Consider the following 57,412-nt stretch of genomic DNA (forward strand, 5'->3'; position numbering starts at 1 on the left):
CCGGAAGGAACCCGCGTCGAGGAGCAGCTCGATCCGCTCCCGGGCCGTCAGCCTGCCCTTCGCGTGCTGGGCCGCCGTGGCCTTCTCGCTCGGGCCGGCCACCGCCCGCGCACGAGTCTCGTACAGCTCGGCGACCCGCCCTCGCGCGTCGTGTACCGCCGACTGGGAAGTCATGTCGACCGGTCTCAACCTTCCAGGCGGAGCACGGCCGTGTCGAACCTGGTCATGGTGCCGCTGTAGCCGCCGGTGAGCGCGGAGAACCAGACGGCGTCGCGGGCGCCGATCCGGTCGCGCTCCAGGACGAGCGGTCCCTCGGCGGTGGTGACGCGAACGTAGTCGCCGACGGTGTCCGCCGTCGCGGAATCGCTCGCCACCGCGTCCAGCAGGGTGCGGAACTCCGGGACGTCGAGGACGTACAGGGTGGCCATCAGATGGTGTCCCTCTCGTATCGTGCGGCGATCAGTTCGGCCTTGCGCTGCCAGGTGGCCTTGAGCGACGGATCGCCCTTGCGGACCACGTCGGTCAGCGCGGCCACGGTCAGCTCGGCGTCGCGGGCGTCGATGTCCCCGAACTCCCGCAGTGGGCGGGTGATTTCGAGTTGGATGCCGTTCGGGTCGTCGAAGTAGATGGATTCGATCATTTCGTGGGCCAGCGGAGGGGTGACCCGGATTCCGGCGGCCTTCAGCTTGGCGCGCCAGGCCAGGAGTTCTTCCTCGGTGTCGACGTGCAGGGCTATGTGCCGCGACACGTGCATGAGATCGTCGGGGGCCTGGTCCTGGGGGAGGTCGAAGTAGTAGAAGAAGGCCAGGTGGTTTCCCTTGCCCAGGGCGAAGAAGAAGTGGACGAAGTCCGGGAAGTTCTCCGACAGCCAGCCGGTTCCCGTGACGGCGTGGACGAGGGGCAGGCCGAGGGCGTCGCGGTAGAAGCTCACGGTGGCCTCGGGATCCCAGGTGACGTGGGCCAGGTGGTCGACTCCCTGGAGCGAGAGCCGGTCGGGCGGAGTGGAGTTGCCGGTGGATTCCATGCTCGTTTTCCTTTCCTGGCGTACGGGTGGGCTGCCGTCACCGGCTTTGAAGAGCGGTCAGCCGGGTAGGCGCGGCCGGTTCGCGGTCAGCTTCCGCAGGGCCTTCTTGTCGATCTTTCCGACCGGCGTCTGGGGCAGTGCGGGGAGGAACATGAGCAGTTCCGGGGTCTTGAAGGCGGCCACGCCGCGCTCGTGGAACAGGCGCTGGATGTCCGCCAGATCGAGCGTCTGCCCGCTCTTGAGGACGACACAGGCGCACACCGACTCGCCCAGCTCCCGGTGTGGCGAGGGCACCACGGCGACGTCGGCGACCTGCGGCAGGCTGCGCACCAGGTCCTCGACCTCGTCGGCGGAGATCTTCTCGCCGCCGCGGTTGATGAGGTCCTTGGTGCGGCCCTCCACGGTGAGATTGCCCGCCGCGTCCTGGCGGACGACGTCTCCCGTGCGGTACCAGCCGTCCGCGGTGAAGGCACGCGCGTTGTGCTCGGGGGCGGCGAAGTAGCCCCTGGGCGTGTAGGGGCCGCGGGTGAGGAGTCGGCCCGGCTGCCCCGGGGGGACGGGAACGTCGTCGTCGTCGTCGACGAGCAGGATCTCGTCGTCCGGGCAGATGGGCCGCCCCTGGGTGGTGAGGACCAGGTGGTCGGGGTCGTCGAGGCGCGTGTAGTTGAGCAGGCCCTCGGCCATGCCGAAGACCTGCTGGAGCCGGCCGCCGAGACCGCCCAGGAGGCTCCGCGCCTCGGCCGGGGACAGCACGGACCCGCCGACCTGGACGACCCGCAGGCTGGACAGGTCGTGGTGGTCCGTCGCCGCTGCGGCCAGCCACCGTCGGGCCACGGCGGGGACGAGCGAGGTGACCGTCGCCCGTTCCCTTTCCACGGCGGTGAAGGCGGCCTCGGGGTTCGGCGACGGCATCAGCACGGCCCGGCCGCCGTTCATCAGCGCCGCGAGCACGCCGGGGCTGGCCAGGGCGAAGTTGTGCGCGACGGGCAGGACGGCGAGATAGACGGTGTCCCGGCCGTAGCCGCAGACCTCGCCGCTGCGGCGGGCGTTGTACTCGTAGTCGTTGTGCGTCCTGGCGATGATCTTCGGCAGGCCCGTGGTTCCGCCGGACAGCAGGAACAGCAGCACCTCGCTCGCGTCGGGGGCCAGGGCGTCGAGCCGGTGCCGCCGGGCGGCCGGGTCACCGGTGGCGGTCATGAGCGCGCGCAGGTCGACGTTGCCGGGGCGCACCGTGTCCCCGACGACCAGGACCCGGCATCCGTGACCGCGTACCCGTGCGACGTGTTCGGCGAGCGACTGGTGGTCGAAGTCGCGCCAGCTGCTGGGCGCCACCACGGCCGAGACCTCGGCGAGCTCGGCCATGTACGTCAGCTCGTGCTCGCGGTGCGGGGGCAGGGCGAGGACCGGGGCCACGCCGAGCCGGGCGCAGGCGAGGACGAGGGCGATGAACTCCCAGCAGTTGGGCAGCTGGACGAGGATGCTGTCGCCGCGCTTCAGGCCGGTGCCGGCCAGGCCCTCAGCCAGGTTGTCGGCGGTCTCGGCGAGTTCCCGGTAGGTGACGCGCCGGGCGCCGTCGACCAGGGCCACGCGCGGCCCGTAGGCGTCCGCCCACTCCCACATCAGCGCGCCCAGCGGTCGCTGCCGCCAGTAGCCCTTCGCGACGTACCGCCGGACGAACTCGTCCGGCCAGGGGACGACACCCGCTCGTGTCATGGGTTTCTCCTGCTTCTGCGGTCCTGTACGCACGGATCGAGGGGCCGGCGCCGAGGTGGCGCCGGCCGGTTGCCTGATCAGCCGACGAGGATTTCGGCGGCGGTCCGATCGGCGGCGGGCGCGTTGTCGGAGGGCAGGTCCAAGTCCGCCTCACCCGGCGTGAGCGCGCCGCGCAGGAAACCGGCCACGGCCTCCACCGAGGGCCGCTCCCACAGCAGCGTGGCCGGCAGGGCGAGCCGGAACCGCTTCTCCAGACGACGGCGCACGACCACGGTCATCACCGAGTCGAGGCCCAGCTCCGTCAGTGGGGCCCGCACGTTGAGGTCCGCGGGGCTGGTCTTCATGACGTCGGCGACGCTCTGGCGGACGGCGTCGACCAGGTAGCCGTGCAGCTCGTCGGGGGGCAGCGACTGCCACTCGGCGTCCTGGGTGTCCGCGGAGGCGGTGCCCCCGCCGTCGTCGACGGTCAACTCGGAGAGCAGCCGCGGCCGTACGGCGCCCGGCGCCGGCGGCAGTGTGCGCAGGACGGCGTAGTAGCCGCGGTCGTGCCGGTCGGCCAGTTCCCAGCAGCGGAACGCCTCCGCCACGGTGATGTCGGCGGTGCCGCGTGCCTCCAGTTCGGCGTCGATCACCTCGGAGGAGGTCGACATGCCGAGCCCTCGCCACGACGTCCAGCCGAAGCTGACCGTGGCGTGGTCACCGGCGGCCCGCCGGTGACCGGCCAGGGCGTCGAGGAAGGCGTTGGCGGAGGCGTAACTGGCCTGTCCGGGCAGTCCCAGGAGCAGACCGCAGGACGAGAACAGGGTGAAGAAGTCGACGCTGCCGGGCGGGAAGATCTCGTGCAGGACCAGGGCGCCGTCCACCTTGGGCCGCAGCACCGTGCGCAGCGATTCCTCGGTCAGGTCCGCGAGCATGCGGTTGTCGAGGACACCCGCGGCGTGCACCACGCCCTTGACCGGCGGGAGTTGCAGTTCGGACGGGGACAGCAGCTTGGCCGCCTGGTCGCGGTCGGCGATGTCCAGGGCGAGGGCCCGTACGGTCACGCCGAGCGCTTCGAGCGACCGCACGGCCTCGATCTGCCGCTGGACGCGCGGGTCCTCGACCGTGTCCCAGGTCTCGCGGGGCGGCAGCCCGGAGCGTCCGGCGAGCACCAGGCGCCGGGCGCCCCGGCCGGCCATCCAGTGGGCGATCTCCAGGCCGAGTGCGCCCAGACCGCCGGTGATCAGATAGGTGCCGTCGGCCCGGAACTCCGTCGCGGCCCGGGTCGCGTCCCTCTCGATCCGGGCGAGCCGGCTGACGGTCCACCGCCCGTCGCGTACGACGACGACGTCCTCGCCCCTGACCGAGCCGAGCACGGACAGCAGTGCGTCGGGGTGCGGCGGCGCGCCGTCCGCCGCGAGGTCGACGAGTCCGCCCCACAGGTCGGGATGCTCACCGCCGATGACCCGGCCGAGCCCCCAGAGGCCGCCGTGACCGAGTCCGGTGGTGTCGGCGCTCTCGTACACCCCCTGAGTGAGGCACCACAGCTTCGGCCGGTCCGCGAGCCGCGCGGCGGCGAGCCACTGCGCGGTGCCGGCCAGCAGCCAGGTGGTGCGGAAGGCGGCGTCGTTCACGGTCTCCGTCGCGGCGGTGACCGCGGGCACCACCAGCACTGCCGTGAACGCCCCGAGCCGCTCCCGCACGGTGTCCAGTTCCCGGGGCGTCGTCAGGCTCACGCAGGGGGTGCCCGCGGTGGTCAGCCGGCCGGCGAGGGCGGTCTTCAGCGCGCTGTCGTCGCCGACCAGCACGACGAGGCCGGGGCGTTCGGCCGGGGAGGCGTCGAGTTCGAGGGGCCGCCACACCATCTCGTGGATGAGGCGCCGGGGGCTGGCCGCCGCGCCGGGGTCGCCGTCCAGCACGCCGTAGCGCAGTCCGCGCAGGGTGGCGACGACGCGGCCCGTCTCGTCCGCGATCTCGACGTGCACGGTGTCCGTGGCCGCCGTTCCCTCGGCCACCCGCACGCTGATCAGCACGCGGGCGGGCGAGTCGCCGCGCAGGGCGATCTCCCGGATGTGCGCGGGCATGCGCAGGGTGGGCGGGCCGTCGAAGGCGACGGAGGCGATGGAGAGGGCGGCGTCGAGGACGGAGGCCCAGGAGGTGGGCCGCTCCTCGCGTTCGCCGTCGGCACGGACGCGGGCCAGCAGCTCGCCCGGGCCGTGCAGCAGTTCCTCGACGGCCCACGGGAAGCCCATCGCGGCGACGCCGACCGAGGCGAGCCGGTCGATGGGGAAGTCCGCAGAGAGGGACTCCGTGCAGCGGCTCAGGACGTCCGCGAGCGGGAGCATGCGGTCGTCCGCGACGGTCACGCCGTGCGACACCGAGGCCGTGGTGTGGGTCAGCCACGCCTGGCCGTCCGCGTCGTCCGCGTCCTGGTCGAGCAGCCGCGACGCCAGGCGTACGGTGCCGTCCTGGAGGGTGACTTGCAGCTCCCGCGCGGCGGTGACGGATACGGGCACGCGCAGTGACACGTCGCTGAGCGCGGGCCGCTCGCCGGAGCCGGTGGCCGCGGTGAAGAAGGTGTTCAGCAGGACGGTGGCGGGGATGATCTCGACGCCCTGGACGGGGTGGTCGCCGGGGTAGGGGCGGCAGGTCTCGTCGAGGTAGGTCTGCCAGACCTTCAGCGGTGTCGTCCCGGTCACCACGGTGCGGGTGCCGAGCAGGGTGTGGCTGTCCACGTCGTGGCCGCCGCCACCGGCCGTCCTGGGCCCGGACTCGGCCCAGTAGGGGCGGTGCTGCCAGGCCGGCGGGGGCAGTTCCGCGAGGGCGGACGCGGGCCACATCGCCGCCCAGTCGATCTCGCCGCCGTGGCAGTGCAGGGCGCCCAGGTTGGTCAGCAGCGTCTCGCGCTCCGGCTTGCCGCGGCGCAGGGTGTGGGCGACCAGGGCGTCGGTGACGCCGAGGCCGTCGAGGGTCTCGTCGATCGAGTGCGCCACGACGGGGTGCGCGGAAACCTCGACGAACCGGCGGTAGCCGTCCTCGACCGCGGCCGTGACGGCTTCGGCGAAGCGGACGGGGTTGCGCAGGTTGGCGGCCCAGTAGCCGCCGTACCGGAGGGGGTTCGCGCGAGGGTCGTCCAGGGCCGTCGTGTAGACGGGGAGCACGGCGGGGCGGATGTCCAGGTCGTGGTCGGCGGCGGCGAGTGCGTCGAGGAGCGGGTCCATGTGGCTGCTGTGGAAGGCGACATCGGAGTCCACCCGCCGTACGACGAGCCCCTCGTCCTTCCACCGGGCGCTCACGGACTCCACCGCGGCCGCGTCCCCGGCCACCACGGTGGAGGACGGCGAGGCGGAGATGGCGGCGACGACGTCGGTCCGGTCGGCCAGCCGCCGGGCCGCCTCCTCGAAGGGCAGGTTCACCATCGCCATGCCGCCCAGGCCGGCGACCCGGCGCAGCAGGATCGACCGGCGGCAGATCAGCCGCGCACCGTCTCGGAGGCTGAGCGCGCCGGCCGTCACGGCCGCCGCGATCTCGCCCACCGAGTGCCCGATCACCGCGTCCGGCACGACGCCCCGAGCACGCCACACGGCGGCCAGGCCGACCTGCATGGCGAAGATCATGGGCTGGATCCGGGAGACGTCCCCCAGCTCGCCGTCGCTGATGACCTGGCGCGGGGAGAAGCCGATCTCCGCCATGAAGACCGGGGTGATCTCGTCGATGACGGCCGCGAACTCCGGGTCCGAGGCGATGAGTTCGCGCCCCATGCCGGCCCACTGGGCGCCGTGCCCGGAGAACACCCACACGAGTCCCGCACCGGCGGCTGGCCCGGACACGCTGCGCCCGGACGCGACGCCCGGTGCGGAGTCCCCGGCGGCCAGCGCCCGCAGCCGTGAGACCAGCTCGGCGCGGTCGCCCGCGACGACCGTCGCGCGATGGGCGAGGTGGGACCTGCGCAGAGCGAGGGTGTGTCCGAGCGCCGCGGCCGACGGGGCGGTGGCCTCGGTCTCCAGCACGTCCGCGAGCCTGCCCGCGTACTCCCGGACCGCGGCCTCGGACGCGCCGGAGAGCGGGTACACCCGGGTGGCGGGCCGCCCGTTCCTCCCGTCCTGGCCGTCCTGGCCGTCCTCCGCCGGTTCGGCGCCCTCGGGGGCCTGTTCCAGGATGACGTGGCTGATGGTCCCGCCGTACCCGTAGCCGGACACACCGGCCCGGCGCGGCCCGTCGGTACGCGGCCAGGCAGTCGGTTCGGCGACGACGCTGAGGCCGGACTCGGCCCAGGGGATGGCGGGGTTGGGTCGCTCGAAGTTGGCGGTCGGCGGTATCTGCGCGTGCCGCAGGGCGAGTACGGCCTTGATGACACCGGCCACGCCCGCGCCGGCTTCGAGATGACCGATGCTGGGCTTGACCGACCCGATGAGGCAGGGCCGGCCGGCCGGACGGTCCGCGCCGAACACGGCGGCCATGGCGCCCGCCTCGATCGGGTCGCCCATGCGGGTGCCGGTGCCGTGCGCCTCGACGTAGTCGACGGAGGCGGGGGAGATCCGCGCGTGCTCGTACGTGCGGCGCAGGAGGTGCGTCTGCGCCTCCTGGCTGGGCGCCATGATGCCGTTGGTCCTGCCGTCCTGGTGGATGCCGCTGCCACGGATCACCGCGAGGACGCGGTCGCCGTCGCGCCGGGCGTCGCTGAGCCGCTTGAGGACGATCACGCCCGCGCCCTCGCCGCGGCCGTACCCGTCGGCGGCGGCGTCGAAGGACTTCGAGCGGCCGTCCGGTGAGGTCGCGCCGGCGGCGTCCAGGACCATCGTCAGCCCCGGCCCCGCCATGATCATCACGCCGCCGGCCAGGGCGAGCGGCACCTCGCCCAGGCGCAGGGACTGGCAGGCCTGGTGGATGGCGACCAGGGACGAGGAGCACGCGGTGTCCACGGCGACGCTGGAACCGCGCAGGTCGAGCGTGTACGAGATCCTGTTGGCGACCGCGCAGAAGGCGCCGCCGATGCCCGTCCACGCCTCGATGCGCGGCAGGTCCTCCAGGAGACGCCGGCCGTAGTCGTCCGAGCCGACACCGATGAAGACACCGGTGTCGCCGCCGGCGAGCGAGCGCGGCGGAACACCGGCGTGCTCCAGGGCCTCCCAGGCGACTTCCAGCACGATCCGCTGCTGCGGGTCCATCAGCTCCGCCTCGCGCGGGGTGATGCCGAAGAACTCCGCGTCGAATCCCTCGATGTCGGACAGGAACCCGCCGAAGCGCGTAGTGCGCCTGAGCAGGGCCGCGTTCTCCGCGCTGGAGGAGGTGTACGGCTCCCAGCGCTCGGGCGGGATCTCACCGATGGCGTCCCTGCCCGCCATCAGAAAGTTCCAGAACCGCTCGGGAGAGTCGATGTCGCCGGCGAACCGGCATCCCATTCCGATCACCGCGATCGGCTCGTTCGCCGTCGCTTCGTGCTCTGTCTCCGGATTCCGGCTGACCACTGGAGCCCCCTCGTCGCTGCCTGCGTCGGGCGTACGAGAAGATCCTGGGCAACGCGACATGCCGCCCGCCTGCGGCGCACATGGGGGTGGGCGGCGTCCGGCAGCCGAAACCTGGCGCGGCTAAACGTTAGCCGACCAATTGTTGGGCCGCAAGAGATTCGTCGCGACCAAGTCATGTGCCAGGTGGGGAACTTGTAGCCTCTGGGCAGAAGAAGGCCGATGTCCACGGCAGGAGGCGCGCCGGGTGAATCCCGCATTCGACGACGGATCGGTGAACCAGCTGCTGGCGAGCATCGCGCGCACCCACCGCAACCTCGCGGGCGCCCTGCTGCGCCGGGTGGGCCTCTTCCCCGGGCAGGAGCTGCTGCTGATGCGCCTGTGGAACCGCGACCATCAGCCGCAGGGCGATCTGGTGGCCGCGCTCCGGCTGGAGGCGTCGACGGTGACGAAGATGCTCAAACGACTGGAGGCGCAGGGCTTTGTCACGCGGCACCGCCCGCCCGGCAACCAGCGGATCGTGATCGTCTCCCTCAGCGACAAGGGCCGCTCGCTGCAAGGCGAAGTGGAGGAGCTCTGGCGGGAGCTGGAGCAGGCTGCGGTCGGCCGGATGAGCTCCACCGAGCTCGACCGGACCCTGGAGGTGCTGCGCCGCCTGGAGGCCGACCTCGCCGAGGCCCAGGCGTCCCGCGAGCCCCGGCCCTCCCCGCCCGAAGCGGAGTAGAGCCGGGGGCCGGGGGCAGAGCCGGGGCCGGGGGCAGAGCCGGGGCCGGGGGCAGAGCCGGGGCCGGGGTCAGAGCCGGGGCCGGGGTCAGAGCCGGCCCAGCGGGTGCGCCACGACGATGTCGAGCCGCCCGGACAGCAGGGCCGTGTGGATCCGTGTCCCCCAGCTCTCACCGCGATGCGAGTCCGGCGCGGCGAGCGCCCATCCGTCGGGCACGTCCAGAAGGACGGTCTTGCGCGTACGCTCGCGCACCAGGTCCGCGTAGCCGAGGGCCCGGTCCCATCCCTCCACGGTCAACTCCTCCTCCGGCAACCGGAGATGTACGCCGACGGCTCCGGCCCGCGTCTGCTCCGAGCACCACCGGACGAAGTCCTCGCCCTGGGTGGTCCACGCGGGTACGGGCGGACAGTCCACGCCGACCATCACCGACGCACCGTCCCCGAGCGCCGCAGTCGTGGGCAGTACCCGCTCGATCAGCCGTATCCCCACCGCTCGCGCGAACTCCTCGCCGACCGTGTCCTGCGCCCGCACCAGGGCCATGGGCTGGGCACCGTGCCCCCGGACCCGCTCGATCGTCGCCCGCCAGGTGTCCTGGTCGCCGTCGGGGCCGTCCGCGGACCAGTCCACGATGACGAGTCCGCCGCCGGCCCGGGCGCTCGACTGGATGGCGTCCGGTGGCGTCACGGTGGCGATGCGGTTCGCCAGCACGGTGCCGTCCACGGTGAGCGGCAGGCAGACGGCTGAGCGGGCGGCCCCGGGCTCGGGCGGCGTGCCGGGCGCCGACCGGCGTGCGAACCAGGACTCGACCTCGTCGACGCGTGACGCGTGACGACGCTTCAGACCCGCGTACGAGATGGCTCCGGTCCTGGTGAGGAAGTGGAAGCCGAACTGCTCCGGCTCCATGTGCAGCCGCCGGGCGAAGGTGCTCCACCACCGCATGCTGGGTGCGGCCCACTCCTGGGTGCGCCGCACCTCCGGGCGCCGCCGCGTCTCGTACGCGCGGAACGCGTCGGCCGTCGTGCCCTCCGTGTCCAGGGCCTCGGCGAGGGCGATCGCGTCCTCCATGGCCATCTTGGTGCCGGAGCCGACCGAGAAGTGGGCGGTGTGGGCGGCGTCCCCGAGCAGGACCATGTTCCGGTGCGACCAGGTGTCGTTGCGCACCACCTGGAACGAGGCCCACTTGCTGTTGTTGACCAGCAGGGGATGGCCGTCGAGATGCTCCTTGAAGATCTCTTCGAGCAGTTCCTTGGAGTGCGTGTCGCTCACGCCCGGGGCCCGGGCCGCCCGCGTGGAGGCGTCCATGCCCGCCGCCCGCCAGGTGGCCGTGTCCGTCTCGACGATGAAGGTGCTGGTCCCCGGCTCGTACGGGTAGGCGTGCGCGGCGAACGGCCCGAAGCGCGTCGGGACGAAGGGGAAGGTCACCCGGTCGAAGCGCGCCGGGGTCCCGAACCAGATGTACTGGGGGCCCGACGCGTCGACGGTCGTGCCGAATGCCTGCGCGTACGCCTTCCTGGTGGCGGAGTTGGCGCCGTCCGCGACGGCCACGACGTCCGCGTCGCCGACCGCGTCCGCGAGCGGGATCTCGTGGTGGAAGCGCAGCCGGGCGCCGACCTCCGCGGCCTGCTCCTGGAGGATGCGCAGCAGTGTCCTGCGGGAGATCGCGGTGAAGCCGTAGCCGCCGTACCGCAGGGCGCGGCCCCGGTGTCGCAGTTCCATGTCGGTCCACTGCACGCTCGCCTCGCGCAGGCGTCGGCAGGTCTCCGGGTCGGCCCGCTCGAAGGCGGCCATCGTACGGTCGGAGAAGACGACTCCGAAGCCGAAGGTCGCGTCGGCGGCGTTGCGTTCGTGGACGGTGACCGATGCCTGCGGGGCGCGCATCTTGACGAGGCGGGCGAGGAAGAGACCGGCGGGGCCGCCGCCGATCACGGCGAAGGTCTGAGGTCGCATGGTGGTGGCTCTCCTGGAGGCGGACAGAGGGCGGACGGGGGGGAGCCCCGGCGAGCGGCGCGACCGCCGCGCTCGTCGGGGCTCATGCCTGACAGGGCCGTAGGGGTCAGGGGTCACGCCACGGGGGCGGGTTCCCTGGCGGCCTCCTCGTCCTCCGCCACGTTCAGTTCCTCGTAGAAGGGGCAGCCCCAGTGGGGCTCGAACGGGGCGAAGGTGTCCCACCGGGACTGGGCGCGCAGGTGCCGGAGCAGGACGTTGCGCGGGTTCCAGAAATCACCGCTGACCAGCCGCGCGACCCACTTGTTGGTGCCGAGCTGGTCGCCGGAGATGTCGAAACCGGCCTCCATGAGGAAGCCGCGCAGGCTGTAACCGGCCTCGTAGTAGGCGTGGATGAGGCGTCCGTAGACGTCGTAGCCGGTCTTGTAGAAGTTGGAGTAGGCGAGCTGAAGCTCGTCGGTGCGCTCCGGCTCGGACAGGATGGCGTCGACCGTCTCGGCGGCCTTCAGGCCGGTGCACATGGCGAGGAAGACTGGCAGCCGGTTTCGCCGGAAAGTACTTCGGCTGCGCCCTGGGGATGAAGGCTGCGGGATTCTCCTGGCGTGAGTCCTACGCCGTCGGCGGACTGATGAACGCCCGTGGCCTGATGATCCTCATCTTCATCAACATCGGCCTGGCGCAGGGGATGATCACCCAGGACGTCTTCTCCCTCCTGGTGCTGGTGGCGGTGGTCACGACCGCCGGCGCGCTGCCGCTGTACAAGCTGGCGCTGCCCGACCGTATGGAAAGGCAGCTGAGGACGACGGACGACACGGAAGCCCCGCTTCCCGAACTGGCCCGAATCAACTGACCGAGCCCGCTGCCCTGCCCTGCCCTCCCTGCCCTGCCCTCCCTCTCCCCTCTCAAGGAGCCACCACCATGAGCGAGACAGTCATCCGCGCCGACGACGGCACCATCTCCATGATCAACGTCTTCGAGGTCGAGCCCGAGCGCCAGCAGGACCTCGCCGAACTGCTCAGCGAGGGCGCCGAGAAATACATCCGCCACCGACCGGGATGCATCTCGGTGAACATCCTCCCCAGCAACGACGGCAAGCGGCTCATCTACTTCGCCCAGTGGCGCAGCAAGGCCGACATCAAGGCGACCATGGCGGACCCCGACTGCCAGGTCTACCGAGACAAGGCAGCCGAACTGGCCAAGCCGGACGCCCACGCGTACTCGGTGTTCGCGGTGCATCATCCGGAGAGCTGACAGCCGGTGAACGCCGCAGACGGCACCCGGCAGGATTTTGGTGTGCCCCGCCCGAAGAGGGATCCCGCCGAGCTCACCGGCCCTCCAGTCGTGACCGGCGGTATTGCCGCTGTCGCGGGTCTCGGCTACGGGTTCCGACGGCGGTCCGTCACCCGCGATACGATCTCGCGCCTCCGGGGAGCGGCCGTCACCTCCTTGGAGTCGAGGATGTCGTCGCCGTACAGGTCCTGCAGCCAGTTGATCTGGTAGATCGTGTCGAGGTAGCGCTCGCCGAGGTCCGGGGCGATGGCCACGGCTGTGAGGCCGCGTGCGTCGTGCCGGTCCAGCCAGTCCATCGCGCCGCTGACCACGGTTCCCGTGGAGCCGCCGAACAGGAATCCACGCCGGGCCAGCCGGTGGCAGGTGCGGATGGTCTCCGCCTCCTCGACGCGGACCACCTCGTCCACGTACGACTCGTCGAGCAACGGCGGGCGCATGCTCATGCCCACGCCGGGGATCATCCGGCGACCGGGCGGGCCACCGAAGGCGACCGAGCCCACGACGTCCACGGCGACGATCCGCACCGGCCGGTGCCACTGCCGGAAGTAGCGTGCGCAGCCCATCAAAGTCCCGGTGGTGCCTGCCCCGATGAACAGCACGTCGAGGCGCGGGAACTCGCCGGCGATCTCCGGTGCCGTCGTGCGGTAGTGGGCCCGCCAGTTGCCCGGGTTGGTGTACTGGCTCAGCCACACGTACCGGCCGTCGGCCGCGCACAGCCTACGGACGTAGTCGATGCGCTTGCCCAGGAATCCTCCGTTGGCGTCGAGGTCGGCGATGATGTGCACCTCGCTGCCCAGCGCTTCCATCAGCAGTCTGGTCGACAGGTTGCAGCGGGAGTCCGTCACGCACAGGAACCGGTATCCCTTGCTCGCGGCGATCACGCTGAGCGCCACGCCGAGATTGCCGGACGAGGACTCGACGAGGATCGAGGCAGGCGTCAGTCGTCCGTCGCGCTCGGCGCTCTCCACCATCTCGGTCGCGGCCTTCAGCTTGATGGAGCCGGCGAAGTTGAAGCCCTCGCATTTCAGGTAGAGACGGCGTCCGAGAATCGGCTGCAGGTCAACGTAGAGCCGGCTTTCGTTGAAGGCGTGGGGAGTGGAAATGACGGGCACGTGGGCCTCCTGTTGCCAGGGCTGAGGGTGTGGCTTCAGCCGTACCGGCGCAGGTCGTGGAAGAAGTCGTCGATGAGGCGGAGCTCCCCCGCCCGGGCTGCTTCGTCGTACACGTACATGCCCACGGCGAGGTCGAGAACGCCGAGCCCGAACGGCGAGAAGATCACGGTCCGGTCGGCCGGCACGGTCAGCCGTCCGGTCATGACGTCGTCGAGGGTGCCGTCGAGGAAGTCGCGGTTGCCGGTGAGCTGCTCGGCCAGGTGGGGTGAGGTGTCGGCCTTCAGACAGTGGTCGACGTCGTCGACGATGTTGGCCGAGTCGAGCAGGATCTGCGGAGCGAGGTCGCGCAGGGACACGTGCAGGACCAGCGGGTGGTGCGTGAACCAGGCCGGGTCGGTGACGTGGGGCTCGCCGGCGACGGTGGCGAAGACGACCAGGTCGCAGGAACGGATCAGTTCCTCGGCGCTGTCGTGGACCGTGACCGGTGCGGTGGTGCCGGCCTGGCGCAGGTAGCCGGAGAAGCCGGCGGTGCTGTCGGCGGAGACGTCGTACATGCCGATCGTGTCGAACGTCCAGCCGGTGCCGGCCAGGAAGGTGTGGATGTAGCGGGCGATCAGACCGGTACCGAAGAATCCGACACGGGTGGGGCGGGGCCGGGTGCGGCTGAGCCAGTCGGCTGCCAGCGTGGCGGATGCCGCGGTCCTGGTCGCGCTGATGATGGAGCTCTCCAGGCAGGCGAACGGGTAGCCCGTGTCATGGTCGTTGAGGATGAGGACCGCGGACGCCCGAGGCAGGCCCGCCTGCACGTTGGCCGGGAAGCTGGAGATCCATTTCAGACCGTCCACCTGGAACGACCCGCCTATGGAGGCCGGCAGCGCGATGATGCGCGAGGCCGGGCGGTCGGGGAAGCGCAGGAAGTACGACGGGGGGTTGACCGAGTCGCCGGCGCCGTGCAGCCGGTAGGCGGCCTCGACCAGCTCCACGATCTCCTTTTCGCGTCCGCTGAGTGCTTGCTGTACCTGCGCGCCGGAGATCACCGCGAAGGTCGGCGCCGAGGACGCGTGGGAGGTGGCCCGCCCGGTGGCGGGTGACATCAGGTGGGTCATCGCCGGCTCGCCTCCGGCTGGGGGCAGCGGTCGGCCAGGCGCCGGGGCTCGGCCATGGCGACCAGCACCTCGCGCTCCCCGGTGAAGGCCTCTCTGCTGTGCGCGGTACGGATGTTGTCGACGAGCATCAGATCGCCGGGCTGCCAGGGCTCGCGCCGGGTGTGCTCCTCGTAGACGGTGTTGAGCAGGCGGACGATGTCCTCGCTGATCTCGGTGCCGTCGCCGAAGCGGGTGTTGAACGGCAGTCCGTCCTCGCCGTAGACGTCCAGCAGGTACTCGCGCACCTCGGGGGCGAGCGTCCACTCGTTGAGGAACGCGATCTGGTTGAACCAGCAGCGCCGGCCGGTGACCGGGTGCCGTACGACGGCGCTGCGGCGCTGGCGGGTGTGCAGTGAGCCGTCGGGCCGCCAGGTGAAGTCGATGGCCTGGGCGCGGCAGTAGCGTTCGATGGCGGCGCGGTCGTCGGTGCCGAACGACTCCGTCAGGGAGGCCCCGATCTCGTCGTTGTAGCTGCGGGTCAGCAGCCAGCCCTCGCGCTCGAACCGGTCGCTGAGCTCGGTGGGCAGGGCCTGCAGCACCTGTTCCGCGTCGGCCACCGCCGTCGCACCGCCCTGGCTGGGCGCGGTCAGGCACGCGAACAGCATCAGGCCGGGAACCTCCAGCGTGTAGCTGAGCTCGTGGTGCATGCACATCGGCTGGTTGGCCGGCCACGTGGTCGAGGAGTAGACCCCGCGGCCGTGGCTCTGACGGGGGGCGAATGCCTCCCTCTCCGTCATCAGATCGTCGGACAGGGCCGCGAAGACGGCACCGGTCTGATCCGCGTCCCGCAGGTCCAGGCCACGGACGAGCAGCACGCCGTGCTGGTCGACGTGTGCGCGCAGCGCGTCGCGGTGCCGGGCGGCCCAGCTCGCCGCATCGCCGGGGGACTCGGCATGCAGGACCGCAGGCCGGTCCGGCCGCAGCTTCAGGTCGAGCAGGGGTGTCAGGGGCGAGGACGACATCTCGGTTTCCTTTCGGTTGTCCCGCTGAAGGCTCTGGCGGCTGAACACAGGGGTGATCGTTGGATGCTCACGAGGCGGCCAGTGGTTCGGTGGCGCCCAGGACGGCCCGCGCGGCTTCGGCCGGACGGGTGCGCAGGAAGTAGTGGCCGCCGTCGGCGAGTTCGTGCAGGTCCACGTGGTCGGCCAGGAGCTGCCAGTCGCGGTGGCGGTCGGCGAATCCGGCCGTGTTCGGGTCGTCCGCGGCGACGACCACGGTGACCGGCGCCGACAACTTCACCGGCCACGGGCTCTCCAGGGCGTCGGCGAAATAGCGGTGGGCGGACGCGCAGTCGTGCCGGTAGGCGGCACCGACGTGCTCGGCGTGCTCGGCGTTCAGCTCCGCGAGTTCCGGGTAGCCGCCGTCGCCGACGAGTCGGGCGGCGATCTCGGCGTTGCTGCGGCGTGTCAGCTCCGTGAGGCCGGCGCGCCGGTCGGCGGCGGTGCCGAGCAGCTGTGCGGCGAGGAACACCCGCGGGACGTCCACGCCGAGCTCCCGCAGCTCTCTGGCCGTCGCCACGGCGGGCGCGGTACCCGACGAATGGCCCCAGATCATGACCCTGGTCAGGCCCCGTTCGGCGATCTCGGCGGCGACCCGCTGCGCCACCTGCCCGATGGTGGCGAACGGCTCGCCCTGGGCGGCCGGGTCGTGACCGGGCAGATCGACGGCGTACACCGCGAGCCCGCTGCCCGCCAAGGCGCCGGCCATCGGCTGGTAGTTGACCGCGTTGCCGCCCGCGTAGGGGAAGCACACCAGTGCGCAGTCCGGCGCCCCGCCAGTCCCGCCCGACAGCGGCTGGAGCAGCTCCGGGCGGTGCCGGGAGCCGCCGTCGAGGAGCGCGGCCAGGTCTGCCAGGACCGGGTGCCGGGTGATGTCCTTCAGGGACACGGCGCGGTCCAGGGCGAGAGTGAGCTTCACCGCCGTGAGGGAGGTGCCACCGGAGTCGAAGAAGTGGTCCGTACGGCCGATCTGTTGTTCGGGGACGCCCAGCAGTTCGGCCCAGACGGCCGCCAGCTTTCGCTCGGTCGGGGTGAGCGGGGCGCGGTCGTGGTCCTGACCGGCGTCGTTCTCCGTCGGTGCCGCCGTCTGTTCGGCCAGCGCGGTCAGGGCCTTCCTGTCGACCTTGCCGTTGGCGGTCAGCGGCAGGCTGGGCTGCCAGTGGAAGGCCGAGGGGACCATGTAGGCGGGCAGTACGGCGGCCAGCGCCTCGCGCAGGACGTCCGTCTCCTGGCGCTCGCCCGTGCAGAAGGCGATGAGGTGCTTGCTGTGGCCGGCCCGTTCGGCGATGACGACCGCGGCGTCCCGCACCCCGGCCACCCGCAGCAGGGCGTTCTCGATCTCGCCGATTTCGATGCGGAATCCGCGGATCTTGACCTGGTTGTCGCGGCGGCCGAGGAACTCCAGTCTGCCGCCCGGGTGCCAGCGCCCCCAGTCGCCGCCCAGATAGAGCCGTTCACCCGGTCGGTACGGGTCCTCGCGATAGGCCTCACGGGTCCGTTCGGGATCGTTGATGTATCCGCGCCCCACGCAGACACCGGAGAACGCGATCAGTCCCGGGGCGCCGAGCGGCACCAGTGACAGATGCTCGTCGACGACGTACACACGCACGTTGTTGACCGCGCGCCCCAGCAGGACCCGCTCGGGCACCTTGTCCATGACCTCGTGGTTGGTGTCGTCCGACGTCTCGGTCAGTCCATAGGCGTTGACGAGCCTGATGCCGGGCCGGATCGCGAACCAGCGCTGGACCAGCTCCCGCTTGAGGGCCTCACCGGTGACCGACACGCAGCGCAGGTCCGGCAGTGCGCGGGGATGCCGCTCCAGATACGAGACCACGACCTCCAGGTAGGAGGGCACCACCTGGACGACACCGGCCCGGCCGCGGACGATCGTGTCGAGGAACTGCTCCACGTCGACGACCGACTCCTGCCCGACGAGCAGGGTCTGCCCGCCCACCAGCAGCGCGGACACCAACTGCCACAGCGAGATGTCGAAGCACTGCGGGGCTGTCTGCGCCACCACGCGCCCCTCGGCGATCCCCAAGTCGCCGATCTTGGCGAAGAGATGGTTGAGCATGCCGGCGTGCTCGCACATCGCTCCCTTCGGCTCGCCGGTGGAACCGGAGGTGAAGTAGATGTAGGCCAGCTGATCGCCGGCGACCTGCACCCCGACGTCCGTGTCGGGGTGCTGCTGTGCGTACGCCTTCTCGATCAGCAGCACCCCGGCCTCCGGCAGGGTGGCCAGGGCCTGGTCGAGGGTGTGGGTGCTGCCGGATTCCGTGAGCACCAGCCGGCAGCCTGCGCGCGACAGCATGGCCGCGATACGGCCGGCCGGGAAGTGCGGCTCGATCGGCAGGTACACGCCGCCCGCCTTGAACACCGCCAACGTCGCGGCCAGCCAGTCGAGGTTGCGTTCGGTGACGACCGCGACCACGTCTTCCCGGCCCAGCCCCTCCTCCAGCAACGCCCGCGCCAACTGGTTCGCGCGCGCGTTGAGTTCCCCGTACGTCCATGAGCGGTCGCCGTGCACCGCCGCCACCCGGTCCGGGTGGGCCCGTACGCGCTGCTCGAACAGCTCGTGCGCCCGCCTGTCCGGCAGCGGCCGGCGGGGCCCGGCCAGCCCTTCGAGCTGCTCGTCCACCTCCTCGGCCGACAGCAGGCTCTGCCGCGTGTGGTCGGCGTCGACACCGGCCGCCATCAACCGCAGTGCGGCCACGTGATAGCCGCCGATGCGGGCCGCGCACTCGGCGTCCAGTACCTGCGTGCGGTAGCGCAGCCGCACCACCGGCCGACCGTCACGGTCGCACCAGCCCACTCCCAGCACGGCGTCGCCGACCAGCCCGCCGTCGGTCCCCGCCGGATCGCACACCACCTCGTACGACGGCCCGGCCACGCCCAGTTCCCGACGCAGCTCGTCCACGGGGAAATGCCGGTGCGCCAGCAGCTCCGCCTCGACGCGACGGGCGTTCGACACCAGGTCGCGCCACGACCCGGGGCCGACCGTCAGGCGGCACGGCAGCGGGCCGCCCCGGCCCCCGGCGACGTACCCCGTCACGACCTCCTGCTCACCGGACAACGCGGCCAGCACCTTGGCATGCGCGGCCAACAGCACCGCGCTCAACGGCACGTCGAGCTCCCGTAGCAGCCCGCGTACCGCGTCGCTCACGTGGTCCGGCACCGCCGCCTCGTACTCGGCCACTCCCGTCACCGGTTCCCGAACCCACCGTGGCACCGCGGTGAAACCACCAGCGGTCAGCACACGGCTCCAGAACTCCCGGTCCGTGTTCAGGCGTGCTCCCATGGAACGGCCCTCCTCAGCTCAGAGTCGTCACGGCGTCGTCGGCGGAGGACCTCGGCGTCGCATCCGGCATGTCGGCGGCGGGGTTTCCACCCCACCGCGCGTTCGGGGGGACCTCCTCGCCTTTCATGAGAAAGGAATCGGGTGCCAGCACGGCGCCGTCACCCATCGTCACGCCGTAATGCACATGGGCGGAGACGCCGAGGGTGCAGCGCGCTCCGAGTGTGCTGCGGTCGGACTTGAAGGTGCCGTCCTCCTGCGAGTGGCACTGGATTTTGCTCCCGGCGTTGAGGGTGCATTCGTCCCCGATGGTGGTGAGGGTCCGCTCCGTCAGATAGCAGCCGTCGTCAAACACTCTGCTGCCGATGCGCACGCCCAGCATCCGCCAGATCAGGCTTTTGAAGGGGGTTCCGTTGTAGATGTCGAGGTGCTCGTCCGGAACCTTCCACAGGCGCTCGTGCCACCAGAAGTACGGGTCGTAGATGGAGCACAACCGGGGGCGCAGGGAACGGAATGACGTGATGCAGCGTTCCAGCAGGATGTAGTAAAGGGTGGAGAAGCCGAGCGTGAACGCGAGATACGCGGCGATCACCACGTGCCCGAGCACGCCGTACACGTCGATGGAGGCGAGCGCGAGCATCGTCAGCGCAAAGGTGTGCAGCCACCGCACGAACAGCATCAAGGCCATCGAGCGAAGGTTGTAGCGGTTCTTCGCGGCGAGCCGGCGGCGCAGCCGCTCCCCGGTCCTGAGGTCGTCGAACCGTGAGTCGCGCTCGACCGACCGCGGAATCTCGAAGCAGGGTGAGCCCAGGAGCCCCACCCCATTGCGGACTTCACCGTGAAGGGGAACCATGACCTTCGTCGCCAGCAGGCAGTTGTCACCTGTCCTGGCGCCCACGGGGTAAGCGATGTTGTTGCCGAGGAAGTTGTGCGACCCGATCGACGCCCGGGATACCCGGAAGGACGTGCTGGAGTATTCCGCGTTCATGATGGAGAGCCCATCGGCCACCATCGTTCCCCTGCCGACAGTCACCAGATAGGGACTCTCGTGCTGCACTTCGGTGCCGAAGTTCGACCCGGTCTGCTCGACCCGCGACAAGTCGTAGCCGAGACCCTTCAGGTAGTACACGACGTAGGAACTGTCACCGAACAGCCACGCGAAGAACTTGATGTTCGTCATGCGCGCCATGGCCCGGTGCACCGAGTAGTGGAATCCGCAGAGCGGATACACCTTGTCGGGCTCGATGACCAGGTTCAGCAGGCGCGGAACGGTGTACAGCGCGACGAGGCCTGCGACGACGGACCCGAAGAACAGCACGAGTGACACCACCAGCGCGTCACTGATCAGCCGCTCCGCCGCGAGTCCGGCCGTCTCCGGCGCAAGGTGGTTGCCGATGGCCGGGACTTCCTCGAACAGCATGTAGGTTCCGCCGACGGCCAGCGGTAAGTACAGGAAGAACAGCTGGAGCAGGGTCATCAGGCCGTACGAGGCCCGGCGCCAGGTGCCGCATCGCGTCGGCGCCACCCTCACGTAGTCGATCTCCGTGGGCTGTGCCGGGGATCCGTGCCAGTGCTCGCCGTCCGGGACCGCCTGGCCGCGGTACAGGGCGGACGAGTGGCCGAGCTGTGTTCCGTCGCCCATCCGCGTGTCGATGTCCAGGACGGTCTTCTCGCCGATGAACACATCACGGCCGAGCGTGACCGGGCCGGTCTGGATGCGCCCGGCGTGTGCGCGGTAGCAGAGGAAGAACGAGTCCTTGCGGATCACCGTGCCGGCGCCGATCGTGAGCAGGTCGGTGCAGACCGGGAGGGAGTGGGACAGGATCGTGACCCCCTTGCCGATACGCGCGCCGAGTGCCCGCAGATACAGCGGGTACAGGGGATTGCCCACGAACAACAGCACCGGATTGGCGTGGAGCAGTACCTTGACAAGCCAGAAGCGCAGGTACGTCAGACTCCAGACCGGGAACTCGCACGGTTTCCAGCGGCCGACGAGAATCCATTTGGCGACGACCGGGAACGCGCACAGCGCTACGAAGCCGACGCCCCCGAAGAGCAGCGACCGTAGATAGATGTCGGCCGCACCTGATCCTGCGGCGACCCATGTGAATCCCCGGGCAGCCACCATTCCCGCGGCGGCGGAATACCCCAGGAACATCGACAACTGAAGGATTCCGCAGAGAACGTATGTCAGCCGGCTCGTCGACGTCACCGGCGACGGTGACGTCACGTGCGAGGGCGACTTCGGGAGAGAGCAGTCCGCGGAGGCGGGAGGCGTGGCCGCGAGAGCTGCCGCCAGGCTTCGGATCGTGGAGTACCGGTAGATGTCCTTCATGGACGCCGACGGCAGATCCGGTCTCCGTCTGAGCCTTGCGCAGAACTGGGCCATGACCAAAGAGTTGGCACCCAAGTCGTCGAAGAAATGCCGGTCGACCGGAACATGGTCGACGCGTATGACGGCGGCCAGGACCTGAGCGAGTTCACTCTCGGTGTCCGTACTCCGGTCGACAATCCCTTGGTCCAGCCCGGTTATATCGACCTCGGAAGACTGCTCCACCGTGCGACCTCCTTGAAGACGCTTCGACAACCTGCGGCCACGCATGGCCGGCCCGGTGTCCTCGCGCTCCGGGAAAAGCTCGACCGAGCGATTGGAAGGCACGAGGGTGCGTTCTTTCCTGATCACGAACCGTGGGTTTCAGTTTCGGTCGGCTACCGAGAGGTCGCCAGTCCGAACGGAGCGCAACGTAAGGCGGGAACGCTCGATGGGCTTTGTCTGCCTTGGTTTCTCCACACGGCTGGGGTGAGTGACGGTTCACCCGTACGGGCCACCCTCGGCCACGCTCACGACTGCCGGGCACCCCTCGCCGCCGACAGCTTCCGGGCGACGCCGGACGGCCTGGGCAGCACCGGGGACTGGAACATGCATGTGGGGCGGGCGACCCTCAGGTCACCCGCCCCACAGTTGTGACGGCCCCGCAGTTGTGACGGCGATCCGGCTCGGCCTCAGTCGCGGTCGTCGCGGTGCGAGGCCTCCTCCTCGGCCTCCTTGGCCTGTACCTCGGGGTCGAGTACGGACTGGCCGCTGCCGTCCACCGACGTGAGCCGACCGGACTCGGAGACCTCGGTCGCGGCGGGGGGCTCGACCAGCCAGTCGGGGTTGGCCTGCTTGTCCCACCACTTCCAGGCGGCGAAGGCACCGCCCGCGAGGACGCCGAGGACGGCCAGCACCTTCACGGCCCGGCCGGCCTTCGCCCGGCGCTCGTGCTTGCGGACGAGCTTGTGGATCTCCTCGGGCGAGACCTGGCCGCGCAGCGCGGCCAGCACGGCGGCGCCCCGGGCCGCGGCCTCGTCCTTGACGGGCCCGGCCACGGCCGCTGCCTGCTCGATCCTCGGCCGGGAGTACTGGGCGGCCTGCCGCGCGGCTTCGCGGGCGCGGAAGGCGGCCTCCTGGGCGGCGTGGTCGACCTTCGGCGGCACATGGGTGCGGGCCTGCTCCAGGCGCGGCGCGAGATGCGACGCGTACTGGACGCGGGCCTGTCCGGCGGCCTGCGACACCCTGGGCGCGAGCCGTACGCGTGCCTCGTGTGCGTAGTGCGCGGCCCGGTCCTTGGCCGTGTCGGCGTAGGGCGCCACCACTTCCGCGGCGTGCAGCACGCTGCCCTTCGCCGAGCCGGTCGCGGCGCGCACGCTGTCGATGCGGGTCACGGGATCCTCCTCCTCGGTGGCGTACGGTATTTCGACTTTCCACCCTTTTACGGATCATGCCTGCCGGAGAGCGATGTGGCATGTGAGGGTGGGCATCCGGGTCACGGGTGCGGTGCAATAGCGGATGAATACGGGGCAACAGGAGCTTGTCGTCGACAATGCCACGGATCGGCGCCCCGCGCCTGCGTCCCCCGACGACTCGTCCGGATTTCCGCAGGCGATACGCCCGGATACACGCATGTCAGCGGCGTCGGACGACGCCGGGCGTGGACCGTGCGAGGATCGTGGAGTCACAGGAAGACAACGGAAGGCAGATCGTGGCCGAGCAGCTCTACGCCACCCTGAAGACCAACCACGGCGACATCCAGGTTCGACTGTTCCCGAACCACGCGCCGAACACGGTCAGGAACTTCGTCGAGCTCGCCATGGGCGAGCGTGAGTGGACCCACCCGGCCACCGGTGAGAAGTCCACGGCCAAGCTGTACGACGGCACGGTCTTCCACCGGGTCATCAGCGGCTTCATGATCCAGGGCGGTGACCCGCTGGGCAACGGCACGGGCGGCCCGGGTTACCAGTTCGGGGACGAGTTCCACCCGGACCTGCGGTTCGACAAGCCGTACCTGCTGGCCATGGCGAACGCCGGCCCGGGCACCAACGGCTCGCAGTTCTTCATCACCGTCTCCCCGACGGCATGGCTGAACCGCAAGCACACCATCTTCGGTGAGGTCACCGACGCGGCCAGCCAGAAGGTCGTGGACTCCATCGCGACCACCCAGACCAACCCGCGCACCGACCGCCCGCTCAACGACGTCGTCATCGAGACGGTCGTCGTCGAGTCCCGCGAGGGCTGACCCCCGCGACGTCCCGTGACGCCCCGTGACGCCCCGTGACGTCCCACGACGTCCAGCGAGGCCTGAGGCCCGCGACACCCGCCAGGCCCGAGACCTGCCGGGGAACCAAGCGCCCCGCTCGTCCGTAAATATGAGCGGGGCGTAGCAGTGCCACGACGACTGAGGGGACCTCATGGACCAGGCGCAGGGCAGCCAGCAGGACGCGCAGAGCGCGCCGGTCTGCTATCGCCACCCGGGCCGCGAGACCGGCGTGCGCTGCACCCGCTGTGAGCGCCCGATCTGCCCCGAGTGCATGGTCAGTGCCTCGGTCGGCTTCCAGTGCCCCGAATGCGTCCGCGGCGCCGTCGGCACCGGCCACGCGCCGGGCGCCTCCCGCCCCCGCACCATCGCGGGCGGCACGGTCGTCGCCGACCCCAGGCTGCTCACCAAGATCCTGGTCGGGATCAACCTCGCGGTGTTCCTCCTCGTCCAGATCCGCCCGTCGGTGCTGAACAGCCTGGTGCTGGTCGGCGCGTGGCCGCCGGCGCCGTGGGGGCCGACGGAGGGCGTCGCGGAGGGCGAGTGGTATCGCCTGGTCACCTCGATGTTCACGCACGAGGCCGTCTGGCACATCGCCTTCAACATGCTCGGCCTGTGGTGGCTCGGCGGCCCCCTGGAAGCGGCCCTCGGCCGGGCCCGCTACCTGGCGCTCTATTTCATCTCCGGTCTGGCGGGCAGCGCACTGGCCTATCTGCTGGGGTCGCCGACCACAGCCACCCTCGGTGCCTCCGGCGCGATCTTCGGGCTGTTCGGCGCGACCGCCGTCCTCATGCGCCGGCTCAACTACGACATGCGGCCGGTCGTCATCCTGCTGGCGATCAACCTGATCTTCACGTTCACGTGGAGCAACATCTCCTGGCAGGCCCACATAGGCGGCCTCGTCGCCGGTCTGGTGATCGGCTACGCCATGGTGCACGCCCCGCGTGAGCGGCGGGCCCTGGTGCAGTACGGCGTCTGCGCGCTGATGCTGGCCGTGGTAGTCGGTGTGACGCTGCTGCGAACGGCCCAGCTCAGCTGAGCCGAGGGGTTATCCACTGAGCTCGACGGTTGTCCACAGCGTGTGGCGGATCTTGTGCACGCTGTGCGGGAACACCTGTGCCCCCTGCCGCCGACCCACGTTTCCGCAGGTCAGGCAGGGGGCGAACACGTTCTCGGGGGATCGTGTGACGGTCGTACCGGCGTCAACGCCCGATGGGTTATCCACAGATCGTCGTCTTTTCCCCAGGTCAGGTGTGGAAATTCTCCCCGGGCTGTGGATAACTCAGCGGATAGCCATGGGCAGAGCTGTGTTCACCGCCCGGTGGCCTGTCCTTCGACCGGCTACTTCCACTGCGTGGAGACGGCGAACCCGGCGGCGATGAAGCCGAAACCGACCACGATGTTCCAGTTGCCCAGCGATTCGATGGGCAACGAACTGTTGGTCACATAGAAGACGACGATCCAGGCCAGACCGATGAGGAAGAGGGCGAGCATGACCGGTGCGACCCAGGCGCGGTTGCTCAGCTTGATGCTGGTCGCCTGCTTCGACGGCGGCGGCGTGTAGTCGGCCTTCTTGCGGATACGTGACTTCGGCACGAGGGTCTCTCCTGTCGATGCGCTGCGTGGCCGCGCAGGGAACTGGGTCGGGCTCGGGGCAGCGTAGGGGACACTGAGCGCTCCCCCGGGCGTCCGTTAGCGTAGTGCTTCCGTGGCGCCGAAGGAGATAAGGGTACGTTGAGCAATTCTGCCGACTCCACCGGGACGGAATCCAGCGCGGACCGCCGGTGGGCCTTCCGGCCCGTGCGGCTGCTCACGGTGGGCGTCTTCGCTCTCGCGGGCCTCATTTTCTTCACCAGTTTCCACACGGCCAAGGGCACGAATATCCGCACGGACGCGTCCTTGCTGAAGCTCTCGGACCTGATCCACGAGCGCAGCCGCAGCAACGGCGAGCTGGAGGAGGCCAACGCCGCCCTGCGCGAGGACGTCGAATCCCTGGCCGAGCGGGACGACGGCAGCACCAAGGCGGAGGACGACAAGCTCGCCGCCCTGGAGGAGAAGGCCGGGACGCAGAAGCTCACCGGCGAGGCGATCACGGTGACCCTGAACGACGCCCCGCCGAACGCCACCGCCAAGCTCCCGGGCTATCCCGAGCCCCAGCCCGACTACCTGGTCATCCACCAGCAGGACCTCCAGGCCGTGGTGAACGCCCTCTGGCAGGGCGGCGCCCAGGGCATCAAGGTCATGGACCAGCGGCTGATCTCCACCAGCGCCGTGCGCTGCGTGGGCAACACCCTGATCCTCCAGGGACGCGTCTACTCACCGCCGTACAAGATCACCGCGGTGGGTGACCCCGAGAAGCTCCAGCAGGCGCTCACCGCCTCCCCGGCGATCCAGAACTACATGGTGTACGTCAACGTCTACGGGCTCGGCTGGAAAGTCGAGGAGAACGGGACGGTGACTCTGCCCGGCTACTCGGGCACAGTGAATCTGCGGTACGCCCAGCCCGTGCAGTGAGCGCCTTCCCAGGAGCCGCCGGTGCGCCTAGTCGTCAGGACCGTCAGCGAACTGTGCATCACCGTCGGCACCGTGATCGTGCTCTTCGTCGTCTACGTGCTCTTCTGGACCGGCGTGCAGGCCGACACCGTCATGGACGACCAGATCGACCTGCTCCAGCAGCAGTGGGCCCGAGGCGGCGTACGCCCGACGGGCACGGCAGACCCGGGCGCCTCGGCCGCGCCCCCGAAGCCGGCGCCGTACGAGAACGGCAGGCCCTTCGCGATCATGTACATCCCGCGTCTTGGTTTCACGTGGAACAAGCCCGTCCTCGAAGGCACCGACACCGGCACCCTGAAGAAGGGCCTCGGCCACTACACCGGTACCGCGCAGCTCGGGCAGAAGGGCAACTTCTCCGTCGCCGGGCACCGGCGCACCTACGGCGATCCCTTCAAGGACTTCCCGCGGCTGCGGCCCGGTGACGCGGTGGTGCTGACGGACGGGACGACCTGGTTCACGTACCGGATCGGCAAGGGGCCGTACACAACCGTGCCGACGGACATCGAGGTGATCGACCCGCTGCCACGTAAGTCCGGGTACACGCGTCCGGGCCGTTATCTCACCCTGACCACCTGCGAACCGGAGTGGGGCCACAGCCACCGCCTCATTGTCTGGGCGCATCTGGATTCCACACAGCCTGTGGAGGCCGGGAAACCAGCCGCCCTGCGCCGTTAGTCTGGTGCAGTACGGCGTGAGTTTCTGGTGCCGTGGTGCGACGGAAGGGACGGCATGTACGGCTGGATCTGGCGGCATCTGCCGGGGAACGCGTGGGTCAAGGCGCTGATCTCACTGGCACTGATCCTGGCCGTGGTCTACGTCCTGTTCCAGTACGTCTTCCCATGGGCCGAACCGCTGCTTCCCTTCAACGATGTGACGGTGGACAACCAGTGAGCGCGCGCATTCTCGTTGTCGACAACTACGACAGCTTCGTCTTCAACCTGGTCCAGTACCTGTACCAGCTGGGCGCCGAGTGCGAGGTGGTGCGCAACGACGAGGTGTCGACGGCGCATGCCAACGACGGCTTCGACGGCGTGCTGCTGTCGCCCGGCCCCGGCGCTCCCGAGCAGGCCGGCGTCTGCATCGACATGGTCCGGCACTGCGCCGCCACCGGGGTGCCCGTCTTCGGCGTCTGCCTGGGCATGCAGTCGATGCAGGTGGCGTACGGCGGTGTCGTGGACCGTGCGCCGGAGCTGCTGCACGGCAAGACCTCGCTGGTCGAGCACGAGGGCAAGGGCGTCTTCGCGGGCCTGCCCTCGCCGTTCACGGCGACCCGCTACCACTCGCTGGCCGCCGAGCCGCCCACCGTGCCGGCCGAGCTGGAGGTCACCGCGCGCACCCACGACGGCATCATCATGGGCCTGCGGCACCGTGAACTCCCCGTCGAGGGCGTGCAGTTCCATCCCGAGTCGGTGCTGACCGAGCACGGTCACCGGATGCTGGCCAACTGGCTCGTGGAGTGCGGGGACGAGGGCGCGGTGGCGAGGTCGGCGGGGCTCGCCCCGGTGGTGGGCAGGGCCACGGCGTGACCGCGCTGCGCCCCGAGCGCGAGTCCGGCGCGGCCGCGTACGGCGACGCCGGTGACCAGGGCTCCTCGTACGGGCAGCAGCCGTACGAGGTGTCGGGTGCGCTCGGGGACTGGTACGGGCGGCAGCCGTACGACACGCCGGTGGGCGAGGTGCCGCTCGGCGCGGCCCCGGTGGACGAGGAGACGATGGCCCTGCGGATACCGGATCCGCCGGGTGAGTCCAGGTCGGCGGGTGCCTCGGCGGCCACAGGAACTGCAACGGTCACAGCGGGCTCTGCAGCCATCCCGCCCACCATGACCACCGGGACCACCCCGGGTGGCCGCGCGGCCCGCAGAAAGGCCGCCAAGCGCCGCCACCGGCGCCACGCAGGCCACGCAGGCCACGCAGACCACGGCGCACACGCCGGTCCGCCCACGGAGCCGTCGAAGGACGACGACCAGCGCCGCCCGCTCTCCCGTGTCGAGGCCCGCAGGCTCGCACGGGCCCGCAAGCCCAGCCCCGCGGTCGTCGCCAGCCGGCTGATCGGTGAGGTGTTCATCACCACCGGCGTGCTGATGCTCCTCTTCGTCACCTACCAGCTGTGGTGGACGAACGTCCGTGCGCACGCGCAGGCCGGTAACGAGGCCAGCCAGCTCCAGGACGACTGGGCGAGCGGCAAGCGCAACCCCGGCGTCTTCCAGCCCGGGCAGGGCTTCGCGCTGCTGCACATCCCCAAGCTGGACGTGGTGGTGCCGATCGCCGAGGGCATCGACAACGACAAGGTGCTCGACCGGGGCATGGTAGGCCACTACGCCGAGGGCGCGCTGAAGACGGCGATGCCCGACGCCAAGACCGGCAACTTCGGGCTCGCCGGCCACCGCAACACGCACGGCGAGCCGTTCCGGTACATCAACAGACTCCAGCCCGGCGATCCGATCGTCGTCGAGACGCAGGACATGTACTACGTCTACGACATGGCGTCGATCCTGCCGGTGACCTCGCCGAGCAACGTGAGCGTCCTCGACCCGATCCCCAAGGGGTCGGGGTTCACCGAGCCCGGCCGGTACATCACCCTGACGACGTGCACGCCGGAGTTCACCAGCAAGTACCGGATGATCGTCTGGGGCAAGATGGTCGAGGAACGGCCGCGCAGCAAGGGCAAGCCGGATGCGCTCGTCAGTTAAGGGCAGATGACACGTGGCAGCGACCACCGATCGTGAAGAGCACACCGACGCCGCCCCCGAGGCGCCCGAGCGGCGGCGCCGCGGACCCGGCCCGATCGCCATGGCGGTCAGTTTCTTCGGTGAACTCCTCATCACCGCGGGCCTCGTGCTCGGCCTGTTCGTCGTCTACTCGCTGTGGTGGACGAACGTCCTCGCCGACCGCAAGGCGCACCAGGAGGGCGACAAGGTCCGCGACAACTGGGCCACTTCGGAGTCCTCCGGTGGCCCCGGCGCGCTGGACACCAAGGACGGCATCGGCTTCCTGCACGTGCCCGCGATGAACAAGGACGAGATCCTGATCAAGAAGGGCACGTCGACGGAGCTCCTCAACGACGGCGTCGCGGGCTACTACACCGACCCCGTCAAGGCGACCCTCCCCACCAGCGGCAAGAACGGCAACTTCTCGCTCGCCGCGCACCGCGACGGCCACGGCGCGAAGTTCCACGACATCCACAAGCTGAAGAAGGGCGACCCGATCGTCTTCGAGACGAAGGACAAGTGGTACGTCTACAAGGTCTACGCCATCCTTCCCGAGACCTCGAAGTACAACGTCAAGGTCCTCGACGCGATCCCCAAGGAGTCCGGCCGCACGAAGGCGGGCAAGTACATCACCCTGACCACCTGCACGCCGGTCTTCACCAGCCGCTACCGGTACGTGGTGTGGGGCGAGCTGGAGCGGGTCGAGAAGGTGGACGGGGAGCGGACGCCGCCGAAGGAGCTCGGCTGAGCCAGTACCACGACGAGAGCCCCGGCACCCTGAGAAGGGAGCCGGGGCTCAGTCGTACGCCGGGCGGTCAGTCGGAGTCGAAGCCGCCGATGACCCCGCCGTTGCCGTTGCCGCCGTTGCCGCCGTTGTCGCCGTTGCCGAAGTTCACGGTGCGCAGTGTGATCTGCGTACCCGCGGGGTCGTCGACCTCCTGGTCCCCCGGCGGGTTCTGCGCGATGACACGCGCCCCGTCGCTCTGGTCGCTGCCGCCTTCGAACTGGATGTTGGTGAAGCCGGCCCCGTTCAGGATCTGCCTGGCCTCTCCCACCGTTCGTCCGACGACGTTCGGGACCTTGGTCTTCTGCTGCAGCTTGCCGACCTTCATGGTCACCGTCGAGTTCTTGTCGACCTGAGAGCCGACCGGCGGTGTGGTCTCGACGACCTTGCCGTCCTGGTTGGGGTCGGTGGTCGGCGTCTCGACGCAGGTGCCCGTGAGGTCGTTGTCCTGCATCTGCTTCTGGGCGTCCTCACAGGTCTGGCCGACGACGTTCGGGACGGTCGCCTTCTCCTCGGCCTTGGCGATGATCAGGGTGATCGTGGAGCCCTTCTCGACCTCCCTGCCGGAGACCGGGTTCTGTTCGAGGACGGTGCCCGGGTCGTCCGAGGACTCGCGCGTCTCGGTCTTCACCTTGAACTCGTAGTCGTCGCCCTCGAGTGTCGAGGTGGCGTCGTCCACGCTCTGACCGATGACGTTGGGAACAGCCACCTTCGGCGCACCCGTCGACACCACGAGGTTGACGGTGGTGTTCTTGTCGACCTCGGTCTTGGGCTGCGGGTCCTGCGAGCAGATGTTGCCCTTCTTCTCCTCCTCGCAGGGCTTCTGCGTGACCGTTCCGACCTGCAGATCGCTGTTCTCCAGCAGCTTTCTGGCATCGGCCTCGGTCTGGCCGACGAGGTTGGGAACCGGCACCGTGTCGTTGCTCACACCGTCCCCGCCGAACGCCCACCGCCCGATCAGGATCGCGCCGACGAGGACCAGGATCGCGGCCACGACCAGCAGGATCGTCGAGGTGTTGGACTTCCTCTGGCGGCGCCGGTCCGGGCGGTCGTCGTAGCCGAAGCCGCCGTCGTCCGGGTTGGCCGGGGGAAGCAGGGTCGTCGCGGGTGCGTGGCCGTCGGAGCGCAGGGCCGTCGTCGGCTGGTCGTCGGGGTAGCCGCCGTAGCCCACGGAGCCCATCGCCGCCGTGGCCGCGACCGGCTGGCCGTCGAGGCAGGCCTCGATGTCGGCGCGCATCTCGTCGGCCGACTGGTAGCGGTAGTTCGGGTCCTTGACCAGCGCCCTCAGGACGATCGCGTCCATCTCCGGCGTGATCTCGGGGTCGAAGACGGACGGGGGCTGCGCCTCCTCCCGTACGTGCTGGTAGGCGACCGCGACGGGGGAGTCGCCCACGAAGGGCGGGCGGACCGTCAGCAGTTCGTACAGCAGGCAGCCGGTGGAGTACAGGTCACTGCGCGCGTCGACCTGCTCGCCCTTGGCCTGCTCCGGCGAGAGGTACTGGGCGGTGCCGATGACGGCCGCCGTCTGCGTCATCGTCATCCCGGCGTCGCCCATGGCGCGGGCGATGCCGAAGTCCATCACCTTGACCTGGCCGCCCCGCGTCAGCATGACGTTGGCCGGCTTGATGTCGCGGTGGACGATGCCGTTGCGGTGGGCGTACTCCAGGCCCTGGAGGATGCCGATGGTCATTTCCATCGCGCGCTCGGGCAGGAGTTTGCGGCCGGAGTGCAGCAGCTCACGGAGCGTGGAGCCGTCGACGTACTCCATGACGATGTACGGGATCGAGACCCCGTCGATGTAGTCCTCGCCCGTGTCGTAGACCGCCACGATCGCGGGGTGGTTGAGCGAGGCGGCCGACTGGGCCTCCCGGCGGAAGCGGGCCTGGAACGACGGGTCGCGCGCGAGGTCCGCGCGCAGCGTCTTCACCGCCACGGTGCGGCCGAGGCGGGTGTCATGCGCGAGGTAGACCTCCGCCATGCCACCACGGCCGAGCACCTGACCCAGCTCGTACCGGCCGCCGAGGCGACGCGGCTCTTCCATAAGCTACCTACCAGCCCTCTCCGTCGGTCCCGACCGGCATGTCGTGCGGCCGGAGACTGCCGTCCGGGCCTACCGTACCCGGCTCGCAATGTGTGACCTGGCCAAGCCCGTCAGCCGATACAGGACCGGTATCGCAACGTGCGTCGTTGTGAAGACGATGTGACGGGGCTCTCACTGCTTGCTCTCGATGACCGCCTCCATCACGCTCTTCGCGATGGGCGCCGCGAGGCCGCCGCCGGAGATGTCGCCACGGTCCGCCTCCTCGTCCTCGACCACCACGGCCACGGCGACCGGCGAGCTGCCGTCGTCCAGCTTGGCGTAGGAGATGAACCAGGCGTACGGCTTCTCGCTGTTGTCGACGCCGTGCTGGGCGGTACCGGTCTTGCCGCCCACGGTGACGCCGGGGATCTTCGCGTTGGTTCCCGTGCCCTTCTCGACGACCGTCTCCATCATCGACTGCAGGATCTGGGCGTTGTCCGAGGACAGCGGCTTGCTGAGCTCCTCGGGCTCGGTCTGCTCGATGGTGTCGACGTTGGACGCCTGGAGCTTGTCGACCATGTACGGCTTCATCAGCGTGCCGTCGTTGGCGACCGCGGAGGCGACCATGGCCATCTGCAGCGGGGTCGCGGCGGTGTTGAACTGGCCGATCGAGGACAGCGCCACCTCGGAGGGGGCCATGTCGTCGGAGAACACGGACGCGTTGGCGCGGACCGGAGTGAACTGCTCCTCGGTGAAGCCGAACTGCTTCGCCGTCTGAAGCATCTTGTCGTTGCCCAGGTCCGAGCCGACCTTGCCGAAGACCGTGTTGCAGGACCACTGCAGGGCGACCCTGAGGGTGGCGTTCTTGCAGGGGATGGTCCCCTCGTTCTTCAGCACGGTGGTGGTGCCCGGCATGGTCCACGGCAGCGGCGTCTTGGTGGGCGAGTCGGCGTCCGTGTACAGGCCGTGCTCCAGGGCCGCCGCCGCGGTGACCACCTTGAAGGTCGAGCCCGGCGGGTAGGTCTCGCGCAGCGCCCGGTTGAGCATCGGGTCGTCGGGGTTGGCCTTCTTCTGGAGCTTGTTCCAGGCCTTCTGGTCGTCGTCGGAGTATCCGGCGATCGTCGAGGGGTCGTACGACGGGTAGGAGGCCAGCGCCAGGATCGCGCCGGTCTGCGGGTCGAGGGCCACCACCGCGCCCTTGCCGCGCTTGGCCAGGCCCTCGTACGCCGCCTTCTGCGCGGCCGCGTTGAGGGTGGTGACGACGTTGCCGCCCGCCTTCTTCTTGCCGGTGAGCATGTCGAGGGTGTTGCGGAAGAACAGCCGGTCGTCGTTGCCGGTGAGGATGCCGTCCTCCAGGTTCTCCAGCTGGTTGGTGCCGAAGGCCTGGGAGGCGTAGCCGGTGACGGGCGCCCACATGGGGCCGTCCTTGTAGGTGCGGACGTACTCGAAGTCGCCGCTGGCCGCCTGCTTGGAGCCGGTGATGGCCTTGCCGTCGACGATGATGTCGCCGCGCGGGGTGGCGTACCGCTCGATGGCCACGCGGCGGTTGTTGGTGTCGGTGGCCAGCTCGTCCGCCCGGACGTACTGGAGCCAGTTGTCGCGGATCAGCAGCGTCAGCACGAGCAGGCCGCAGAAGATCGCGATCCGGCGCAGGGGCTTGTTCATGACGGGCGGACCACCTGGGTCATCTCGGCGTCGGGGTTGGGGGCGGGGGACGGCGCCGGGCGGCGCGCGGTGTCGCTGATTCTCAGCAGGATGCCGATCAGGGCCCAGTTGGCGATCACGGAGGAACCGCCGTAGGCCAGGAACGGCATCGTCATACCGGTCAGCGGGATGAGCCCCATCACACCGCCGGCGACGACGAACACCTGGAGGGCGAAGGCGCCGGACAGGCCGATGGCGAGCAGCTTGCCGAAGGGGTCGCGGGCGGCGAGGGCGGTGCGCACGCCGCGCTCCACGATCAGGGCGTACAGCAGCAGCAGCGCCATCACACCGGCCAGGCCCAGCTCCTCGCCGAAGGTGGCGAGGATGAAGTCGGAGTTGGCGGCGAACCGGATCAGCTCGGAGTGGCCCTGGCCCCAGCCGGTGCCGAGGGTGCCGCCGGAGCCGAACGCCCACAGCGCCTGCATGGCCTGCTCGGAGTGGCCGCCGACGCCCTGGCGGGAGAGCGTGTACTCGCGCATCGGGTCGAGCCAGGCGTCGACGCGCTGCTGGATGTGCGGTTCGAAGGAGGCCACGCCGACGGCGCCGACCGCGGACATCAGCAGACCGAAGACGATCCAGCTGGTCCGCTCGGTGGCGACGTACAGCATGATGACGAACATTCCGAAGAACAGCAGCGACGTGCCGAGGTCGGTCTCGAAGACGAGGATCAGGATCGACATCGCCCAGACCACGAGGATCGGGCCGAGGTCGCGGCCGCGCGGCAGGTACAGGCCCATGAAGCGGCGGCTGGCCAGGGCGAGCGCGTCCCGCTTGACCATCAGGTAGCCGGCGAAGAACACCGCCAGCACGATCTTCGCGAACTCACCGGGCTGGATGGAGAATCCGGCGACCGAGATCCAGATCCTGGCGCCGTAGATGTTCTGGCCGAGGCCGGGCACCAGCGGCAGCAGCAGCAGGAACAGCGCGCCGACCATCGAGATGTACGTGTAGCGCTGCAGGGCGCGGTGGTCCTTGAGGAAGATCAGCACCACGATGAACAGCGCGATGCCCATCGCCGTGTACAGCAGCTGGCGTGGGGCGGCGGTGCCGGCCTGGCCGATGGACTGCAGCAGCTCGGACTGGTCCAGCCGCCAGATGGCGACCAGGCCGAGGCCGTTGAGCAGGGTGGCCAGCGGCAGCAGCAGCGGGTCGGCGTACGGCGCGAACTTGCGGACGACCAGATGGCCGACGCCGGCCAGCAGACCGAGGCCGAGGCCGTAGCTCAGCAGGCCGGCGGGCACCTCGTCGTTGATGGCGAGGCCGACGTTGGCGTAGGCGAAGACCGGGATGACGACGGCGAACACCAAAAGCCCGAGCTCGGTGTTGCGCCGGCTCGGCGTGCCGATCGAGCCGATCGTGGACGTGTGCTGCGTCGACGGGTTGGTAGTACTGCTCATCGTGTGACGGGGCCTCTCACGGCTTGCCTACTGCTTACCGCACAGCGAGACGACCTTCTGCTCTTCCTCCGAGAGGCTGGGGCCGGGGCTGGGAGTGGGCGCGGTCGCGGACTGGGTCGGGGACGGGGATCCGGTGGCCGACGGGGTCGGCGTGGCCTTGGACGTGAAGGAGGTGCGGCTGGTTCCCGTGGTACCGCCGGCCTCGCCCTGGCCGGTCTGCGCGTTGTTCTCGCTCTCGGCGGCGCGCCGCTCGGCCTCCTTCTTGCACGCGGAGGCCTGCACGGCCAGCTCGTCGATCTTCGCCTGGGCGTTCTTCAGCCCGCCCTCGGCGATCGTGGCCTCGACCAGCTTCTGCTGGTACGGCGGCAGGTACTTGAGTTCGATCTCGGGGTGGTCCTTCTCGACCTCCGACAGCGACACCCAGGCCAGGTCCTGGCTGATGCCCCGGTACAGCGCGACGTGCTCGCCGTTGGTGCCGACGTAGTACTGGGTCTGCGTCCAGCGGTAGCCGCCGTACAGGCCGCCGCCGATGACGGCCAGCGCGAGGATGCCGTAGACGGATCTCTTCAGCCAGCGGCGCCGGGGCCGCGGCTTGACGAAGTCCTCGTCGCTGTAGCCGCCGAAGCCGTCCGCCGGGACGTAGCCGGTGGTGTCGCCGGAGCCGGGCGGGCCGAACTCGCCTCCGCCGCCCTGTCCGGGCACCTGGCGGCCGAGGCCCGCGGCGCGGCCGGCGGGGGTCTGCATGATGCCGTTGTCGTGCAGGTGGTGCTGGTTCTCGGCGACCGCGCCGACCACGACCGGGGTGTCGGACAGCTGCCCGGCGAGGGTGTCGCCGGTGTCGAGGTCGAGGACGTCGGCGACGATGACGGTGATGTTGTCGGGGCCGCCGCCGCGCAGCGCCAGCTCGATCAGCTGCTGCACGGTCTCCTGGGGGCCCTGGTAGCTGGCGAGGGTCTCCTCCATCGTCTGGTGGGAGACGACTCCGGACAGCCCGTCGGAGCAGATCAGATAGCGGTCGCCGGCCCGGACCTCGCGGATCGACAGGTCGGGCTCGACGTGGTCGCCGCTGCCGAGGGCGCGCATCAGCAGGGAGCGCTGCGGGTGGGTGGTGGCCTCTTCCTCGGTGATCCGGCCCTCGTCGACCAGGCGCTGCACCCAGGTGTGGTCCTGGGTGATCTGCGTGAGGACGCCGTCGCGCAGCAGGTACGCGCGCGAGTCGCCGACGTGGACGAGGCCGAGCCGCTGGCCGGTCCACAGCAGGGCGGTGAGGGTGGTGCCCATGCCCTCCAGCGAGGGGTCGTCCTCGACCATCTGGCGCAGCTGGTCGTTGGCGCGCTGGACGGCGGCACCGAGCGAGGTGAGGACGTCGGAGCCGGGGATGTCGTCGTCGAGCTGGACGATGGTGGAGATCGCCTCGGAGGAGGCGACCTCCCCGGCGGCGGCGCCGCCCATGCCGTCGGCGATGGCGAGCAGGCGCGGACCGGCGTATCCGGAGTCCTCGTTGCCCTCGCGGATCATGCCTTTGTGCGAACCGGCGGCGAAGCGCAGTGACAGACTCATGCGCACCTCGCCCATCGGCTCCGGGTACAGCCGATCGTGTCGAGCCACACTGCCCACCCTCCGGTCGGGAGCGCGCCGGGGCCCCGGGGGTGGACCGCCGCTGCGTGCTCGCTCCGCTCGCGCCTATTCATGATGTAGCACTACTTCCGCAGCTCGATGACGGTCTTGCCGATGCGGATCGGTGCACCCAGCGGAATCGGCGTGGGGGTCGTGAGGCGGGTCCGGTCGAGATAGGTGCCATTGGTGGACCCGAGGTCCTCGACGATCCACTGGCCGTCCCGGTCCGGGTAGATCCTGGCATGCCGGCTGGAGGCGTAGTCGTCGTCCAGCACGATCGTGCTGTCGTGCGCCCGGCCCAGGGTGATGGTCTGGGACTGCAGCGCGACGGTGGTGCCGGTGAGTGTGCCCTCGGTCACCACCAGTTTGGTGGGGGCGTTGCGGCGCGCCCGGCCGCCGGCCGGCTGCTGGCGCTGCTGCGGGGGCGCCTGGCGCTGGGCCTGCTGCGCCCGGCCCGCGTCCCGTCGGGACCCGCGCTGGGTGACGCGCGTACCGAACAGATCGCTGCGGATGACCTGCACGGCCACGATCACGAACAGCCACAGTACGGCCAGGAAACCCAGCCGCATGACCGTGAGGGTCAGCTCTGACATTGCCCCCGGATCACCCTTCGGCTTGCCTATAGATAACGGTGGTGCTGCCCACGACGATCCGCGAGCCGTCGCGGAGCGTAGCGCGGGTGGTGTGCTGCCCGTCCACCACGATGCCGTTGGTGGACCCGAGATCCTGGATCGTCGAGGGCGTTCCGGTCCGGATCTCACAGTGCCGGCGGGACACGCCGGGGTCGTCGATCCGCACGTCGGCGTCGGTGCTGCGGCCCAGCACGAGCGTCGGGCGGGAGATCTGGTGGCGGGTGCCGTTGATCTCGATCCAGTACCTGGTGCGGGAACCGGCGGCGGCGCCGGGCGCGGCGCCGGGACGCGGGGCGGCGGGCTGGGCCGGCGGCGGATAGCCGTAGCCGCCGGGGCGGGCGCCGGGCGGGGGCGCGGCGGGCATGGGGGGAGCGCCGGCGGGCTGCGCGGGGGCGCCCGGGGGCGGGTAGCCGTAACCGCCGGCGGCGGGGCGGGCGCCACCGGCCGCGGGGGCGGCGGGGGCCTGCTGGCTGCTGGAGGAGGCGAGCGTACGGCTGCGCACCCGGTACAGGCCGGTGTCCAGGTCGTCGGCCTTCTCCAGGTGGACCTTGATCGGGCCCATGAAGGTGTAGCGCTGCTGCTTGGCGTAGTCGCGGACCATGCCGGCGAGCTCGTCGCCGAGCTGGCCGGAGTAGGGGCTGAGGCGCTCGAAGTCCGGGGCGCTCAGCTCCACGATGAAGTCGTTGGGGACGACCGTCCGGTCGCGGTTCCAGATGGTGGCGTTGTTGTCGCACTCGCGCTGGAGCGCTCCCGCGATCTCCACGGGCTGCACCTCGGACTTGAACACCTTGGCGAAGGTGCCGTTGACCAGACCTTCGAGGCGCTGCTCGAACTTCTTCAGGACTCCCATGGGGCACCTCCTCCGGTGTTGCCGTCCTGTGTACTGCCTACCCGGTACTGCTTACTGATCGTATCCACGCGCCGGTTAATCGGCTGGTTCCCCCTGTCAGCCCGGTCCACGGGTGTCGACGGGTGTCGACGCCTGACGAAGTTCCCTTCGGCGCTCCCCATCGAACGTCTGGCATGGATCGTAGAGGGGGTCGCAAACAAGTGTCCCGCACCGGGCTGTGGACTCGGTCCGGCTCCTGGGCAGATGGGCCGGACCGGTACGAGGTTGATACGTGCGCGGGCCCCTTGGTCGGCCGGTGTGCCGGTGCGAGGGGCTGGGGTGCTGGGGGCTGTGGGGGCTTGGCTGCAGGGGCTGCGGGGGCTGGCTGCGGGGGGCTCCCTGCCCGGGACAAGGGATGTGAACCCACCCGGTCCAGCGTGCTAATGTTCTGCGTGTCGGAAGGCGCCAGCCCCAAGGGGCCGGGCCGGAGACACACCCAATGCGCGGGTGGCGGAATAGGCAGACGCGCTGGATTCAGGTTCCAGTGCCCGCAAGGGCGTGGGGGTTCAACTCCCCCCTCGCGCACAGAGAGAAACCGACGGAACGGGTCTCTGCAGGTGACGGAAGTCACGGCAGGGGCCCGTTTCTCGTTTCCATGACGTTGTGAGGCATCACACAGCCTGGCCAGGGCATACGGCAGGCCCCGACGCGTGAGCTATCTCACGGGTGGGGCCTGTCTTTGTCGTGCTGCCGTGCCGAGATCGGATTGATCTATGCCGCTGGTGCGAGGTGGCCGGTCGGGGTCCAGCTCCTCGGTTCTCTGATGGGGCGGCGGTGGTGGGTGCGTCGGCGTGGGCGCTCGCCGCCGAGCGACAGTGTGTCCAGCCACTTCTTGATCTTACGGCGGTTCGCGTGGGCCAGCTGGAAGGCGAGCAGGATCGTTTGTGCCGCGATGCCGCGGGTACGGCGGGAGCCCGCGGATTCGATGCCCTCGGCGAGAGGGTTCTTGGCGTAGCCGTTGTAGCCCTCGACGCTGTTGCGGAGCCGGAAGTAGACCTTCTGCCATTCCGGGCTGCCGTAGTCCAGGGCCTGCCACTGCTTGGCGCCGGCTTCGGGGCTGACGGTGATCGTGCGCTGGCGGCAGACCTTGAGTGGACCGGCCGGCTGGGTTCCGGGTCGATGAGGGGCAGGTGGATGCCGCGACCCATGGTGTAGGGCTTGAGGGGGCACTGGGCCTTGCCTGCCTCGGCGGGGCACATCATTCGCTGGTAACCGTCGGCGTCGGCGTTCTCCTTCGGCATGATGCGGTAGCCGCGACGAGCGGCGATCAGCTTGATCCACGTCTCCCGGTCGATGCGGTCGGCGTGCAGGTCGATGGTGGCGTTGATCAGGGGCTCGGGCATGGAGGGGCAGTACCAGCGGCCCTCGACGAGGATCGCGCCGTGCGTTCCGGCCTGCTTGCCGAGCTGATCCGCGCGGTAGTCGTAGACGGGCTTGTATCCCATGGCCCGGACGGGGAGCTGCCACTCGTCGGGCTCGGAGTTGTTGTAGGCGCGGTCGCCGGCAAGGTAGCCGGGTTTGTATCCACGCTCCCGGAGTCGGTTGAGGATCTTCAGGCCGTTGTACGCGGGGCGGTGACCGGGCTTGTCGAGGGCGACGCCGAGGACGAGGGCTGGGAGGACTTCGGGGTTGGGGGTGCCGTCGTCGAGGAGTACGGCGTCGTGTTCGGCGTCGCGGGTCACGATGAGGTGGGCGTCGTAGCCGAAGAGGTACTTCTTCTTGAGCGAGGTCGTCTTCTTGTCCTGAGAGGCCTGGGTGTTGCCCTTCTTGGCGGGCGGGGGCGATGGGCGCATGGAGTCGGAGACCGGTGCGTCGGGGTCCCTGTGGTCGCCTTCGCGTACGTACCAGCCGGCGTCCGGGTCCGTGGCGAGCTCCGGCCCGTTTGTGCGGCGGCCGCGGGAGAATGCTCAGACCGGGGTGGCATCCACGCCCAGGGAGACTTCCGCCAGCTCCGTCAGCAGGCTGTGGAGAGGGCGTACGGAGGCGTCCAGCACGAACTCGGTGAACAGGGCAAGACGGCGCTCGCGCTCCGCCAGGTCGTCGATGTCCGCCGCCGCGGCCAGGTCGTGGGCCTCGGTGCGTGAGAGGTGTCCGTTGGGCGGCAGCGGGGACGGGTTCATCGCGTCCTTCATCGCGTGGAAGAGCCGGCGGACGACTGCGTAGGCCGCTTCGAAACCGTGGTCGGTGTCTGCGTACTCGGGGATGTCCAGCAGTTCGCGCAGCCGCGGGGAGATGCGGAAGTACAGGATGTCGGTGACCCGTTCCAGGACGATCTTTCCGCCGGTGTCCTGAGTGCAGAGGTACAGGCCGATGAGGAGGCTTCTGCGGTGCAGGGTGCGGTGTCGGCCTCGAGGGAGGTGGACGAACTCCTTGAGCAGCGGAACGAGTTCGCTGTTGTCCACCTCCTCGACTGCTGCCTCGATGTCGGCGTCGTCGATGTATCTGCGCTCCGCGCGCATTGCCATCAGGCGTTCGTGGCGGTCGCTGGGCAGCCTGTGGGAGGTCGTCATTGGCCGCCTCGCAGCAAGCGGGCCGCTTCGTCGGCGGGGACGGGGTTCAAGTACGGGAGGATGCGTGAGAGGCTGTGGAGGGTGTCGACGCCGGCAGCCGCCACGATGACGGTGATGGGGAGCCGTTCTTCGAGGAGCTCGACCAGCCAGGTGGACCTGAGGCGACCCATCACCAGGCGAGGAACGTTCGGGCTCGGCTGGGTGCGCGCCAGGAAGTTCGTGACGGTGTTGGTGCCGCGGCTGCCGCAGTTGGGACGGAACATGTACCGGGCGGTGCCTGTGGTGTCGATACGGTCGGCAGCGGTCGCCAGGACGCCTTCCCAGGGACGGCGGCAGAGGATCTCCCGTTTCCGGGGTCCGCGAGTGGCCACGACAACTGAACCGCTGCCGCTGGAGGTTCTGCGGACGTCGTGGACGCGCAGCGGGATGACCTCCGGTGAATCGAGGCCGACGCCGAGCCCGAGTTCCATGAGGGTCTTGCAGCCCCAGCGAAGCTCCTCCGTGGGCTGCCCGCTGGCCCAGCCCCACAGATCCGCGAGTTCGGTCCTGCTGTAAGGGCTGTTGGCAACGGAGGCCGACAGCTTGGCGGGTTTCCCGGTCCGGCACTCGCCGCCCAGGACGACTTCGCGCAGACGAAGGAGCCTGGTGCGGTAGTTGCCCCGCGTGCTCTCGCCCACCTGGGGACAGCCGACCGCGATGAACCGCTCGATCGCCTCGCGGGAGAGCCACACCTCGGCCTTTGCGGGCAGACCCTCTCCGTCGCAAAAGATCGCCAACTGCGTGAGTGCGGTGAGCAGTTCACGTGCCTTGTAGGGCAGGAGCGGGTCGGCGAGACGGACCACACGGCGCACTTCGTCGCCGACGCGGCTCCACCCCGCGGGGGAGCCGGACGGTCGATAGGAATCAATGCGCTGTCCCAGAATTTTTTATTGGGTAACTGGATATGTGGCGCTCATGTCCTTACCCTTACCTGGGCCTACCAGGAGGGGATAGGTGATCGCCTGAGCATGGTGGAGCCTTGCTTGCTCGGGTATGTCTGCCCCGGTCCAAACTGTGCCTGATGGGTAAGGTGGACAGGTAAGAGGCACTGTCCTGCACCGCGATGAGACGGCTCGTTGAGTCCGTTCGGTTACACCTGCGTGTCCTGGCGTTCCAGTGGCGTACGTGGTGACATCTCAGGCATAGGACGTGGCAGCCCACGTGCACATGCACATGTCCCTCGGCCTTACCGACGGTCGTCTGCACAAGCTCGCCGCGCGAGCCGACAACCTGAGGGCGGATATGTGGGGGCAGTCCGTCCGACGGGAGTCAGCACACAGGGCAAAGGGGTGGACAGGTAGCCCAGAGGGGATAAGAGGGGGCCTGGGGAAACAGGCGTCCACATTCCTCAAGGCGTGTGTTGTGCCGTCACAGGCGTTGGAATCTATCTGCGCTGTACTGGTAGGTGCCCTCGGCGGAGGTCCGGTGCTCGGATTTCAGCGTCGTTTGGCGATGTCGTGGGCCGCCTCGCGGGCCGTGCGTCCGACGCCGATGAGGGTGGCGGAGGCGGGGGCGGTCCAGCGGCCGTAGCCGAGCAGGTGCAGGCGCGGTTTTTCCACGGACCGGGTTCCCGCGGTGGTGGTGGACCGCGCGGGCCGTGTAGGCCAGGGTGCCAGGTGAGACAGGGGCGGGCGGAAGCCGGAGGCGCGCGACGGTGCCCGCGCGCCCCGGTGCGTCCATGTGTGGGCCGCAAGCGGGGCAGCGTGACCGACACGGTTCTGCCGCAGTTCGTGAGCGTCGACGATCGCGTCCACCACGGAGCCGGTGCCGTTGTCGAATGTGGTCGTCGGGACCGCGGCGAAACCGGTGACGCCGACGAGTCCCCCGATCAGGGCGTGCGGATGTAGTTCAGCTCGTCGGTAGCCTCGTCGCCACGCGCGAGAATGCCCATGCCGATCTCGCTCATCGATCCGCCGACCGTACGTCCGGTGACCGTGCCTGCGATGGCGACGACGGACCTCTCCGGCCGGCGGAAGCCGTGGACGACCACCTCGCAGAAGGACCAGCGTCGTGACGATGCCGTCGATGACGGGAGTCAGCGCCGCGATGATGGCGTCCTGCTCCTCAGCCGACAAATTGCTCCAGATGCCACAGGTATCCGGGCAAGAGCCTCGATCTCGATGCAGCCGCCGTACGGCAGTGCCGCCACTCCGACGCAACTCCGGGCGGGGCCGCGGCGAGGTGAAGAACCGTGCGTACGCGGCGTTGAGCCGGGCGCGGTCGGCGACGTCGGTCAGATAGGCCACCTTGGTCCAGCGGCGGATGTCCGCGCCGGCGTGGGCGCAGAGGTTGTCCACGATGTAGATCCGGGTGCCGCCGGGCGACGCGGTGCGGATCATTGGTGCACAAGGTGGGATGCCGCACCGCCTGGTCCCAACTGCTCGCGCCGGGCGTGGAAGCGGCAAGGCGAAGACCGCGGACATTCGGTCCACGACGACCACCGCTTCCGACTGTGGCCCACCGTTCAACCGCCGACCGGCTGTGAGGGATACCGGCCACCTCTGAAAGGTGGACAGTGGACCGCAGCGATTGTCGTCGCCACTGTGCCTGCGGCGGACGCCGACACGGCAGATCCGATCCCAGTGCTGCCACAAACCGAATCGGGCAGCGGTTTCCTGCCGGGCCCCCTGCCCATACCTGGCCATGTCCGGCGGCAGGATCAGTCACTGGAGGCGGGCCGGTCGTTGATGAAGGAGTACAGCAGAGCGTTGACGAGGTCGGGGCGGGTGGCGAAGGCGAAGTGGTCGGCGCCGGGGAGTTCGGCCAGACGGGCGTGGGGGATGGTCTGGCGCAGGTGGAGGGAGACTCCGGAGGGGACTTCCTGGCCTCTGGTGCTGCTCATCAGCAGGGTGGGAGCCGTGATGGCGGGGAGCAGGTGACGGTCGTCGTCCCGTGAGATGTTGTCGAAGAAGCCGAGCAGGGTCTCGACTCCCGCGTTGTAGCTCATCTCGCGGAACCAGGAGCCGAGTTCCGTGGCGCGAGCGGTGTCGACGTCGGCGAAGACCAGGCCGGGGTCAAGGACGGCGTCGGTGATGCCCTCGATGCCGCCGTCGCGGGCGGCGTCGGTGAAGTGGGCGATGGCGGCGTCGTCGAAGCCGTGGGGCCAGTCGTCGCCGCGGCGGAACTTGGGGGAGCCGTTGAGGACGGCGAGCTTGCCGAGCAGGTCGGGGTGCTGGGCGGCGAATCGCAGTGCGACGTGCCCTGCCGACGCGAAGCCGACCACGGTGGGTCGGTCCAGGCGGAGGTGGGTGATGAGGGCCGCGAGGTCGGCGGTGTACAGGGCGGTGACGCTCTCCACGTCGGGGGGCAGTTTGGCGGAGGCTCCGTAGCCGCGCAGGTCGAGGAAGACGTTACGGGCGTGGGGGTCGAAGAACTCCTGCTGGGCGGCCCAGGAGCGGGAGTCCAGGGGCAGGCCGTGCACCCAGACGATGGGCCGGCTGCCCGCACCGGTCTCGTAGAAGGCGATCCTGCCCCCCTCTACGTCGAGGTGACGGGCCTGGTCGAAGCTGAGCGGAGGCATGGTGGCGTGCTCCTGGCGTCGGGCGGGAGGTGCCGGGTGCGGCACCTCCCGCTGCGGGTGGTCACAGTCCGGTCGGGTAGGTGACGTTGTCCAGGCCGGGGACGGTCACCTTGGCGGGGTTGTTGTCGGCGGCGACGAGCTGGCTGACGGCGTAGTCCGTGACGGAGCCGGACAGGAGCTGGCGTGGGTCCTCCATGACCATCCGGAGGCGGGTGGTCATGGCGCGCCAGTCGTCGGGGCCGTGGATGACGGGCATCTCGCTGATCTCGGTGACGGACGGGTCGGAGATGTCGGGGACGGCGAGACGGCCGGGGGCGTAGCGGGGAAGCCCGGGGAACATCAGGTCGCCCAGTTCGACGGTGGCGCGGGTGTTGGACCAGATCTGGCGCAGGGGCTGCTCCAGGGCCGCCACCTTCGACAGGTCTCCGTCCAGCGGGGTGGTGAAGGTGGGGGCGTGGGGCGCCATGTAGAGGCGTTCGAGGGGGAGCTGGTAGCCGGACGCGCCCAGGAGCATGGTGGCGACGCTGGAGGTGTTCCAGGTGACACCGGCGGTGGGGCGACCCTGCTTGCCGGCGATGACCACCATGGCCCGGCTCCAGTCGATCTCCTGCTCACGGAACCAGTTGATGATGCGACGGGAGATGTCCAGCCCGGTGAGGAAGAACGTGGCGATCATCATGTGGTTGACGGTTCCGTGCCCCTCGGCCGTGCCCTTTTCCAGGTAGTCGGTGCGCAGGGTGGTGGCGTTGAGGCGGCTTTCGTCCTTCAGGGCCGCGCTGAGGAAGCGGTCGGTGACGGCGAAGGTGTAGTCGGCCATGTCGGCGATGGCCTGCTCGCGGCCGCGGTAGGTCTCGACGGCGATGGTATCGCGCCACAGTTCGGCACTGTTGGCCTCGCGGCTGCGCCGCACCTCGGTCAGCAGCCGCTCTGTCTCGCTGCGCCAGCCGGGATCCGCGTATTTCTCCCGTAGCTGTACGAGAGTGGCGACGGCGGGGCCGAGGTGGGAGACGCCGGCAAGTTCCTTGAAGCCCTTGGTGGAGAAGCGGAAGCCCTCGACCGTGGGGGGCTTGCCACCGCCGGGGTAGAGCGCGAAGTCGGTACCGGTGGCGACGATCAGGGGTGCGTCGGCCGTGTCGGCGGCGGCGGTACGGGTCAGGTGGGAGCCGATACTGGTGGGCCCAGCCGTGTAGGTGGTGAACAGGTCGACGAGTTCGGGGCTTTCGTTGGCGGCCATGGCGGTTCCTTGTCGTGGAGCGGTGCGGAGCGGAGGGGCGGGGCGGGGGTTCAAAGAATGAAGCGGTAGAGGACGGTGCGGGCGGCGAAGCGCACGTCGGCGGTGAGGCTGTGGGAGACCGCGATCAGCAGCCCTTCCTCGTCGTCGTGGATGACGGCGACGTCGGTGGCGCCCGTGGTGGGGAAGGTCTCCGTGCGCACCAGCTGCCCGTCCCGCCACTGGTAGATCTCGGAGTCGAGGTCGGTGGTCGGGTCGGCCGGAGTGCCCAGGACGAAGTTCACGCGCACGACGTACAACGTCCCGTCCGGGGCTGGCACGACGGCGAACTCGCGCGCTCCCAGCCCGGGCAGCGTCTGATGGACGACGAAGCGCGAGCCGTCCCAGCGCAGCAGCTGCGACTCGCTCTGCAGCCGGGCCACCAGCAGGAAGAAGTCGCCGTCAACGGTGAAGTGCACGAACGCGCGGCCGTGCCGGTCGGCCAGCTCCTGGTGCGGCTGGAACTTCTCTCCGTCGAAGCGGTAGAGCACCGACGGACCGACGTGCTCCGCGTGCGCCAGGAAGTAGTGACCGTCGACTGCGAAGGCATGCCAGTTGTACGCCCACCGGGAGTCGATGTCCTGGAAGTGGACGAAGCGTTCACCGTCCCAGACGAATATCCGAGAGGGCAGGTTGTCGTCCTCCTGTCCGGGGACGATGACTCCCTGGGCCAGGGCAAGGAAGTGACGGTCCTCGATCGTGAAGTGCTTCCACTGCTTGGCGGCGAAGCTGTCGAAGGACTGGAACTCGACGAAGGAGCTGCCGTCCCATTCCAGGACACGCGACGAGGCGGCGAACTGATAAGGGCCCTTACCGGTACGGATGCTGGCCACTGCGAGGAAGGCGCGGTCGCCGATGCGGAAGAACTCCGCGTCCTCACCGCCCGGCAACGACACGCGCTGGAACGGCTCGTACCCCTGCTCGCCACGCTTGAGCAGCAGCAGGTCGGTATCGCTGTCTCCCCCGTTCATGTCCACCGGGGTGTCTGGCACGTCGTAGGCGAGCTGGGGAATGGCGAGCAGATGCAGGCCGTCCAGGTCGAAGGGCTCCACGCCCCGGGCGCCCGAGGTGGGGATGGACTGGAACTCGGTGAGGTGTGTGCTGGGCATGGTTGTCGGGCCTCTCCGCCGGAGTACGGGTGGTGGGTGCGTTGACCAGGGCGCGGTCGGTGTCGACGTGTCGCTCTGGGGGGCTGCCGTGGGCTGGGTCAACCGGGAAGGTCCGCCGACGGCAGGGCGAAGTTGTTGTCGAAGACGTGGTCGGGGTCGTAGCGCGACTTGAGGAGCACGAGCCGGTCCAGCACCGCCCCGGGGAAGGCGTCCTGCAACTGCTGTCGTCCGGTGCCCGTTTCGAAGCTCAGGTAGAGCCCGTTCAGGTGCGGGTGAAGCCTTTCCCAGTGCCGGTCCAGGTTCCTGCGCCCCGCCGGCACGGTGGCGGCCATCAGCGAGAAGTTCTGCGTGCGGTGCGCGTAGGCCGTCGCGGTCGAGGGCGTGTCGTTGACCGCTCCGCCGACGGACCGCAGCTGCACCATGGGTGCCCTTCCCGCCCTCAGCAGCGATGCGATGGCCGCGGCGGCGGGCTCGGTGAGGTGCTCCAGCAGCCCGGAGCGCGACACCGTGAGCGGCTGCTGCGCGTACTGCGCCGCGTGCGTGGCCGGCAGCAGCTGGTGGTACGGAGTGACGAAGGCCTGGTTCCGCAGCACGGGTCCGGCGGACAGCACGGGTGCGAGCGCCTCCCGCGCAGTCTCGGTGTCCGCCCCCGCGTGCACGGTCATCGCCTGGGCGATGGGCTGTCCACCGGGGCCCGACATGAGCGTCAGGAAGCTGGTGACCGTTCGGGGCGCCGCCTCCACGGCGGTCCCCCACCGGGTCAGGAACGCGGCTGTGTCCCCGGCGTCGAACGTGGTGACCGCGGCGATCACGTCGCCCACCGGCTCGGCCTGGAACTCGAACGCCGTCGCGACCCCGAAGTTGGCTCCCGCGCCGCGCACCGCCCAGAACAGATCCGGGTCGTGTTCGGCGTCGGTTCGCACGAGGGAGCCGTCCGCCAGAACGAGTTCGGCGGCGCGCATGTGGTCGATGGTCAGGCCGTGCAGGCGGGACATGAGGCCGATGCCGCCGGTGGCGGCCAGCCCGCCGACCCCGACATCCCCGGTGTCTCCGGAGGACAGGGCCAGACCGTGGGGCGCGAGCTGGGCGGCGACGTCTCCCCAGCGGGCTCCCGCTTCCACGCGGACCAGACCGGATCGGGCGTCGAGCACCTGCACGGTGCTCAGTTCGGAGAGGTCGAGGACGATGCCGCCGTCGTTGGTGGAGCGGCCGCTGATGCCGTGGCCGCCGCTGCGCACGGTCAGGGGAAGCTGTGCGGTGCGGGCGTGGCCCAGGGCGGCTGCGATGTCCTCGTGATCGCGGACGCGTATCACGGCGGCCGGTGATCCGGTGCGGGTGTAGGTGTGCCGCACGTTGTCGTAATCGCTGTCGCCCGGCCGGATCGCGACCGCGGCGAGACTGTCGGGGAGGGGCAGCCGAGAGGCCGGCGGTGAGCTGTCGATGATGTGCATGGATGCCTCCGCGGTCTCCGTACGGGGACGGGGATCCGCACGTGTCCTTTACTGGGGCGGGGGTCCTACTGGGGTGGCGTGGTCCGCACGCCATGGGCGCGGGTGATCAGGTACTGCAGCGAGGCGTCGGCGTACGGGCCGCTGCGGGCGATGAGCCGGCCCGCGTGCCTGCCGAGGTCCTCGGCGCTGAACCAGCCAGGGTTGTCCGCGCCGATCGCGGCCCGTGGACGGGTACGGATGGGGCCGATGATGAGCTCGTACACGCGCGGGCCCGCACCGGTCAGTTCCGCGTCCAGCGAGCGCACCAGCGACTTCTTCGCCGCGTTGGTGGCTCCCACGAGGGCGGAGAACGGATAGGGGATGTCCGCGCTGAAACCGCTCAGGTGCACCAGCGCTCCCTTTCGGGACAGCAGGGGGGTGAGCGCACGCAGCGCGTGGAAATGGCTCGTCAGGTTGGAGGCGATCATTTCCTCCCACTCACGGTCGGAGATGTCGAGGATGCCGGTGCGCTCCGGGCTGCCCCAGTCGCCGATCGAGACGACGGCGCCGTCGAGCGCGCCGTAGGGCGACAGCTGTGCGCGCACCTTCTCGCTGTCGGCATCGCCGACATTGACGGTCCGGGTGATCAGGGTGCCGGGCCCGGCTTCCTTTGCGTAGTCGGCGAGACCGGCCAGTCGTTCCTCGCTGCGACCGGTGGCCACGACGGTGGCTCCCTGGCGAAGCAGCGCGAGGGTCATTCCCTCGCCGATGCCACCGGTCGCGCCCGCCACCAGAACGGTCCGCCCGGACAGCAGCCGGTCCTCCTGTATGTCGCTCATGAGGCGCTCTCCTTTCTGCGTGGCGGGCCGAGACCCGCTATGGGATGGGTGTGGATGGGTCGGTGACTGGCCGGTACTCGCGGGTGCTCGCGTCGGCACCTTCAGGCGACTGCGGCGGCGCGCTTGCCCAGTTCGACGGCGTTGCCGTAGGAGCGGGCGCTCATGGCCATGGCCGGGACGTTCTCCTGCATCAGGCGCATGCGGTGCGGAGCGTCGTGGAACTTGGGGTCGAGCTGGAACTCGGCGGCCAGGGAGAACCAGGTCACCGGGACGACACCGGCCTGGACCATGCGCTGCACCGCCGCGTTGTGGGCCTCGAGAGAGGGGCTGGCGGAGGCGTCGACCGCCACGTGCACGCGGTAGCCCTCGCGCAGGCCGCCGAGCACGGTCTGCAGCACGCACCCGTCGGTGGCGATGCCGCCGATCACCAGGTTCTCCCGGCCCTCCGCCCGGACCGCCTCGGCGAACGACTCGTCCAGGAAGGAGTTGAAGTCGACCGCGCGCTCGATGACCGGCTGGTCACCGATGGCCTCCAGCAGCTCCGGGTACAGCGGGCCGGACGGCTTGCTGGACTGGCCGTTGGTCACCACCAGGCCGCTCTCGTACCACTTCGCGGTCTTCGCCAGACCCACGACGTTGTTGATGTGCTCCGCCAGGTCATGGGAGCGCAGCAGGTTCGCGAAACCGACGGCGTAGTCGACGAGAACGACGGTGGTGTTGGCCGGGGTGAGGGGCTCAGGTGCCATGACTGGCCTTCTTTCTCTTGTGGTGAACGGCAGCGACGGTTCGGCTGCCGAGCAGACCGAGCGAGCCGACTCGCTGGTGACCGCTTGGTCATTAGTGAAGGTAGCTCTTCAGGCTACTAATGTCCAGATGGTCACTTAAAAAGTTCGCTAGCTCGGAGCAAATGGGACGAATCGGTGCACCTAAATGGCATGGCTTCCCACACCTAATGACCAGCAGGTCAGCACGTTAGTGACCTTGTGTACACTTACGGGATGGACACGCCACCCACGAACCTCGCCGACCAGGACGCCACTCCGGCCAAGAAGCGCAGGCGGGACCCGGAAGCAAGCCGGGCCGCGATCCTCGAAGCCGCCCGGGCCGCCTTCGCCGAGCGCGGCTACACCAAGACGACCGTCCGCGACGTCGCACGCCGGGCCGGAGTGACCCACGGCCTGGTCCTGCGGCACTTCACATCCAAGGAACAGCTGTTCCTCGCCGCGGTTCCCAGCCCCCGCACGCTCATGGCGGAAGTGGCCGGCGACCCCAAGACCTTGCCGACGCGCATCGCCCGGTCCTACGTCCGGCGCATGACCGAGAGCGGAGGCAGCGACCCGTTCGTGGCCATGCTGCGTGCGGTGGCCTCGGAGGAGGAGACCGCCAAACGGTTGTTCACCGCGATGCAGCAGGACAGTCTGGAGATGTACCGGCAGGTGATTCCTGGCCCAGAACTGGAGGAGCGTGTGGCGTCTGTGGGCGCCTATCTCATCGGGGTGACGTTCTCCCGGTACGTCTTCAGGAGCGGACCGCTGGCCGAGATGTCAGACGAACAGCTCGTCCGGCATCTCGTCCCCAACCTGCGCAGCATTCTGCTGGACTGATGGGGACCGACTGAGCACCTTCGCCGCCAGAGCGTCTCTTGTGGCCGGCTCCGGCCGACCTTTGTTGCCCTGTCGCCTTGGCGCGGCGAGCGCGAAGGGCCGTCGACTTTGTGGTCAGTGGTCCTCGAGCGGGTCGGCCACCAGTCCGTCCCAGTCGAGACCGGTGAGTTCCTCGCCGGGCGGGACCAGGTCGTATGTCTCGAAAAGCCAGTCCTCCACCCGGTGCAGGTCCAGTTCGAACAGCACCCGCATGCCGCAGCGCTCCAGGCGCAGGCGCAGCGTCGGCCGCCGTTTGCTGATCCTCGGCCAGATCCGCACGTCTCCGGTCCCCGTCGGCGCCAGCAGGCCGTCGTGGAGAAGGTCACGGCCGATCCACCAGGTGACGGGAGGCCCACCTTCCGGGCGGAAGGTGACCGAGACGACGAGGGGGTCATCGCGGTCGAAACGGAACTCCACCCGGAGCGGAATCCTGTAGGAGTCCCAAACGATCCGGAAGATTCGCAGTGACAGGGGGGGTACCTCGTTCGGCTTCGGCCCGGGTGCGCGAGGGCCAGGTTGGTTCTCCATCATGAGTTCGACTTTCTGATGCGGTTCTGGCTCGGCATGCTTCCTGCGGTACCACCGCCCTCTGTGGGACACGCCCCCGACGCATCGCTCATCTGGCCGTGCGTCGCGCCCAGTTAACGCGGCGCGCTCCGATTCAAGCGGGTTGAAGGGCGGCGTGCAGGGCGTCGGCGGCCATCGTGATGGCGGCCTCGGCGGCGTGGGTCTCGCGCAGGGCGTTGAGCATGACGAAGTCGTGGATGATGCCCTGGATGCGGACGGCGGTGACGGGGACGCCGGCCTGGCGGAGCTTGTTGGCGTAGGCCTCGCCCTCGTCGCGCAGGACGTCGGCCTCGCCGGTGATGACCAGGGCCGGCGGCAGTCCGGTGAGCTGCTCGGTGGTGGCGCGCAGCGGGGACGCGGTGATCTGGGCGCGCTCGGCCTCATCGGTCGCGTACTGGTCCCAGAACCACTGCATGGCGTCGCGGCGCAGGAAGTAGCCGGTGGCGAACTGGTAGTAGGAGCCGGTGTCGAAGCTCGCGTCGGTGACCGGATAGAACAGCACCTGCTGGACCAGCGGTACGTCGCCGCGTTCTTTGGCCATCAGGGTCAGCGCGGCGGTCATGTTGCCACCGACGGAGTCTCCGGCTACGGCCAGGCGGGAACCGTCCAGTCCCTTGGACGCGCCCTGCTGCACGACCCACTGCGCGACCGCGTAGTTCTGCTCGATGGCGACCGGGTAACGGGCCTCGGGTGAGAGGTCGTACTCGGGGAAGACGACCGCGGCGTTCGCGCCCGCGGCGAGTTCGCGCACCAGGCGGTCGTGCGTGTGGGCGTTGCCGAACACCCAGCCCGCACCGTGGATGTAGAGGATCACCGGCAGCCTCCCCTCGACGTCGGCGGGCCTGACGATGCGCGCCCGGACACTGCCCGTCGGCCCGCCCGGGACGGTGACCCACTCCTCGTCGATCGCGGGCTTGTCGATCTCGCCGGACTGCACCTCGTCGACCGCCTTGCGGCCCTCCACCGGACCGAGGTCGGACAGGTACGGCGGATTGGAGGTCGCCTCCGCGAAGGCAGCTGCAGCGGGCTCCAGGACCGGCTGAACCGGCTCGACGGCATCGGACATGTCAATCTCCTGGGGTTGGGTTGGTACACCGGCCCTTGCGGCGACATGACACGGATCATGCGCAGATCCTCCGGTGTGCGTTGATCGTCACGCTAAGACCTCTGCGTGGGCGGTGATTGATGGCGAGCGCACCGCTGCTTGTTCTTCAGCGAACGGCAGGTGTCGCCGACCGTCACCCGCCGTTGAGCGGTTCTGCTCCGCGGACCAGCCGTCCGTCCCCGGCCGCGAGACGGTCGGCGCATGTACTCCTGCCGGCGTCTTTTACAGGACGACCACTGGATCATGCGGGGCGCGACGTTCCACCGGCTGCACCTGCTGCTGGACAAGCACGCAGAGCAGACTCGTCGGCACGCTCAGTGGATCCAGGTTCCGGGCGACGTCGCGGTCGGTGATCCGGCACGCCTCCGAGGTCACGCCGATCCGGGGCGGCACAGCTCACAGCTGCTGTTTACCCAGAGGACGCCGCGCAGGTGCGCGGCCGGTCGAGGCGGGAGCCGGCAGGGGCCCGTCATGCCCCCGGCACGTCGCCGGGAGCTGTATGCCCTCCTGGCGTGGCTCTTTTCCGCCCCCTCAGCGAGCAGGGGCGGCAGTGTGCGCCGCCTGCCATTGGCTCGGGGACATGCCATAGGCGGCCCGGAACGCCCGGGTGAAATGAGCGGCATGGGGGAATCCCCAACGCTGTGCGATCGCCGACACGCTGGGAGCGGATCGCCCGCCGCGGTGGAGTTCCTCGCGGCATTTCTCCAGGCGACGCTGCTTGATCCAGCGGCTCACGGTCGTGGCTTCGCCTTGGAACAGTTTGTGCAGGTAGCGCACGGAGATCTGGTGAGCGCTCGCGATCGCCCCCGGTGTCAGGTCGGGGTCGGCGAGGTGCTCTTCGATGAACGTTTTGATCCGCAGGAGCAGCGCATGGGAAGCATCGGGTTCGGCGCTCCCGTCCCCGTCATGGCCGAGTTGCCCGGCGAAGAGACTCGCGAGGAGGTTCATGGCGTGGCCCGCGAGCCGCTCGCCCACCTCGGGTCCGCAGTCCGCCGCTTGAGTGGCGAGCCCGGAAAGGAAGCACGAGACCAGCGCGCCCAGCCCCTGGTCTCCGCGGACGGTCGTCCAGGTGATCCGTCTCAGTTCGGCGCTGTTCAGTCCCAGGGCATGGCGCGGGACGACAAAGCACACGGTTTGTCCTTCGGACCGCAGCCGGCATGGACGGGCGGGCTCGAAGACCGTGAAGTCTCCCGCCCGCAGGACCGCTTCCCTTCCGTCCTGGGTGAGCGTCCCAGGCCCGCCGCACTGAAGGGCGATGGCCAGGTGTTTCTCCCGGCCACCCGCCGTCAGGCTCGGCCCGCCGACCGGCTGGTCCGCCTCGCCGTCCACCGTGAAGATCTCCACGTAGGCGAGGCGGCCGGTCGTCGCGCCGCTGCCGGGGCCACTGGTCAAGACATCCATGGTTCGCCCTGTGCTGGATCACAGACGGCACGTGTGCCCGCCTTTACGTTGCAGTCCCTTGCTCCGGCATGTCGGGCAGCGGCCGCCCCAGGGCAGGCAGGCTGCTGCGTTCCTGCCACTCGCGCGGCGACATCCCGTAGGCCGCGCGGAACGCCCGGCTGAAGTGGGCCAGGTGGGTGAAACCCCAGCGCCGTGCGACCGAACTCACCGTGGGGATGCGTGGGCCGCGGCGGTCCAGCTCGCGGCGGCTCTCCTCGAGCCTGCGCCGCAGGATCCACCGGCTCACGGTCATGCCTTCGCCTTGGAAGAGCTTGTGCAGATAGCGCGTGGAGATGCCGTGCGCCCGGGCGATCGACTCGGGCGACAGGCCGGGATGGGCCAGGTTGCGGTTGATGAAGAACCGGATCCGCAGAAGCAGGGCGCGCTGGGCGGTTTCGGCGTCGATCCTGTCGTGACCGAGTCGTTCGGCACACAGCGTGGCCAGCAGGTCTGTCACGTTGCGTGCGAGCTGTTCGCCGACCTCCGGGGTGTTCACTGCGGCGGTGTCGGCGAGGCGCGACAGAAAGGGCGACAGGAGCCGCCCCAGTCCCTCGTCACCGGGGATGATCCCTCCGGTGAGGCCGTGCAGATCGGAATTCGGCACGAGCAGGGCAGGCCGCGGCAGCACGACCGACACGATCTCGACCGGCTCCGTATACACCGATGCGTATGGGCCGTACGAGGTCAGGATGACCATGTCGCCCGGTCGCATTGCGCCGGTCTCGCTGCCGTCGTGTGCGAGCATCCTCGGTGCTCCACGGCGATGCAGGCCGACGGTCACGTATTCCTCGGAATCATGCGAGAGCAGGCGGCGGGTGCGGCTGACATGAGCCGGACCGGACAGCACCCTGTTTATTCGCAGAGGACCGAGCTGGTCGGTGGTGATGGAGGCCGAAAACGGTCCTGGCCCTTCGAGAAAGGTCATGTCGTGGCGGAAGTGTGTCTGCATCACGGCGTCGGCGAAGAAGGCCTGCCGGTCGCGTGGCGGTACCTGTTCCGTGGAAACGATGACGGTCATGGTGACTCCGTCGAAACCTTTCTGCCATGCGGTGTCTGCGGTCATTGCCACCTGCACCGGTGCGGGAACGTACTCCGCATCTGCGGAGTCACCGCCCGACCGACTTCGGGGTGATGCGCACGAGGCCGCCCCGTCCGCTGGTCGCCCATATCGCGATGGGGTGCGCGGTGCGCGACGGCCGACCGGATCGTCCCGGACGACCACACCGTCGCCGTTTGTATCGGGAGGATCGGCTGCCTGGCCGACTCACTTCCGACCTCGGTCGCTCGCTTGCTGAAGAAGGCGAGCAGCGTCTCGTTGGGCTTTTCGGTGTTGTTCAGGCGATGCTGTGCGGGCCGCCTCAACCGGGATCCGGCGGGCTTCCTTCATCAGCGCGGGCTCGTACGCGGCCGCCTGGAGGAGCAGTACACGGTTGGCCCTGGCCGTAACCGTGGACGTATGTAGCGATATCGGCACGGTTGTCCGTGCTGATCCGGACGTAGGGCATGGCTGGCTCCGGTTACCTCGGTGTGACCGACCAATGCCCGCACATCGGGTGGTCGGCACGCCTGAGTTTCCGGTGCCCGAGGCCGCGAGACATCTGTCAAATGACAGCGGTCGGCGTCACGGGTGGGCGTGAATGGCTGCTGAGAGGCGGTACGGGAGACTCCGGTCTCACGGGCGACCCCGGTGCTCGTCACCCTCCACCGGGTGTGCCGCTTCTCATCAAGAAGCCCCCGTCCGTCCCTTGCCTACGCACCGGCCCGCGCTTACCTTTGCCGCTACTCACACGTGTCGGTACCACGTGTGAGTAGCTGTGTCAGCGCTTTTTCGAGACGCCTCTCGCCGCATCCCCGTTCGCGTCTCCAGCACGAAGGCGGTCGCATGACCACCACTCCTCCCCGCCCCGACCATGCTCCTCCGTACACGGAGCAACGCCCCCCGCCCGAGCGCAGCGCCCGCCCCTGGGTCGTCACCACGATGGCCCTGGCGCAACTGGGACTCTTCCTGGCCCTGCTCACCCCGGTCTTCTCCAGCCTGGCCATCAAGGTGCAGGACATCGTCCCCAAAGACGACGAGGTCTCCGCGCTCGGCATGGTCAGCAGCCTCGGCGCACTGGCCGCGTTCCTCGCCAACCCGGTCTTCGGCCGGATCAGCGACCGGACGACAGGCCGGTTCGGCCGACGCAGGCCATGGCTGGTGATCGGCGCCCTGGGACTGACCCTCGGCCTCGCCGTCATAGCAACCGCGCAGAGTCTGGCGGTCGTCGCCGTCGCCTGGTTCCTGAGCCAGATGTTCGCCAACGCGGCCCTTGCCGCGTTCACCGCGTCAGTTGCCGACCAGATACCGGTCTTCCAGCGGGGCAAGGTCGCCGGCCTGATCGGCGTCATGCAGAACCTGGCCATCCTCGGCGCCGCCTACGCGGCGAGGGTCCTCGGCACGGACATGCTCCTGCTGTTCATGGTTCCGGCAGCGGTCGGGCTCGTCCTGGTCGTGCTGTACGTGATCGTCCTCCCCGACAAGCCGCTGCCGCAGCGTCCGCCGTCCGGAGGCGGCCTTCGTACGGTGCTCAGGACGTTCTGGGTGAACCCCCGCAAGCACCCGGACTTCGCCTGGGCCTTCGTCTCCCGCTTCATGGTGATCCTGGCGATGTTCATGTTCACCACCTTCCGACTGCTGTTCCTCCAGGACCAGCTGGGGCTGTCGGACGACCGGGCGGTGTCCGTCATGGCCACCGGCGTGCTGGTCTACACCGTAGTCCTGATGGCTGCTGGCCAGCTGGCCGGATGGCTGTCCGACCGCTTGCGGCGCCGCAAGGTCTTCGTCGGGTTCTCGGCGCTCGTCTTCGGCATCGGCACGGCCATGTTGATCACGACTCACTCCGCAGCCGGCTTCTACGCCGCCGAAGCAGTCCTCGGCCCTCGGCTTCGGCGTCTACGCGGGCGTGGACCTCGCCCTCGTCCTCGACGTCCTGCCCGATCCGGAGGACTCGGCCAAGGACCTCGGCGTGTTCAACATCGCCAATGCCGCACCGCAGTCCATCGCTCCAGCCATCGGCGCGCTGCTGGTCAACACCGCGGGCGGCCGCGAATACCACCTGCTGCTCGGCGTCGCCGCCGCGGTCTGTGTGGTCGGCGCCCTGGCCGTCATCCCCATCAGGAAGGTGCGCTGATCCGTGTCCACGGGTCAGCGCACGCCGCCCGGACCACCACCGACGTCAGATGCTCACCGGCGCCGACGCCTGGTCGCCGCGACCTGACAGCGGTTGGTGTCAGAGATCGGTGGGAATGGCTGCGGGATCGCGGTTGAAGGCCTCCCGGGCGATCTCCACGCGGCTGCGCAAGCCGAGCTTGGCGAGGATGTGGGAGATGTGCGTCTGTGTGGTGCGCCGGGTGAGGAACATGCTCTGTGCGATGTCGGATGTGGAATTGCCGGCCGCGACCAGGAGGGCGATCTTGTGCTCGGTCGTGGTCAGAGCGTCCCAGCCGTGCGCGGGCCGCTTGGTCCGGGCCCCGCGCACGCCGCTGCGGATCCCGTACCGGCGCAGCCGCGCTTCGGCACGGCGGATGTCCCAGACCGCGCCGAATCCGCCGTAGAGGTCGAGCGCTTCGCCGATCATGCGCTTGGACTCGCCCGTGATCCCGTGTTCGACGAGGACGACGGCCAGGTCCTCCAGCGTTCCCGCCAGCTCCACCGGCACGCCGACGGCCCGGTAGTGCTCCATCGCCGACCGCAACGGCGCCGGATCGCGCTCGTAGAGTCCTGTGCACCAGTCGGCGGCGGCCGTGGCCCGGGCCGGGACCTGCTCGGTGGCTGCCTCGGCCCGGCAGGCGGCCAGCGCGGCCGCGGCGGCGGAGTCGTCGTCCACGGCGAGTGCCAGGCGGACAACCGTGGGCAGCCACTGGTGGATCAGCGTCATCTCGCCCGGCTCCCGGGTGAGGAGACCGCCGAGGTGCGAGAGGGCCAGGTGCGGGTCCCCCTTCTGCTCGGCGGAGAGCGCCCGCGCGAACAGCAGGAAGTCGGTGTTCTCCCGATCGGCGACCGTGACCGGTGGCTGACGCAGCCCGGCGCGCAGGTGCCCCTCGGCCGCGGCGCGATCGTCCCGGCGGACGGCGATGAGGGCGGCCAAGCCGTGCCACAGCCACATGGGGCCGCGCTCGCGCAGACCCCGGTAGGTCATCGCGGAGACGCTCTGGTCGACCGATTCGAGCTCCGCCAGCGTGTCGTCCCACTGGCCCAGCCAGTAGGTGAGGACTGCGGCGGTGACGCTGAACCTGGCGTCATCGGTCCGGTCGTCGTCGAGCAGGAACTGCCGCGCCTCCCGAAGGGCTGCCTCGGCGTCCGACCACCGGCTCAGGTTCTGCAGGGTGAAGATC

Annotated in this window: 48 protein-coding genes, 1 tRNA gene and 2 pseudogenes (1 of these 51 cut by a window edge); 15 read left to right on the forward strand and 36 right to left on the reverse strand. The window is 69.6% G+C overall.

Annotated elements, in window-relative coordinates; translation table 11 throughout:
• The 5 genes and pseudogenes from KWI83_RS38840 to KWI83_RS21495 form a co-directional block, all read right to left on the reverse strand.
• Window positions 1-174 (reverse strand): annotated as a pseudogene (locus KWI83_RS38840) (methylmalonyl-CoA carboxyltransferase); the annotation flags it as partial.
• 11 nt (window positions 175-185) lie between these two features.
• Window positions 186-428, reverse strand: a complete 243-nt coding sequence (locus KWI83_RS21480) for a hypothetical protein (protein ID WP_218516001.1) — start codon at window positions 426-428, stop codon at window positions 186-188.
• Window positions 428-1,024 carry a VOC family protein gene (locus tag KWI83_RS21485; RefSeq protein ID WP_218516002.1) on the reverse strand — a complete coding sequence of 199 codons (597 nt, stop codon included), beginning with the start codon at window positions 1,022-1,024 and terminating at the stop codon, window positions 428-430. The genes KWI83_RS21480 and KWI83_RS21485 overlap by 1 nt, the downstream gene beginning before the upstream one ends.
• A gap of 57 nt (window positions 1,025-1,081) precedes the next feature.
• Window positions 1,082-2,737, reverse strand: coding sequence for a (2,3-dihydroxybenzoyl)adenylate synthase (locus tag KWI83_RS21490; RefSeq protein WP_218516003.1), 1,656 nt, complete (start codon window positions 2,735-2,737; stop codon window positions 1,082-1,084).
• A gap of 77 nt (window positions 2,738-2,814) precedes the next feature.
• Window positions 2,815-8,127: a type I polyketide synthase gene (locus KWI83_RS21495; protein ID WP_308122126.1), complete on the reverse strand. Its 5,313-nt coding sequence runs from the start codon at window positions 8,125-8,127 to the stop codon at window positions 2,815-2,817.
• A 301-nt stretch (window positions 8,128-8,428) separates the two neighbouring features.
• Between KWI83_RS21495 and KWI83_RS21500 the strand changes: the two genes are divergently transcribed.
• Window positions 8,429-8,905: a MarR family transcriptional regulator gene (locus KWI83_RS21500; protein ID WP_218516005.1), complete on the forward strand. Its 477-nt coding sequence runs from the start codon at window positions 8,429-8,431 to the stop codon at window positions 8,903-8,905.
• A gap of 87 nt (window positions 8,906-8,992) precedes the next feature.
• Here the strand turns inward: KWI83_RS21500 and KWI83_RS21505 are convergent, their stop codons facing one another.
• Window positions 8,993-10,852 (reverse strand): FAD-dependent monooxygenase, encoded by a 1,860-nt coding sequence (locus tag KWI83_RS21505; protein ID WP_218516006.1) that lies wholly within the window; start codon window positions 10,850-10,852, stop codon window positions 8,993-8,995.
• 113 nt (window positions 10,853-10,965) lie between these two features.
• Window positions 10,966-11,370: a hypothetical protein gene (locus KWI83_RS21510; protein ID WP_218516007.1), complete on the reverse strand. Its 405-nt coding sequence runs from the start codon at window positions 11,368-11,370 to the stop codon at window positions 10,966-10,968.
• A gap of 11 nt (window positions 11,371-11,381) precedes the next feature.
• On the opposite strand from KWI83_RS21510, the gene KWI83_RS21515 reads away from it, so the two are divergent.
• Window positions 11,382-11,699, forward strand: a complete 318-nt coding sequence (locus KWI83_RS21515; protein ID WP_256362630.1) for a cation:proton antiporter — start codon at window positions 11,382-11,384, stop codon at window positions 11,697-11,699.
• 68 nt (window positions 11,700-11,767) lie between these two features.
• Entirely contained in the window at window positions 11,768-12,100 is a 333-nt protein-coding gene (locus tag KWI83_RS21520; RefSeq protein ID WP_218516009.1) for a putative quinol monooxygenase, read from the forward strand.
• A gap of 125 nt (window positions 12,101-12,225) precedes the next feature.
• Here the strand turns inward: KWI83_RS21520 and sbnA are convergent, their stop codons facing one another.
• The 5 genes from sbnA to KWI83_RS21545 all read right to left on the reverse strand — a co-directional run bounded on the left by sbnA (window position 12,226) and on the right by KWI83_RS21545 (window position 21,291).
• Entirely contained in the window at window positions 12,226-13,251 is a 1,026-nt protein-coding gene (gene sbnA, locus KWI83_RS21525) for a 2,3-diaminopropionate biosynthesis protein SbnA (protein ID WP_218516010.1), read from the reverse strand.
• A gap of 35 nt (window positions 13,252-13,286) precedes the next feature.
• Window positions 13,287-14,357: a 2,3-diaminopropionate biosynthesis protein SbnB gene (gene sbnB, locus KWI83_RS21530; RefSeq protein ID WP_218516011.1), complete on the reverse strand. Its 1,071-nt coding sequence runs from the start codon at window positions 14,355-14,357 to the stop codon at window positions 13,287-13,289.
• Window positions 14,354-15,358, reverse strand: coding sequence for a TauD/TfdA family dioxygenase (locus tag KWI83_RS21535; RefSeq protein ID WP_218516012.1), 1,005 nt, complete (start codon window positions 15,356-15,358; stop codon window positions 14,354-14,356). Before KWI83_RS21535 ends, sbnB begins: the two co-directional genes overlap by 4 nt.
• Window positions 15,359-15,425: 67 nt before the next feature.
• Window positions 15,426-18,692: an amino acid adenylation domain-containing protein gene (locus KWI83_RS21540; RefSeq protein ID WP_218516013.1), complete on the reverse strand. Its 3,267-nt coding sequence runs from the start codon at window positions 18,690-18,692 to the stop codon at window positions 15,426-15,428.
• Between the two features lie 13 nt (window positions 18,693-18,705).
• Window positions 18,706-21,291, reverse strand: a complete 2,586-nt coding sequence (locus KWI83_RS21545; RefSeq protein WP_218516143.1) for a Pls/PosA family non-ribosomal peptide synthetase — start codon at window positions 21,289-21,291, stop codon at window positions 18,706-18,708.
• 198 nt (window positions 21,292-21,489) lie between these two features.
• Here KWI83_RS21545 and KWI83_RS21550 point away from each other — a divergent pair, with 198 nt between their 5' ends.
• On the forward strand, window positions 21,490-21,657 hold the full coding sequence (locus KWI83_RS21550; protein ID WP_218516014.1) for a hypothetical protein: 168 nt from the start codon (window positions 21,490-21,492) through the stop codon (window positions 21,655-21,657).
• A gap of 35 nt (window positions 21,658-21,692) precedes the next feature.
• Here the strand turns inward: KWI83_RS21550 and KWI83_RS21555 are convergent, their stop codons facing one another.
• Window positions 21,693-22,394: a DUF5324 family protein gene (locus KWI83_RS21555; protein ID WP_218516015.1), complete on the reverse strand. Its 702-nt coding sequence runs from the start codon at window positions 22,392-22,394 to the stop codon at window positions 21,693-21,695.
• Window positions 22,395-22,711: 317 nt separating this feature from the next.
• Between KWI83_RS21555 and KWI83_RS21560 the strand changes: the two genes are divergently transcribed.
• Both KWI83_RS21560 and KWI83_RS21565 read left to right on the forward strand, forming a co-directional pair.
• Window positions 22,712-23,245 carry a peptidylprolyl isomerase gene (locus tag KWI83_RS21560; RefSeq protein ID WP_218516016.1) on the forward strand — a complete coding sequence of 178 codons (534 nt, stop codon included), beginning with the start codon at window positions 22,712-22,714 and terminating at the stop codon, window positions 23,243-23,245.
• Window positions 23,246-23,417: 172 nt separating this feature from the next.
• The gene (locus KWI83_RS21565) at window positions 23,418-24,302 is read left to right on the forward strand and encodes a rhomboid family intramembrane serine protease (protein ID WP_218516017.1); all 885 of its coding nucleotides are present in this window, start codon (window positions 23,418-23,420) and stop codon (window positions 24,300-24,302) included.
• Window positions 24,303-24,604: 302 nt separating this feature from the next.
• Here the strand turns inward: KWI83_RS21565 and crgA are convergent, their stop codons facing one another.
• Window positions 24,605-24,859 (reverse strand): cell division protein CrgA, encoded by a 255-nt coding sequence (gene crgA / locus KWI83_RS21570; RefSeq protein ID WP_218516018.1) that lies wholly within the window; start codon window positions 24,857-24,859, stop codon window positions 24,605-24,607.
• 138 nt (window positions 24,860-24,997) lie between these two features.
• Between crgA and KWI83_RS21575 the strand changes: the two genes are divergently transcribed.
• From KWI83_RS21575 to KWI83_RS21600, 6 genes are read left to right on the forward strand one after another with little or no spacing between them, the layout of a single operon-like run.
• Window positions 24,998-25,777: a DUF881 domain-containing protein gene (locus KWI83_RS21575; RefSeq protein WP_218516019.1), complete on the forward strand. Its 780-nt coding sequence runs from the start codon at window positions 24,998-25,000 to the stop codon at window positions 25,775-25,777.
• Between the two features lie 21 nt (window positions 25,778-25,798).
• Window positions 25,799-26,491, forward strand: coding sequence for a class E sortase (locus KWI83_RS21580; RefSeq protein WP_218516020.1), 693 nt, complete (start codon window positions 25,799-25,801; stop codon window positions 26,489-26,491).
• A gap of 54 nt (window positions 26,492-26,545) precedes the next feature.
• On the forward strand, window positions 26,546-26,707 hold the full coding sequence (locus KWI83_RS21585) for a hypothetical protein (protein ID WP_218516021.1): 162 nt from the start codon (window positions 26,546-26,548) through the stop codon (window positions 26,705-26,707).
• The gene (locus KWI83_RS21590) at window positions 26,704-27,342 is read left to right on the forward strand and encodes an aminodeoxychorismate/anthranilate synthase component II (protein ID WP_218516022.1); all 639 of its coding nucleotides are present in this window, start codon (window positions 26,704-26,706) and stop codon (window positions 27,340-27,342) included. Before KWI83_RS21585 ends, KWI83_RS21590 begins: the two co-directional genes overlap by 4 nt.
• Window positions 27,339-28,505: a class E sortase gene (locus tag KWI83_RS21595; RefSeq protein ID WP_218516023.1), complete on the forward strand. Its 1,167-nt coding sequence runs from the start codon at window positions 27,339-27,341 to the stop codon at window positions 28,503-28,505. The genes KWI83_RS21590 and KWI83_RS21595 overlap by 4 nt, the downstream gene beginning before the upstream one ends.
• A 13-nt stretch (window positions 28,506-28,518) precedes the next feature.
• Window positions 28,519-29,271 carry a class E sortase gene (locus tag KWI83_RS21600; protein WP_218516024.1) on the forward strand — a complete coding sequence of 251 codons (753 nt, stop codon included), beginning with the start codon at window positions 28,519-28,521 and terminating at the stop codon, window positions 29,269-29,271.
• Between the two features lie 67 nt (window positions 29,272-29,338).
• On the opposite strand, the gene pknB is transcribed toward KWI83_RS21600, so the two are convergent.
• From pknB to KWI83_RS21630, 6 genes are all read right to left on the reverse strand, one after another.
• Complete coding sequence (pknB, locus tag KWI83_RS21605; RefSeq protein ID WP_218516025.1) at window positions 29,339-31,348, reverse strand: Stk1 family PASTA domain-containing Ser/Thr kinase; 2,010 nt, start codon at window positions 31,346-31,348, stop codon at window positions 29,339-29,341.
• 171 nt (window positions 31,349-31,519) lie between these two features.
• The gene (locus KWI83_RS21610; RefSeq protein WP_218516026.1) at window positions 31,520-32,992 is read right to left on the reverse strand and encodes a penicillin-binding protein 2; all 1,473 of its coding nucleotides are present in this window, start codon (window positions 32,990-32,992) and stop codon (window positions 31,520-31,522) included.
• The gene (locus tag KWI83_RS21615) at window positions 32,989-34,428 is read right to left on the reverse strand and encodes an FtsW/RodA/SpoVE family cell cycle protein (protein ID WP_218516027.1); all 1,440 of its coding nucleotides are present in this window, start codon (window positions 34,426-34,428) and stop codon (window positions 32,989-32,991) included. Before KWI83_RS21615 ends, KWI83_RS21610 begins: the two co-directional genes overlap by 4 nt.
• A gap of 27 nt (window positions 34,429-34,455) precedes the next feature.
• The gene (locus tag KWI83_RS21620) at window positions 34,456-36,003 is read right to left on the reverse strand and encodes a Stp1/IreP family PP2C-type Ser/Thr phosphatase (RefSeq protein WP_218516144.1); all 1,548 of its coding nucleotides are present in this window, start codon (window positions 36,001-36,003) and stop codon (window positions 34,456-34,458) included.
• Between the two features lie 125 nt (window positions 36,004-36,128).
• Window positions 36,129-36,638, reverse strand: coding sequence for an FHA domain-containing protein (locus KWI83_RS21625; RefSeq protein ID WP_218516028.1), 510 nt, complete (start codon window positions 36,636-36,638; stop codon window positions 36,129-36,131).
• A 10-nt stretch (window positions 36,639-36,648) separates the two neighbouring features.
• Window positions 36,649-37,527: a DUF3662 and FHA domain-containing protein gene (locus KWI83_RS21630; RefSeq protein ID WP_218516029.1), complete on the reverse strand. Its 879-nt coding sequence runs from the start codon at window positions 37,525-37,527 to the stop codon at window positions 36,649-36,651.
• A 480-nt stretch (window positions 37,528-38,007) separates the two neighbouring features.
• On the opposite strand from KWI83_RS21630, the gene KWI83_RS21635 reads away from it, so the two are divergent.
• Window positions 38,008-38,091, forward strand: a tRNA-Leu gene (locus tag KWI83_RS21635).
• Window positions 38,092-38,177: 86 nt separating this feature from the next.
• Here KWI83_RS21635 and KWI83_RS38845 read toward each other — a convergent pair.
• From KWI83_RS38845 to KWI83_RS21685, 11 genes and pseudogenes are all read right to left on the reverse strand, one after another.
• The gene (locus KWI83_RS38845; protein ID WP_256362622.1) at window positions 38,178-39,359 is read right to left on the reverse strand and encodes a hypothetical protein; all 1,182 of its coding nucleotides are present in this window, start codon (window positions 39,357-39,359) and stop codon (window positions 38,178-38,180) included.
• A 114-nt stretch (window positions 39,360-39,473) separates the two neighbouring features.
• Window positions 39,474-40,031, reverse strand: a complete 558-nt coding sequence (locus tag KWI83_RS38850; RefSeq protein ID WP_256362623.1) for a hypothetical protein — start codon at window positions 40,029-40,031, stop codon at window positions 39,474-39,476.
• Window positions 40,032-40,072: 41 nt separating this feature from the next.
• Window positions 40,073-40,918 carry a hypothetical protein gene (locus tag KWI83_RS21645; RefSeq protein ID WP_308122127.1) on the reverse strand — a complete coding sequence of 282 codons (846 nt, stop codon included), beginning with the start codon at window positions 40,916-40,918 and terminating at the stop codon, window positions 40,073-40,075.
• 633 nt (window positions 40,919-41,551) lie between these two features.
• Complete coding sequence (locus KWI83_RS40345; protein ID WP_374106343.1) at window positions 41,552-41,674, reverse strand: hypothetical protein; 123 nt, start codon at window positions 41,672-41,674, stop codon at window positions 41,552-41,554.
• Window positions 41,675-41,958: 284 nt separating this feature from the next.
• Window positions 41,959-42,202 (reverse strand): annotated as a pseudogene (locus KWI83_RS40350) (PAS domain-containing protein); the annotation flags it as partial.
• A 572-nt stretch (window positions 42,203-42,774) separates the two neighbouring features.
• Window positions 42,775-43,635, reverse strand: a complete 861-nt coding sequence (locus KWI83_RS21660; protein WP_218516030.1) for an alpha/beta fold hydrolase — start codon at window positions 43,633-43,635, stop codon at window positions 42,775-42,777.
• Between the two features lie 61 nt (window positions 43,636-43,696).
• A complete protein-coding gene (locus KWI83_RS21665; RefSeq protein WP_218516031.1) occupies window positions 43,697-44,869 on the reverse strand; it encodes a DUF5624 domain-containing protein in 1,173 nt (390 codons plus the stop codon).
• Between the two features lie 50 nt (window positions 44,870-44,919).
• Window positions 44,920-46,014, reverse strand: a complete 1,095-nt coding sequence (locus tag KWI83_RS21670) for a hypothetical protein (RefSeq protein ID WP_218516032.1) — start codon at window positions 46,012-46,014, stop codon at window positions 44,920-44,922.
• A gap of 98 nt (window positions 46,015-46,112) precedes the next feature.
• Window positions 46,113-47,465, reverse strand: coding sequence for an FAD-binding oxidoreductase (locus KWI83_RS21675; RefSeq protein WP_218516033.1), 1,353 nt, complete (start codon window positions 47,463-47,465; stop codon window positions 46,113-46,115).
• 65 nt (window positions 47,466-47,530) lie between these two features.
• Window positions 47,531-48,283: an SDR family oxidoreductase gene (locus tag KWI83_RS21680; RefSeq protein WP_218516034.1), complete on the reverse strand. Its 753-nt coding sequence runs from the start codon at window positions 48,281-48,283 to the stop codon at window positions 47,531-47,533.
• Window positions 48,284-48,384: 101 nt separating this feature from the next.
• A complete protein-coding gene (locus KWI83_RS21685) occupies window positions 48,385-49,029 on the reverse strand; it encodes an isochorismatase family protein (RefSeq protein ID WP_218516035.1) in 645 nt (214 codons plus the stop codon).
• A gap of 252 nt (window positions 49,030-49,281) precedes the next feature.
• Between KWI83_RS21685 and KWI83_RS21690 the strand changes: the two genes are divergently transcribed.
• Entirely contained in the window at window positions 49,282-49,887 is a 606-nt protein-coding gene (locus KWI83_RS21690; RefSeq protein ID WP_218516036.1) for a TetR family transcriptional regulator, read from the forward strand.
• A 114-nt stretch (window positions 49,888-50,001) separates the two neighbouring features.
• On the opposite strand, the gene KWI83_RS21695 is transcribed toward KWI83_RS21690, so the two are convergent.
• From KWI83_RS21695 to KWI83_RS21710, 4 genes are all read right to left on the reverse strand, one after another.
• A complete protein-coding gene (locus tag KWI83_RS21695) occupies window positions 50,002-50,343 on the reverse strand; it encodes an SsgA family sporulation/cell division regulator (RefSeq protein WP_218516037.1) in 342 nt (113 codons plus the stop codon).
• Between the two features lie 244 nt (window positions 50,344-50,587).
• Window positions 50,588-51,559, reverse strand: coding sequence for an alpha/beta hydrolase (locus KWI83_RS21700; RefSeq protein ID WP_218516038.1), 972 nt, complete (start codon window positions 51,557-51,559; stop codon window positions 50,588-50,590).
• 570 nt (window positions 51,560-52,129) lie between these two features.
• On the reverse strand, window positions 52,130-52,999 hold the full coding sequence (locus KWI83_RS21705) for a helix-turn-helix domain-containing protein (protein ID WP_218516039.1): 870 nt from the start codon (window positions 52,997-52,999) through the stop codon (window positions 52,130-52,132).
• 43 nt (window positions 53,000-53,042) lie between these two features.
• Window positions 53,043-54,101, reverse strand: coding sequence for a helix-turn-helix domain-containing protein (locus tag KWI83_RS21710; protein WP_256362624.1), 1,059 nt, complete (start codon window positions 54,099-54,101; stop codon window positions 53,043-53,045).
• A 741-nt stretch (window positions 54,102-54,842) separates the two neighbouring features.
• Here KWI83_RS21710 and KWI83_RS21715 point away from each other — a divergent pair.
• Window positions 54,843-56,345 carry an MFS transporter gene (locus KWI83_RS21715; RefSeq protein WP_218516040.1) on the forward strand — a complete coding sequence of 501 codons (1,503 nt, stop codon included), beginning with the start codon at window positions 54,843-54,845 and terminating at the stop codon, window positions 56,343-56,345.
• Here the strand turns inward: KWI83_RS21715 and KWI83_RS21720 are convergent.
• Window positions 56,308-57,412 carry the 3' portion of an AAA family ATPase gene (locus KWI83_RS21720; RefSeq protein ID WP_218516041.1) on the reverse strand. The gene runs 1,769 nt beyond the window's last position, so 1,105 of the gene's 2,874 nt are visible here — the last part of the coding sequence; its start codon lies beyond the right edge, outside the window — the gene reads right to left on this strand; it ends in the stop codon at window positions 56,308-56,310. The two genes, KWI83_RS21715 and KWI83_RS21720, sit on opposite strands and share 38 nt — an antisense overlap.

This window comes from Streptomyces sp. TRM70350 (assembly GCF_019219825.1).
GTDB lineage: Bacteria > Actinomycetota > Actinomycetes > Streptomycetales > Streptomycetaceae > Streptomyces.

What these genes read in the sequence shown, in the direction of transcription:
- KWI83_RS21480 (WP_218516001.1), bottom strand. Translation starts at nt 428, where the DNA reads ATGGCCACCCTGTACGTCCTCGACGTCCCGGAGTTCCGCACCCTGCTG.
- KWI83_RS21485 (WP_218516002.1), bottom strand. Translation starts at nt 1,024, where the DNA reads ATGGAATCCACCGGCAACTCCACTCCGCCCGACCGGCTCTCGCTCCAG.
- KWI83_RS21490 (WP_218516003.1), bottom strand. Translation starts at nt 2,737, where the DNA reads ATGACACGAGCGGGTGTCGTCCCCTGGCCGGACGAGTTCGTCCGGCGG.
- KWI83_RS21505 (WP_218516006.1), bottom strand. Translation starts at nt 10,852, where the DNA reads ATGCGACCTCAGACCTTCGCCGTGATCGGCGGCGGCCCCGCCGGTCTC.
- KWI83_RS21510 (WP_218516007.1), bottom strand. Translation starts at nt 11,370, where the DNA reads ATGTGCACCGGCCTGAAGGCCGCCGAGACGGTCGACGCCATCCTGTCC.
- KWI83_RS21520 (WP_218516009.1), top strand. Translation starts at nt 11,768, where the DNA reads ATGAGCGAGACAGTCATCCGCGCCGACGACGGCACCATCTCCATGATC.
- sbnB (WP_218516011.1), bottom strand. Translation starts at nt 14,357, where the DNA reads ATGACCCACCTGATGTCACCCGCCACCGGGCGGGCCACCTCCCACGCG.
- KWI83_RS21535 (WP_218516012.1), bottom strand. Translation starts at nt 15,358, where the DNA reads ATGTCGTCCTCGCCCCTGACACCCCTGCTCGACCTGAAGCTGCGGCCG.
- KWI83_RS21540 (WP_218516013.1), bottom strand. Translation starts at nt 18,692, where the DNA reads ATGGGAGCACGCCTGAACACGGACCGGGAGTTCTGGAGCCGTGTGCTG.
- KWI83_RS21545 (WP_218516143.1), bottom strand. Translation starts at nt 21,291, where the DNA reads ATGCGTGGCCGCAGGTTGTCGAAGCGTCTTCAAGGAGGTCGCACGGTG.
- KWI83_RS21565 (WP_218516017.1), top strand. Translation starts at nt 23,418, where the DNA reads ATGGACCAGGCGCAGGGCAGCCAGCAGGACGCGCAGAGCGCGCCGGTC.
- KWI83_RS21585 (WP_218516021.1), top strand. Translation starts at nt 26,546, where the DNA reads ATGTACGGCTGGATCTGGCGGCATCTGCCGGGGAACGCGTGGGTCAAG.
- pknB (WP_218516025.1), bottom strand. Translation starts at nt 31,348, where the DNA reads ATGGAAGAGCCGCGTCGCCTCGGCGGCCGGTACGAGCTGGGTCAGGTG.
- KWI83_RS21610 (WP_218516026.1), bottom strand. Translation starts at nt 32,992, where the DNA reads ATGAACAAGCCCCTGCGCCGGATCGCGATCTTCTGCGGCCTGCTCGTG.
- KWI83_RS21615 (WP_218516027.1), bottom strand. Translation starts at nt 34,428, where the DNA reads ATGAGCAGTACTACCAACCCGTCGACGCAGCACACGTCCACGATCGGC.
- KWI83_RS21620 (WP_218516144.1), bottom strand. Translation starts at nt 36,003, where the DNA reads ATGGGCGAGGTGCGCATGAGTCTGTCACTGCGCTTCGCCGCCGGTTCG.
- KWI83_RS21625 (WP_218516028.1), bottom strand. Translation starts at nt 36,638, where the DNA reads ATGTCAGAGCTGACCCTCACGGTCATGCGGCTGGGTTTCCTGGCCGTA.
- KWI83_RS21630 (WP_218516029.1), bottom strand. Translation starts at nt 37,527, where the DNA reads ATGGGAGTCCTGAAGAAGTTCGAGCAGCGCCTCGAAGGTCTGGTCAAC.
- KWI83_RS38845 (WP_256362622.1), bottom strand. Translation starts at nt 39,359, where the DNA reads ATGCGCCCATCGCCCCCGCCCGCCAAGAAGGGCAACACCCAGGCCTCT.
- KWI83_RS38850 (WP_256362623.1), bottom strand. Translation starts at nt 40,031, where the DNA reads ATGGCAATGCGCGCGGAGCGCAGATACATCGACGACGCCGACATCGAG.
- KWI83_RS21660 (WP_218516030.1), bottom strand. Translation starts at nt 43,635, where the DNA reads ATGCCTCCGCTCAGCTTCGACCAGGCCCGTCACCTCGACGTAGAGGGG.
- KWI83_RS21665 (WP_218516031.1), bottom strand. Translation starts at nt 44,869, where the DNA reads ATGGCCGCCAACGAAAGCCCCGAACTCGTCGACCTGTTCACCACCTAC.
- KWI83_RS21670 (WP_218516032.1), bottom strand. Translation starts at nt 46,014, where the DNA reads ATGCCCAGCACACACCTCACCGAGTTCCAGTCCATCCCCACCTCGGGC.
- KWI83_RS21675 (WP_218516033.1), bottom strand. Translation starts at nt 47,465, where the DNA reads ATGCACATCATCGACAGCTCACCGCCGGCCTCTCGGCTGCCCCTCCCC.
- KWI83_RS21680 (WP_218516034.1), bottom strand. Translation starts at nt 48,283, where the DNA reads ATGAGCGACATACAGGAGGACCGGCTGCTGTCCGGGCGGACCGTTCTG.
- KWI83_RS21685 (WP_218516035.1), bottom strand. Translation starts at nt 49,029, where the DNA reads ATGGCACCTGAGCCCCTCACCCCGGCCAACACCACCGTCGTTCTCGTC.
- KWI83_RS21690 (WP_218516036.1), top strand. Translation starts at nt 49,282, where the DNA reads ATGGACACGCCACCCACGAACCTCGCCGACCAGGACGCCACTCCGGCC.
- KWI83_RS21700 (WP_218516038.1), bottom strand. Translation starts at nt 51,559, where the DNA reads ATGTCCGATGCCGTCGAGCCGGTTCAGCCGGTCCTGGAGCCCGCTGCA.
- KWI83_RS21705 (WP_218516039.1), bottom strand. Translation starts at nt 52,999, where the DNA reads ATGGATGTCTTGACCAGTGGCCCCGGCAGCGGCGCGACGACCGGCCGC.
- KWI83_RS21710 (WP_256362624.1), bottom strand. Translation starts at nt 54,101, where the DNA reads ATGACCGCAGACACCGCATGGCAGAAAGGTTTCGACGGAGTCACCATG.